The sequence below is a fragment of the Vreelandella boliviensis LC1 genome, from assembly GCF_000236035.1.
GTDB lineage: Bacteria > Pseudomonadota > Gammaproteobacteria > Pseudomonadales > Halomonadaceae > Vreelandella > Vreelandella boliviensis.
Map to the genome: position 1 here is coordinate 1,351,542 of NZ_JH393257.1, position 57,671 is coordinate 1,409,212.

General features: G+C 55.2%; 51 protein-coding genes and 1 pseudogene (1 of these 52 only partly in view). 26 read left to right on the forward strand and 26 right to left on the reverse strand.

Annotated elements, in window-relative coordinates; translation table 11 throughout:
* Window positions 1-248, forward strand: a 248-nt coding sequence (locus KUC_RS19940) for a c-type cytochrome (RefSeq protein WP_244264743.1), incomplete at its 5' end; no start/stop codon positions are given.
* Window positions 249-350: 102 nt separating this feature from the next.
* Here the strand turns inward: KUC_RS19940 and rep are convergent.
* Entirely contained in the window at window positions 351-2,420 is a 2,070-nt protein-coding gene (gene rep, locus KUC_RS06005) for a DNA helicase Rep (RefSeq protein WP_007112243.1), read from the reverse strand.
* Between the two features lie 96 nt (window positions 2,421-2,516).
* Between rep and KUC_RS06010 the strand changes: the two genes are divergently transcribed.
* Window positions 2,517-2,987: a tRNA (cytidine(34)-2'-O)-methyltransferase gene (locus KUC_RS06010; protein WP_040479696.1), complete on the forward strand. Its 471-nt coding sequence runs from the start codon at window positions 2,517-2,519 to the stop codon at window positions 2,985-2,987.
* Here the strand turns inward: KUC_RS06010 and pyrE are convergent, their stop codons facing one another.
* Complete coding sequence (gene pyrE / locus KUC_RS06015; protein ID WP_007112245.1) at window positions 2,988-3,653, reverse strand: orotate phosphoribosyltransferase; 666 nt, start codon at window positions 3,651-3,653, stop codon at window positions 2,988-2,990. It abuts the gene before it with no gap.
* 141 nt (window positions 3,654-3,794) lie between these two features.
* Here pyrE and KUC_RS06020 point away from each other — a divergent pair, with 141 nt between their 5' ends.
* Window positions 3,795-4,562, forward strand: a complete 768-nt coding sequence (locus KUC_RS06020) for an exodeoxyribonuclease III (RefSeq protein ID WP_007112246.1) — start codon at window positions 3,795-3,797, stop codon at window positions 4,560-4,562.
* Between the two features lie 120 nt (window positions 4,563-4,682).
* Here the strand turns inward: KUC_RS06020 and rph are convergent, their stop codons facing one another.
* Window positions 4,683-5,405 carry a ribonuclease PH gene (rph, locus tag KUC_RS06025; RefSeq protein ID WP_176459027.1) on the reverse strand — a complete coding sequence of 241 codons (723 nt, stop codon included), beginning with the start codon at window positions 5,403-5,405 and terminating at the stop codon, window positions 4,683-4,685.
* Between the two features lie 161 nt (window positions 5,406-5,566).
* On the opposite strand from rph, the gene KUC_RS06030 reads away from it, so the two are divergent.
* Window positions 5,567-6,445, forward strand: coding sequence for a YicC/YloC family endoribonuclease (locus KUC_RS06030; protein ID WP_007112248.1), 879 nt, complete (start codon window positions 5,567-5,569; stop codon window positions 6,443-6,445).
* 5 nt (window positions 6,446-6,450) lie between these two features.
* Window positions 6,451-7,308, forward strand: a complete 858-nt coding sequence (locus tag KUC_RS06035) for a protein NO VEIN domain-containing protein (RefSeq protein WP_050804810.1) — start codon at window positions 6,451-6,453, stop codon at window positions 7,306-7,308.
* A 101-nt stretch (window positions 7,309-7,409) separates the two neighbouring features.
* On the opposite strand, the gene KUC_RS06040 is transcribed toward KUC_RS06035, so the two are convergent.
* The 5 genes from KUC_RS06040 to hsdR form a co-directional block, all read right to left on the reverse strand.
* Complete coding sequence (locus KUC_RS06040) at window positions 7,410-10,940, reverse strand: AAA domain-containing protein (RefSeq protein ID WP_007112250.1); 3,531 nt, start codon at window positions 10,938-10,940, stop codon at window positions 7,410-7,412.
* Entirely contained in the window at window positions 10,937-12,352 is a 1,416-nt protein-coding gene (locus KUC_RS06045; RefSeq protein ID WP_040479701.1) for a restriction endonuclease subunit S, read from the reverse strand. The genes KUC_RS06040 and KUC_RS06045 overlap by 4 nt, the downstream gene beginning before the upstream one ends.
* Window positions 12,349-13,920, reverse strand: coding sequence for a class I SAM-dependent DNA methyltransferase (locus KUC_RS06050; protein WP_007112253.1), 1,572 nt, complete (start codon window positions 13,918-13,920; stop codon window positions 12,349-12,351). Before KUC_RS06050 ends, KUC_RS06045 begins: the two co-directional genes overlap by 4 nt.
* Window positions 13,921-13,938: 18 nt before the next feature.
* Window positions 13,939-15,009, reverse strand: a complete 1,071-nt coding sequence (locus tag KUC_RS06055; RefSeq protein ID WP_007112254.1) for a Fic family protein — start codon at window positions 15,007-15,009, stop codon at window positions 13,939-13,941.
* A gap of 118 nt (window positions 15,010-15,127) precedes the next feature.
* Window positions 15,128-18,661, reverse strand: a complete 3,534-nt coding sequence (gene hsdR / locus KUC_RS06060) for a type I restriction-modification system endonuclease (protein ID WP_007112255.1) — start codon at window positions 18,659-18,661, stop codon at window positions 15,128-15,130.
* A gap of 302 nt (window positions 18,662-18,963) precedes the next feature.
* On the opposite strand from hsdR, the gene KUC_RS06065 reads away from it, so the two are divergent.
* From KUC_RS06065 to KUC_RS06075, 3 genes are all read left to right on the forward strand, one after another.
* On the forward strand, window positions 18,964-19,539 hold the full coding sequence (locus KUC_RS06065) for a histidine phosphatase family protein (RefSeq protein WP_007112256.1): 576 nt from the start codon (window positions 18,964-18,966) through the stop codon (window positions 19,537-19,539).
* A gap of 62 nt (window positions 19,540-19,601) precedes the next feature.
* Window positions 19,602-20,642 carry a zinc-dependent alcohol dehydrogenase family protein gene (locus tag KUC_RS06070; protein ID WP_007112257.1) on the forward strand — a complete coding sequence of 347 codons (1,041 nt, stop codon included), beginning with the start codon at window positions 19,602-19,604 and terminating at the stop codon, window positions 20,640-20,642.
* Window positions 20,643-20,754: 112 nt separating this feature from the next.
* Window positions 20,755-21,630, forward strand: a complete 876-nt coding sequence (locus tag KUC_RS06075; RefSeq protein WP_007112258.1) for a pirin family protein — start codon at window positions 20,755-20,757, stop codon at window positions 21,628-21,630.
* Between the two features lie 3 nt (window positions 21,631-21,633).
* Here the strand turns inward: KUC_RS06075 and KUC_RS06080 are convergent, their stop codons facing one another.
* On the reverse strand, window positions 21,634-22,260 hold the full coding sequence (locus KUC_RS06080; RefSeq protein WP_050804811.1) for a DNA-3-methyladenine glycosylase family protein: 627 nt from the start codon (window positions 22,258-22,260) through the stop codon (window positions 21,634-21,636).
* A gap of 151 nt (window positions 22,261-22,411) precedes the next feature.
* Between KUC_RS06080 and KUC_RS06085 the strand changes: the two genes are divergently transcribed.
* The 4 genes and pseudogenes from KUC_RS06085 (at window position 22,412) to KUC_RS19275 (ending at window position 25,864) form a co-directional block, all read left to right on the forward strand.
* Window positions 22,412-23,755 (forward strand): type II toxin-antitoxin system HipA family toxin, encoded by a 1,344-nt coding sequence (locus KUC_RS06085; RefSeq protein WP_007112260.1) that lies wholly within the window; start codon window positions 22,412-22,414, stop codon window positions 23,753-23,755.
* Between the two features lie 18 nt (window positions 23,756-23,773).
* Complete coding sequence (locus KUC_RS06090; protein WP_007112261.1) at window positions 23,774-24,094, forward strand: helix-turn-helix transcriptional regulator; 321 nt, start codon at window positions 23,774-23,776, stop codon at window positions 24,092-24,094.
* Between the two features lie 160 nt (window positions 24,095-24,254).
* Window positions 24,255-25,484, forward strand: coding sequence for an MFS transporter (locus tag KUC_RS06095; protein WP_007112263.1), 1,230 nt, complete (start codon window positions 24,255-24,257; stop codon window positions 25,482-25,484).
* A 121-nt stretch (window positions 25,485-25,605) separates the two neighbouring features.
* A pseudogene (locus KUC_RS19275) lies at window positions 25,606-25,864 on the forward strand (YMGG-like glycine zipper-containing protein).
* A 16-nt stretch (window positions 25,865-25,880) separates the two neighbouring features.
* Here KUC_RS19275 and KUC_RS06100 read toward each other — a convergent pair.
* A complete protein-coding gene (locus KUC_RS06100; RefSeq protein WP_007112265.1) occupies window positions 25,881-26,576 on the reverse strand; it encodes an extensin-like domain-containing protein in 696 nt (231 codons plus the stop codon).
* A gap of 150 nt (window positions 26,577-26,726) precedes the next feature.
* Between KUC_RS06100 and gmk the strand changes: the two genes are divergently transcribed.
* The 4 genes from gmk to ridA all read left to right on the forward strand — a co-directional run bounded on the left by gmk (window position 26,727) and on the right by ridA (window position 30,376).
* Window positions 26,727-27,359 carry a guanylate kinase gene (gene gmk / locus KUC_RS06105; RefSeq protein ID WP_007112266.1) on the forward strand — a complete coding sequence of 211 codons (633 nt, stop codon included), beginning with the start codon at window positions 26,727-26,729 and terminating at the stop codon, window positions 27,357-27,359.
* A gap of 94 nt (window positions 27,360-27,453) precedes the next feature.
* Window positions 27,454-27,711, forward strand: coding sequence for a DNA-directed RNA polymerase subunit omega (gene rpoZ, locus KUC_RS06110; RefSeq protein WP_007112267.1), 258 nt, complete (start codon window positions 27,454-27,456; stop codon window positions 27,709-27,711).
* A 32-nt stretch (window positions 27,712-27,743) separates the two neighbouring features.
* Window positions 27,744-29,888 (forward strand): RelA/SpoT family protein, encoded by a 2,145-nt coding sequence (locus KUC_RS06115; RefSeq protein WP_007112268.1) that lies wholly within the window; start codon window positions 27,744-27,746, stop codon window positions 29,886-29,888.
* Between the two features lie 98 nt (window positions 29,889-29,986).
* Entirely contained in the window at window positions 29,987-30,376 is a 390-nt protein-coding gene (gene ridA / locus KUC_RS06120; RefSeq protein ID WP_007112269.1) for a deaminase RidA, read from the forward strand.
* A 6-nt stretch (window positions 30,377-30,382) separates the two neighbouring features.
* Here ridA and KUC_RS06125 read toward each other — a convergent pair whose 3' ends face one another.
* On the reverse strand, window positions 30,383-31,264 hold the full coding sequence (locus tag KUC_RS06125; protein ID WP_007112270.1) for an SDR family oxidoreductase: 882 nt from the start codon (window positions 31,262-31,264) through the stop codon (window positions 30,383-30,385).
* A 168-nt stretch (window positions 31,265-31,432) separates the two neighbouring features.
* Between KUC_RS06125 and KUC_RS06130 the strand changes: the two genes are divergently transcribed.
* Together KUC_RS06130 and recG are read left to right on the forward strand one after the other, a co-directional pair.
* The gene (locus KUC_RS06130) at window positions 31,433-32,362 is read left to right on the forward strand and encodes a hydrogen peroxide-inducible genes activator (protein ID WP_007112271.1); all 930 of its coding nucleotides are present in this window, start codon (window positions 31,433-31,435) and stop codon (window positions 32,360-32,362) included.
* Window positions 32,359-34,434, forward strand: coding sequence for an ATP-dependent DNA helicase RecG (gene recG, locus KUC_RS06135; RefSeq protein ID WP_007112272.1), 2,076 nt, complete (start codon window positions 32,359-32,361; stop codon window positions 34,432-34,434). Before KUC_RS06130 ends, recG begins: the two co-directional genes overlap by 4 nt.
* Here recG and yccS read toward each other — a convergent pair.
* The 4 genes from yccS to KUC_RS06155 form a co-directional block, all read right to left on the reverse strand.
* Window positions 34,431-36,638, reverse strand: a complete 2,208-nt coding sequence (gene yccS, locus KUC_RS06140) for a YccS family putative transporter (RefSeq protein WP_007112273.1) — start codon at window positions 36,636-36,638, stop codon at window positions 34,431-34,433. The two genes, recG and yccS, sit on opposite strands and share 4 nt — an antisense overlap.
* Before the next feature lie 176 nt (window positions 36,639-36,814).
* On the reverse strand, window positions 36,815-37,171 hold the full coding sequence (locus tag KUC_RS06145) for a hypothetical protein (protein ID WP_007112275.1): 357 nt from the start codon (window positions 37,169-37,171) through the stop codon (window positions 36,815-36,817).
* Window positions 37,171-37,443: an HU family DNA-binding protein gene (locus tag KUC_RS06150; RefSeq protein WP_007112276.1), complete on the reverse strand. Its 273-nt coding sequence runs from the start codon at window positions 37,441-37,443 to the stop codon at window positions 37,171-37,173. The genes KUC_RS06145 and KUC_RS06150 overlap by 1 nt, the downstream gene beginning before the upstream one ends.
* Window positions 37,444-37,551: 108 nt before the next feature.
* A complete protein-coding gene (locus KUC_RS06155; protein ID WP_007112277.1) occupies window positions 37,552-38,742 on the reverse strand; it encodes an NAD(P)/FAD-dependent oxidoreductase in 1,191 nt (396 codons plus the stop codon).
* A gap of 90 nt (window positions 38,743-38,832) precedes the next feature.
* On the opposite strand from KUC_RS06155, the gene KUC_RS06160 reads away from it, so the two are divergent.
* The 6 genes from KUC_RS06160 to KUC_RS06185 all read left to right on the forward strand — a co-directional run bounded on the left by KUC_RS06160 (window position 38,833) and on the right by KUC_RS06185 (window position 44,038).
* Entirely contained in the window at window positions 38,833-39,456 is a 624-nt protein-coding gene (locus KUC_RS06160) for a chorismate--pyruvate lyase family protein (RefSeq protein ID WP_007112278.1), read from the forward strand.
* A gap of 35 nt (window positions 39,457-39,491) precedes the next feature.
* Complete coding sequence (ubiA, locus tag KUC_RS06165; RefSeq protein ID WP_040479707.1) at window positions 39,492-40,382, forward strand: 4-hydroxybenzoate octaprenyltransferase; 891 nt, start codon at window positions 39,492-39,494, stop codon at window positions 40,380-40,382.
* 126 nt (window positions 40,383-40,508) lie between these two features.
* Entirely contained in the window at window positions 40,509-41,198 is a 690-nt protein-coding gene (phoB, locus tag KUC_RS06170) for a phosphate regulon transcriptional regulator PhoB (RefSeq protein WP_007112280.1), read from the forward strand.
* A 2-nt stretch (window positions 41,199-41,200) separates the two neighbouring features.
* On the forward strand, window positions 41,201-42,487 hold the full coding sequence (phoR, locus tag KUC_RS06175) for a phosphate regulon sensor histidine kinase PhoR (protein WP_007112281.1): 1,287 nt from the start codon (window positions 41,201-41,203) through the stop codon (window positions 42,485-42,487).
* A 308-nt stretch (window positions 42,488-42,795) separates the two neighbouring features.
* The gene (locus KUC_RS06180) at window positions 42,796-43,113 is read left to right on the forward strand and encodes a hypothetical protein (RefSeq protein WP_007112282.1); all 318 of its coding nucleotides are present in this window, start codon (window positions 42,796-42,798) and stop codon (window positions 43,111-43,113) included.
* 622 nt (window positions 43,114-43,735) lie between these two features.
* Window positions 43,736-44,038, forward strand: coding sequence for a hypothetical protein (locus tag KUC_RS06185; protein ID WP_007112283.1), 303 nt, complete (start codon window positions 43,736-43,738; stop codon window positions 44,036-44,038).
* Window positions 44,039-44,289: 251 nt separating this feature from the next.
* On the opposite strand, the gene KUC_RS06190 is transcribed toward KUC_RS06185, so the two are convergent.
* From KUC_RS06190 to KUC_RS06220, 7 genes are all read right to left on the reverse strand, one after another.
* On the reverse strand, window positions 44,290-44,787 hold the full coding sequence (locus tag KUC_RS06190) for a copper chaperone PCu(A)C (RefSeq protein ID WP_040479710.1): 498 nt from the start codon (window positions 44,785-44,787) through the stop codon (window positions 44,290-44,292).
* 87 nt (window positions 44,788-44,874) lie between these two features.
* Window positions 44,875-45,618, reverse strand: a complete 744-nt coding sequence (gene cysZ, locus KUC_RS06195; RefSeq protein ID WP_007112285.1) for a sulfate transporter CysZ — start codon at window positions 45,616-45,618, stop codon at window positions 44,875-44,877.
* A 73-nt stretch (window positions 45,619-45,691) separates the two neighbouring features.
* Window positions 45,692-46,417, reverse strand: coding sequence for a phosphate signaling complex protein PhoU (gene phoU, locus KUC_RS06200; RefSeq protein WP_007112286.1), 726 nt, complete (start codon window positions 46,415-46,417; stop codon window positions 45,692-45,694).
* Between the two features lie 31 nt (window positions 46,418-46,448).
* Window positions 46,449-47,264 (reverse strand): phosphate ABC transporter ATP-binding protein PstB, encoded by an 816-nt coding sequence (gene pstB, locus KUC_RS06205; RefSeq protein WP_040479713.1) that lies wholly within the window; start codon window positions 47,262-47,264, stop codon window positions 46,449-46,451.
* Complete coding sequence (gene pstA / locus KUC_RS06210; protein WP_007112288.1) at window positions 47,258-48,682, reverse strand: phosphate ABC transporter permease PstA; 1,425 nt, start codon at window positions 48,680-48,682, stop codon at window positions 47,258-47,260. Before pstA ends, pstB begins: the two co-directional genes overlap by 7 nt.
* Entirely contained in the window at window positions 48,679-49,791 is a 1,113-nt protein-coding gene (locus tag KUC_RS06215) for an ABC transporter permease subunit (protein ID WP_007112289.1), read from the reverse strand. The genes pstA and KUC_RS06215 overlap by 4 nt, the downstream gene beginning before the upstream one ends.
* A gap of 116 nt (window positions 49,792-49,907) precedes the next feature.
* Window positions 49,908-50,816 carry a PstS family phosphate ABC transporter substrate-binding protein gene (locus KUC_RS06220; RefSeq protein WP_007112290.1) on the reverse strand — a complete coding sequence of 303 codons (909 nt, stop codon included), beginning with the start codon at window positions 50,814-50,816 and terminating at the stop codon, window positions 49,908-49,910.
* 196 nt (window positions 50,817-51,012) lie between these two features.
* On the opposite strand from KUC_RS06220, the gene KUC_RS06225 reads away from it, so the two are divergent.
* Complete coding sequence (locus tag KUC_RS06225) at window positions 51,013-51,429, forward strand: acyl-CoA thioesterase (protein ID WP_007112291.1); 417 nt, start codon at window positions 51,013-51,015, stop codon at window positions 51,427-51,429.
* 86 nt (window positions 51,430-51,515) lie between these two features.
* Here the strand turns inward: KUC_RS06225 and KUC_RS06230 are convergent, their stop codons facing one another.
* From KUC_RS06230 to hexR, 3 genes are all read right to left on the reverse strand, one after another.
* Window positions 51,516-52,610: a TRAP transporter substrate-binding protein gene (locus KUC_RS06230; RefSeq protein ID WP_040479716.1), complete on the reverse strand. Its 1,095-nt coding sequence runs from the start codon at window positions 52,608-52,610 to the stop codon at window positions 51,516-51,518.
* A 203-nt stretch (window positions 52,611-52,813) separates the two neighbouring features.
* Window positions 52,814-55,012, reverse strand: coding sequence for a DNA helicase II (gene uvrD / locus KUC_RS06235; protein WP_007112293.1), 2,199 nt, complete (start codon window positions 55,010-55,012; stop codon window positions 52,814-52,816).
* Window positions 55,013-55,089: 77 nt separating this feature from the next.
* Window positions 55,090-55,944, reverse strand: coding sequence for a transcriptional regulator HexR (hexR, locus tag KUC_RS06240; RefSeq protein WP_007112294.1), 855 nt, complete (start codon window positions 55,942-55,944; stop codon window positions 55,090-55,092).
* 327 nt (window positions 55,945-56,271) lie between these two features.
* Between hexR and KUC_RS06245 the strand changes: the two genes are divergently transcribed.
* Complete coding sequence (locus KUC_RS06245; protein ID WP_007112295.1) at window positions 56,272-56,487, forward strand: PA3496 family putative envelope integrity protein; 216 nt, start codon at window positions 56,272-56,274, stop codon at window positions 56,485-56,487.
* A gap of 106 nt (window positions 56,488-56,593) precedes the next feature.
* Here the strand turns inward: KUC_RS06245 and KUC_RS06250 are convergent, their stop codons facing one another.
* Window positions 56,594-57,671 carry the 3' portion of a sodium-dependent transporter gene (locus tag KUC_RS06250; RefSeq protein ID WP_040479719.1) on the reverse strand. The gene runs 266 nt beyond the window's last position, so only the last 1,078 of its 1,344 coding nucleotides appear in the window; the start codon falls outside the window, past its right edge; it ends in the stop codon at window positions 56,594-56,596.

Consider the following 57,671-nt stretch of genomic DNA (forward strand, 5'->3'; position numbering starts at 1 on the left):
GCGGCTTAGACGGCGAAGCCCTGTACGCAAGCTCTGGCTGTGTGGCTTGCCACGCCTCGGGCGTAGCCGGTTCACCAGTGTTGGGCGATGCGGATGCGTGGGCTGCGCGTCTAGAGAAAGGTACTGATGAACTTTATGCCAGCGCTATCAATGGTATTGGTGCAATGCCAGCCAAAGGCGGCAACCCCAACCTTGCTGATGAAGAAGTGATGGCGATTGTTGATTACATGGTGGCTGAAGTTGAGTAATCGCTAGTAAGGATGTCACTTAAATAGCGTATCTATCTTATCCACAGGGTGTTTTAGCCACTGCCCTGTGGATATTCTTTTTTATAATTTCAGTTTTATCATTCACCCCAGCAGCGAACGCAGCCCAGCAATGGCGTCTTTGCCTCGGGCCTGTTTCTTATCCGGATCTTCTTTATCCGCACGGCCTTCCCACTCTAAATCCTCCCCAGGCAGCTCGTCTAAAAAGCGACTCGGCTGGCAGTCCATCAGTTCACCATAAGCTTTCCGCTGGCGGGCAAGCGTCAAGGTTAGCGTACGTCGCGCCCGGGTGATGCCCACATAGGCCAAGCGCCGCTCCTCTTCGACGGTGCCTACTTCGATGGCGTTGCGGTGGGGCAGAAGATCCTCTTCCAAGCCCATTAAATAGACGTGGGGGAACTCGAGACCTTTAGAGGCGTGCATGGTGAGCAGCTGCACTCTATCCGAGTCGTCCTCTTCCGCCTGCTGCTCTAGAATGTCGCGCAGCACCAGGCGTGAAATAGCCGCTTGAACGCCGTCGGTTTCGGTCTCGGTGGAGTCAGTATCATCCTCTGGATCGCGGTTGAGCGATTTTTCTAGTTGGTCGATTAGAATCCACACGTTGGCCATGCGGCGTTCGGCAACGGTGGGCGCGCTGGCGTTTTGATACAGCCAGGCCTCGTAATCCATATCCCGCAGCATGTCGCGAATGGCGGCAATGGCATCACCTTGATCCATACGCTTACGCACACCATCGATGAAATGGGTAAAGCGGCTTAAGCGCTCCGTAGCTCGGGTCGGCAATACCTGCTCTAACCCAAGCTCATGGCAGGCAGCGAACAGCGAAATGGAGCGCTCTGTAGCGTAGTTGGCGAGTTTCTCTATCGTTCCAGGGCCCACTTCACGGCGCGGCACGTTCACAATACGTAAAAAGGCGTTGTCATCTGCAGGGTTAATCAACAGGCGGAGGTAAGCCATGGCATCTTTAATCTCGTTGCGGGAGAAAAACGATGTGCCACCGGAGAGCTTGTAAGGAATCTGGTAGTGCTGCAGCTTAAGCTCCAGCAAACGGGCCTGGAAGTTACCGCGATAAAGCACCGCAAAGTCCCGCCATTCGGCCTTCTCTTTGATACGCCGGGTGAGCATTTCGCTGGCGACCCGCTCGGACTCAGCCTCTTCATGGCGGTTCACGATCACCCGTATCGGCGCGCCATCGCCCATATCCGACCACAGAGTCTTCTCGTAAACGTGGGGGTTATTTGCGATCAGCGTGTTGGCGGCGCGCAATATCGTGGCAGTAGAGCGGTAGTTCTGCTCCAGCTTGATCACTTTCAAGCGCGGGAAATCTTCCCCCAGGGTAATCAGGTTTTCAGGGCGGGCGCCGCGCCAGGCGTAGATCGACTGGTCATCGTCGCCGACCACGGTAAAGGTGGAGCGCTCCGCCATGAGTAGTTTCACCAACAGATACTGGGAAACGTTGGTGTCCTGGTACTCATCCACCAGCATATAGTGGATTTTGCGCCGCCAGCGCTCTAGCGCTTCTGGGTCGCGCTGTAGCAGCACTACCGGCAGCAGAATCAGGTCATCAAAATCCACCGCGTTATAGGCTTTTAGGTGGCGCACGTAGGCTTCATACACCCGAGCGGCAAAGTGCTCATCGTCATCCGCAGCAAACGAGAGTGCGTCGCTAGGCAGCACTAAGTCATTCTTCCAGGTGGAGATTTTGCTCTGTACGGCGTTGATCTGCTCGGCATCCACCTGGGCATCTTTGTTCATTAAATCCCGCAGCAGCGCCTTGGCGTCTTCCGGATCAAATAGCGAAAAGCCCGGCTTGTAGCCGAGGGTTTTTAGCTCACCGCGGATAATATTCAGCCCCAGGGTGTGGAAGGTGGAGACCGTAAGCCCGTGGCCCTCTTTGCCGTGGAGCATCTGGCCCACGCGCTCTTTCATTTCCCGGGCGGCTTTATTAGTAAACGTTACCGCAGCGATCTTACGCGCGCTCATCCCACACTCTTGCACCAAGTAGGCAATTTTGGTGGTGATCACGCTGGTTTTACCGGAGCCTGCGCCCGCCAGCACCAGGCAGGGGCCATCGATATAACGCACCGCTTCCTGCTGGCGCGGGTTTAGCCCTTTAATGCGACTAAGAATGCTCTTGGGCGTTGCAGGCGTCATGGCGTGGGTGATCCTCTGCGAGAGTTGCTAGGCGATTTCGATTACAATCGGCGGCGCTTAGTAAAAGCATAATGGGCGAACAATAGGCAGGTGGCGATGTTTGAAGTAGCGCTTTTTGAACCGCGTATGGCGCCCAATACGGGCAATATTATGCGCTTGGTGGCCAATAACGGCTGCCGTTTGCACCTGATTGAGCCGCTTGGCTTCGACCTGGAAGAGAAAAAGCTGCGCCGGGCCGGGCTGGATTATCGTGATCTTGATAACGTCACTCGCCACGCGGATTTTAGCGCCTTTCAACAGGCGATGCAGGGGCGGCGCATCTGGGCGATCACCACCAAGGGTACGCGCAGCTACAGCGATGCCGACTTTGCCCCCGGCGATGTGCTGCTGTTCGGTTCGGAAACCGGCGGGCTTTCACCCCAGGTGCATGAAGCGCTCCCTGCCGAGCAAAAACTGCGTTTGCCCATGCAGCCCAATAACCGTAGCCTGAACCTCTCTAACGCGGTAGCTATTGTGAGCTACGAAGCGTGGCGCCAGCAAGGTTTCGCTGGCGCAGGTTCGGTCTAATCAGTTAGCAATGCCGTAACTGTCGCGATAGGCTCTAATGGCTTCGGCGTAGGCGAACATTTCGCCACCAGCATGCTCTTCAAGGTAAGTGAGCACTTGCTCTAAGGTGACAATGCTGACCACTGGCATGGCGTACTGGGTCTGCACTTCCTGAATGGCGCTCTGCTCACCCTGGCCGCGCTCCTGGCGATCTAGCGCAATGATCACGCCCGCGGCGTGGGCTCCGCTCTGCTCAATCAGTGTCATCACTTCGCGAATCGCGGTGCCTGCGGTGATGACGTCATCAATAATCAGAATATCGCCAGAAAGCGGTGCGCCGACAATATTGCCGCCTTCACCGTGGGTTTTGGCTTCTTTGCGGTTAAAGGCGTAGGGCATATCCCGGTCATGATGATCGGCCAGCGCCGCTGCCGTGACGGCGGCCAGGGGTATGCCTTTGTACGCCGGGCCAAACAGCACATCAGCGTTTAAGTCGCTATCGACAATCGCCTGGGCGTAAAAACGCCCCAGTTTGGCTAGCGCACGCCCAGTCTGAAACAAACCGGCGTTGAAAAAGTAAGGGCTAACGCGGCCAGATTTAAGCGTAAACTCGCCAAACTTAAGCACGCCCTGCTCAATGGCAAAGTCAATGAAATCGCGCTGGTAGGGTTGTAGAGTGGTGGCCACGGCATTCCTCACTAGGCATTAGGTTTAAATCGGCACGAAAGCAACAATAAAAGTAGGGTAAATGGCAAGTTTTACTAGCTGCCTTTACCCAAACGTCTAAACGTCGGGTATCATACAGCAGCGACGCAAAAGGGACGATTTATGAAAATTGCCAGCATCAATGTCAATGGTATTCGTGATGCCGTCGATCGTGGCTTCCTGGACTGGCTGGCTCAGCAGGATGTCGACGTGGTCTGCGTGCAGAACATCAAGGCAAAAAGTTTTGAACTGGGTGACCACATTCTGTATCCGGAAGGCTATGAAGGCTATTTCCTGGATGCCGAAGAGGACGGTTTCTCCGGTGTGGCGCTCTATTGCCGCAAAATCCCCAAGGCGATTATGTATGGCCTAGGGTTTCCTCAGTGTGATCATGAAGGACGTTTTCTGCAGGCGGATTATGAACGCTTCAGTATCGTCTCCTTCCTGATGCCGGATGGAAGTGATCAAAAAGCCAAGCAGGCGTTTATGGAGCAGTACCAAGAGTACCTGACGAAGATGTCGCGCAAACGCCGCGAATATATCCTCTGCGGTACTTGGCATATTGCCCATAAAACCGTCGATTTGGCTAACTGGTCGGATAACCAGCTCACCTCGGGTTTCCGCCCGGAAGAGCGCGCCTGGATGGATCAGGTGCTTGGCCCCACCGGGTTTATTGACACCTTCCGCGAAATTAATCGCGATGCAGGTGAATATACCTGGTGGCCGAAGCTTGACCAAGACGTACCCCGTGAGCGCCAGGAAGGTTGGCGGATCGACTATCAGTTAGTCGGCCCCAACTTCCGCCGCCATGTGGTTGACGCGTGGATTGATTACGATGCGACCTTCTCCGAGTTCGCACCGCTAATCATTGAGTACGACCTAGCGCTGTAGGCGTTAGACAACGCACTTTTCCCGCGTCGCCCGTCACCCTTGCTGATTAGCCGGGGTGATACACAACAGGCCAGCTAAATGCTGGCCTGTTGTTTTTTTATGCCTTACGCTTCACCTTCATTAGCCGCGAATACCCAGCGCTTCGCGCTGCTTCTCGCGCAGCTCTCCACCGGCTGTTTCGGCTAAATCAAGCATTGTGTTCAGCTCGGCACGGGTAAAGGCGCCTGCCTCGGCGGTGCCCTGTACTTCGATCAGCTCGCCGCTTTCGGTCATTACCACGTTTAGGTCGGTATCGGCTTTGCTGTCTTCCGGGTAGTCCAGATCCAGCACCGGCACGCCTTTATAAATGCCCACGGAAATGGCGCTGACCAGCTGCTTAAAAGGGTCGCTTTTGATTTTCTTTTCGCGCTGCAAGTAGCGGATTGCATCCATCAACGCCACGCAGCCACCGGTAATCGCAGCGGTGCGCGTACCGCCATCGGCCTGGATCACATCGCAATCCACGGTGATGGTGAACTCACCGAGCTTTTTCAAATTCACCGCTGCGCGCAGGCTGCGACCAATCAAGCGCTGAATTTCCAACGTGCGGCCGCCTTGCTTGCCCTGGGTCGCTTCGCGGTTGCTGCGCGAGTGCGTCGCCCGGGGCAGCATGCCGTACTCAGCGGTTACCCAGCCCTGGTTCTTGCCGCGCAGCCAGCGCGGTACCGTGGCTTCTACGCTGGCATTACACAGCACTTTGGTATCACCAAACTCCACCAGCACGGAGCCTTCCGCATGGCGGGTGTAGTCGCGGGTTAAGCGAATGTCGCGGAGCTGGTCGGCCTCGCGGCCGCTGGGGCGCACAACATCAGGACGCTTAGCACTGCTCACAAATAGTACCTCTCAATAAACGCGTAACTAGGAAAAGCCCTCCATTGTACACGTCTGGGCGTGCGCTGATTGGCCTATCGGGTAGACTGGACGCAATGCTTTATGAACCGCTATTTACTTTATTAGGATAAATCATGGCCGCTTCCAGCCGCGTACACAGCATGACCGCTTTCGCCCGCACCGAGCAGGCCGCCACTTTCGGCACTTTGCAGGTGGAAATCCGCTCGGTGAACCAGCGCTATTTAGAACCCCATTTTCGCTTGCACGAAAGTCTGCGTGACTTAGATCCGATCCTGCGTGAAGCCCTGCGAGCCCGTTTAGCGCGGGGAAAAGTCGAATGCAGCGTGCGCTTTGAGAGCGCCGAAACCGCCCAAGCTCCCGCGGTTAATAGCACCCGCCTAGCCGCCATTGCGGATGCGCTAAGCGCCATCCAGCAGCAGGTGCCCAGCGCTGTGCCTCCCACCACGCTTGCGTTACTCAATCAGCCCGGTGTAATGGAAACCCAACATCTCGACCAGGATGCCATCAAAGCCGCTGCCAAAGCGCTGTTCGGCCAAGCGCTGAATGAACTGATTGACGCCCGCGCCCGTGAAGGTGACAAGCTCGCCGAGATGATCACCTCTCGCCTGACAGCCGTTAGCGAGCAAGTGGACACCGTGCGCAGCCTGCTGCCGCAGATTTTAGAGCGCCAGCGCGCCCAACTGCTGGAACGCCTTGAGGTCGCCAAAACCGAACTCGACCCCCAGCGCCTGGAGGCCGAGCTGGTATTGGTGGCGCAAAAAGCCGATGTGGATGAAGAGCTAGACCGCCTAACGGCGCATATCGAAGAAGTAAGCCACCAGCTCGCTCAGAAAGGCCCCAAAGGCCGCCGTCTGGACTTCCTGATGCAGGAGCTCAACCGTGAAGCTAACACGCTCTCGTCTAAATCCGTGGTCGCTGAAACCACCCGCTGCGCGGTGGAGCTGAAGGTGTTGATCGAACAGATGCGGGAACAGATTCAGAATATTGAGTGATGAGCATGAGTCGAGCGATACCCTGGAGTGCAAGCGAGGTAGAGGCAACCGTTGCCACCTACCGGCAGATGCTGGTGGCGGAGCTAAGCGGGCAACGCTATAACAAGCGTGAGCTCAATCGAGCGCTCATGGCACGGCTCGATGGCCGCTCGGCTGGCGCCATAGAGTTCAAGCACGCCAATATCAGCGCGGTGTTGCGCGATGCCAACTGCCCCTATGTCGATGGCTATAAGCCACGCAGCAACTACCAACAAAGCCTAGTCGAGGTGGTTGAGGAACTGTTGCTGCGAAGCGAACTCTTTGATCGAGCGGCGCGCTTGGCCGCCGACCTTCCGGTAGTCGATACCACCGGCACCGTGGACGAGCGCATCATCGTCGATCCTCCCAGAACGACACCGCCGCAACAAGGCGTTCGGGAATTCCATGCCGACTATTCAGTGCGCCCGCCGCAAAAACGCGACTACTTGGCGCGGGAAACCCGCAACCGCGAGCTGGGGCTAGCGGGCGAGCACTTAGTCATGCGTTTCGAGCAGCACCGCTTGATTCAAGTCGGCCAAGAAAAGCTTGCCGAGCGTGTCGAGCACGTTGCTATTACTCAAGGCGATGGACTGGGGTTCGATATTCGCTCGTTCGAACCTGATGGCCGCGACCGGCTGATCGAGGTTAAGACCACCGCCTTTGCCAAGGAGAGCGCGTTTTTCATCACGCCCAACGAGCTCGACTGCTCGCGTGCCCATTCGAATCACTACCACTTGTTCCGGCTGTTCAATTTTCGCAAGGGGCCGAAGCTCTTTTTCTTGAAAGGCGATCTTCGCGAACAGCTCTGGCTTGAGCCAGATAGCTATCGTGCGGGCGTGCGTTGAGCCAGATGGTCGAGCAAAGCAGCGAACATCTGGCGCTGGAGGCGTTTGGTTAAATCCATCTATTGGCTTTATGAAGATAGACTCGGCCCAAAGCAGGTTTCTTATACAGTGTTTTCGGGATGCTGATTCCTGACGCGTTTCTCCAGGGCTTCGCGCTGAAGCTTCAACTCTTCCATCAGTTCGCCGCTGTAAAGTATCGATGTTTCCATGTTTCTGTATGGTCCGTGACGCGCAGCGCAGGCCCAGTTGTAGGAGCCCGCACACATAACGTGATCATCGACCATGACGAGTTTGCTGTGCACCTGGTTGACCACCTTCACCGTCACGTTGTCCTCGGCGAGCGCTTCGCAGCACCTTTCGAAGCGAGCCGCTTTCTGGTTATCCGTCTGGTCACCGTTAGCGGTATTGAAGCGATGGTCGGTATAGATCGTAACGGCAATGCCACGGGCAGTCGCCTTCCGCAGTGCTGTCAGTATTCCGGTTTCATCCAGGCGACTGTAGGAGATCCAGGGCGAGACCATGTCGAGGCGTGAGCTGACGTGTTCAAGCAGCTCCTTTATGCAGTCGTCATGCTCCTCGGCATCGTTGATCACTCGCGGCTTTCGACAAAGTTCGAGCAGATCGGGGCGTGCAATGCTGGCAGTAAATAGCAGTTCGTTTTCTTCACGACTGAACAGATACCGACCCAACAGGTGACGTGGCGTTCCCCGCGGGGCAGCGTCAATAACGTCCATATCGCCAAACACGAGAAAGCTGTCCTTGGCGCGTGAAACTGCCACGTTAAGAATCGACGGGTCATTATCGATAAAACTACCGTCGTCATGGCGTGAATATACTCCTGAAAACAGAACCACGGGGCGCTCCGCCCCTTGAAGCGCATGTACCGTGCCTACCGTCATTTCCGACTCGCCCCGGCCGACCTGGATATGCCGTGCTCGACACTCCTGCTCGATCAGGTTTGCCTGGGCCTTGAAGGGTGTCACTACGCCCACTATCTGTTCCAGCGGTTTGTCGTGTACCGATTCTAGCTGCTCGCGTTTGGCTGCCAGCCATTCGGCGACCGTGATCGCTTCTAGCCGGTTGACGCGGCTACCCGAAGGCGGTGTCTCGGCTCGGCCATCCACGTGCACATAGCCAAAGGGTGGCAGGTTGGGATCGATAGCCGAATTAGCGCGAAGCGGCTGCAGCAAGCCGCGATAGCAGAGGTCATTACAATAGGCAATAATGCTATTCAGACAGCGCCGATGCTCGCGCAGAAACATCCCCGGCTCGGCGCGTTCGAGATAATGGTGACGGCTGGCAGCTTGAGCAATGCGCATCACACTGCCATCGGTGACGCAGCGGCCATTTTCCTGCAAGCCCGTATAACCATCACTGTCAGACAGCAGGCCACGGTGGCGCAGGTTGCCGATATCCACGACTGCTGACATGTTGGCTACCGGTTTGATCTGGTGAATGTCTCCAATGGCAATTGCACGCTTCGCCAACGCCATGGAAGCGCCAGCCACATCGGGCGCGACTTGTCCGGCCTCGTCGAGAATGAGCAAATCAATCTCGTTAACCAGATATTCATCACGAAATTTACCGCTGCCATCAGGCACACCGTGTGTCATTTTCGACGGCAGCATATGCAGGGTCGATACGATGCACGGGGTCAATTTCATGCGTCGCCGCCAGCGAGGAATCACCGTCTTCTTTCCGGTTTTTTCTCGTATTGTTCCTAAGCTTTCCAGGTCTTTTTGCTGAGCAGCACAGTCTTCTAACCAGCGCGCTTCCCAATAGTGCATCGCAAGCTGAAACAGCCTGAAGCGCAGGGTGGTATCCAGCCCGGCATCCAGGGCTTCGAACGTCGTGGGGTTAGGCAGGTCGCTTTCAAGTTTCGCCCATAGTTGCTCCCAGTGGGCTCGGGTATTGGAAAGCTTTGCATTGAGCTGATGAAGCTCGGTCAAAACCTCTTTCTGCTGAGCAATGGCGTGTTGTTGCTGCGCCAACCACGATGTCAATGTGCCTTCGATAGCGTTGTGGTCAACTGCCTCACAGAGGTGTTTTCCGTCGGTACTGAACTGTTCGTCGATGACGATTTGGCGCTTTAATCGCCGCTTGTTCTTGAAAGGAGGCAATCTGCCCAGCAGTGTCATCAGCCAGGGCTCATCGGCACAACAGCGTCGCCAGCACTTCAAATCCTGTTCGACGCCAACCTGTTCCTCTTCAAGAGTTTGCAGGTTGGAAGCGGCGTCATCCATGGCTGTCGGCGATAGCGCATCTACCTGTGCCGTAATCGCCTGAAGCTCATTCCAGAAGGACTGATAACGGTTGAGTTCTGCCTCAAGGGTCGTCAACTGTTTGTGAAGCCGCTCTTTGACGGTTTCGACGTAGAGCAGGCTGTCATCTTCGAGCGCCTGGCGCGCCATGTTGAGAAACGCTGCCTCAGCCTGCTCGACATGCTCTGGACGTTCGAACTCCTGATAGAACGACTGAGTCTGGTACGTAACGCCAGCTTCGGCCTCTCTTTTTTTTGATGCGAAGTAACCGCCAAAGCTTTTGAGCCCCGGCAGCCAACGCTGCCCCATCAATGTCGTGTCCAGCTCCATACCCTGAGCGAAGGCATCCAGAATGTTGGTTACCGCCTGATTATTGGTGGATGCGGCCATGATCAGCGGCGGCTCATCCTCCGCCAGCGCCGCTTTCACCCAAAGCGAGGCCACCACGGAAAGCACGAAGGTGGTCTTGCCGGTTCCGGGCGGACCGTTGATGGCTAAGAGCTCTCCTTCTCCCATCGCCATGACCTGAGCAAGAGCATCGCGCTGCGCAGGCGCCAGCGGATAAGCTCGCCCAGCATGGCCCAGCCGAGTCGAAAAGCTGTCCGACGCCGACAGGCATGGCGCGTCGTGGGCATGACAGGCCAGCGCATAGGTGTCTAATAGTGGCACCGACTCTTTTGTCTGCGAAAGCCAGTCATACAGCGCCAGGATATGTTTCGAGGCGCCACCGCTCGAGTCCACTTTGGCCAGGCGCGGCTGTTCTGCGTCAACAAATCCTTCCGTAATCCGCTCCGTCGGGCAAAGCGTCTTGAAAAGTTTGCGCGAGATTTCGTAATAAGACTGCCACAGTTCAGCATGCGACGATGCTGCCTTACTGGGCACCCATGCATTCGCCTCCGATTCCGACAGTGTCTCCGGTTTGGTCTTCGATAAAAAACGATCCTGCGCATCGACGTCATTGAGCGTAAAGCGCTCGTCCGCTTGCGGGCTCAATAGATCTCGGGGTATCACTGGCGGATCTGCCGGCAGAAGGTGACCTTCCTGGGTCACCCAAAGTCCGCACACCAGCGGTGATAATACATCCGGGTACAACGCCTCTCGCTTCTTGCCGTGCGATTCGAGTGCCTTGTAAATCACAGGCCGCAACACAACGCGGACTGCCTGCACGCTCTCTGGCTCTCCGTGAAAAAGCCTTTTTAGAACCTGTGCATCCTTCAAAAAGCCGGTTTCATAAACGCTTCGCTCAATCTTGTGGGCCTGCTTGAGCTCACTCTCCTTCAGAGCGCCTTGGCCGCTTTCGCTATCTGCCAGCGAATCTCGCCAATAAGCGGCCCACTGCTGCGATTTAAAGTGGAGAGTAGTCCCTGTCATACCGTTGCCTTTTTCCTTGTACGTTTTGCTGGCGTTTTCGTCGCCCGCTCTGCCTTGATGCGTTCCAGCAGGGCGGAGGCAGAGTTCTCACCGCTGATGAGCTCTGGGTTGTCTTTGCGCCACTGCTCGGTGAACTCGCCGCGAAACGCTTTGGCGAGGATGGATTGGGTGAGGTTATTCACTCGCGCCAGCGCTTGATTCACCTCCTGCTCGATACGGTCGGCGTGGGCGAAGAGCTGATCAACATGGCGGACGATTTCGGTTTGTTCCTCGCATGGAGGCTTGGGGAGTGGGATTTCTAAAAGAGCTTTCTGTCCAATATTTCGCATCGACATTTGATTGCCAGTTGAGCGCCCTTGGATTTCCTGACGTCCACTTATAGAACGGAGGAATATGTTAGCCCATAACTTATCCCCATCTTTCATTTCCAAACGAAGGACCTTATCACTGAGCATGAGATTTTTCGTCACCTTGTGAACGATCACAGGATTGCCCAGCAACTCGATTGTATTAGCTCTTGATATTAGAAAGTCACCAACTTTTATCCTTCGCGTTTCGAGAAACAGGCTGTTTTGGGGCAATGTTTTGCTCTGTTTCTCATCGTAGATACCCCAAGTAACTGCGCTGATCTTGATGATGCCAAACTCACCTTCGTTGGGTGGTGTTTCAATGCATTTTAGGTTCTTACCGGATTCGATTTTATCGACGAGCCCTCCTAGAGTTATTTTGGCCCATCCAGTCAGGTCACTAGTCCCCCGCCACTCCTCCGTCAACCGCCCACTCACCGCCGCTGCCAGCACGGATTGGCGGAAGCGTTTGAGGATTTTCGGGATGCGCTCAAGGCGGGCTTGGGTGTTTTCCACCTGGGCCAGCAGGGTATCGAGTTTATCGGCGATGACTTTTTGTTCGGCGAGTGGGGGCAATGGAAAGGCAATATTCAAAAACTGCTGGTTTCTAAGATGGACTTGCGTCGCCCCAACTTTTTCACTTTTAACGATAAATCGATATTCTGAAGAATTTGAATACCAGACCAACAATTTCCGGTTCAAATAATTACTTATGTTTAATGAATACATCCCTTGAGTTATCAGCGCTTCCCCTTGACCCTTGTAATGCGCAATAAGTCCAAGAAAATCAGCTTTTTGAGATAAATCTCGAAGAGTTAAAAGGATAGCTCCAGGTGAAACCACCTTAGAGGCGTTAGAGCTTAAAAAATCTGATGGAATATAATTCGGTTTTTTCTTTAAACTAATTATACCATTTTTTTTGATATCCCCCTTGTTAAGAACTAAGGTTCCACTCTTGGTATAATCATTCCTTGTTGGGCTAGCTCCGCCAACCATTTCTAGAACCACATCAGAAATAGTTATCAAACTCCATTCGATTGGAAGATTACAGGTAGCCAAGCTCATTTCTCTAACGTCTCCAGTAGCAAATCAAGCTCCCTCAATGCTGCTGCCAGCTCCTCTTTTGCCTCAATAGCCAGCATTTCCGGCGCGGGCAGATTGGCGGCATCCACGCTGTCGCTGTCTTTTAGCCAGCTGATATCCAGCGAGTCGCCTTTGTGCTCGGCAATCCACGCGCGGCTAAAACAGCGCCAGCGGCTGTGAATCATGCGCTCGTCAACGCCCTGGTTTTCGTCGGTGGCTTTGGTGGTTTCCGGCAGTTCGATCTTATCGGAATGGAAACTCCACTCGCCTTCTTGGCGTTTACTTAGGCCATTAGGACTGTCACCAAAGACGGCCTCAAATGGCTTCAAGTGCTGCTCGCCAAAGGGGGTACGCTTGCCAAAGCTCGGCATGTTGGTGCGCAGGTCGTAGACCCACACATTTTCGGAGCAGCCGGTATCCTGGTATTTATCCGTGGCGCTGCCTTTGGTGAAGAACAGCACGTTGGTTTTGACGCCCTGAGCGTAAAAAATACCGGTGGGCAGGCGCAAAATGGTGTGCAGGTTGCACTTATCCATCAGGTCGCGGCGCACCTCGGTACCTACGCCCGCTTCGAATAGCACGTTATCCGGTAGTACCACGGCGGCGCGGCCACTGGGTTTTAGGTTGCGGTAAATATGCTGCAGAAAGGCAAGCTGCTTGTTGTTGGTTTTAAACGTCAGGTCGTCTCGGGTAATGCTGGCGTCGCCGCCCTTGCTGGTGCCAAAGGGCGGGTTGGCCAGTATGACATCGGCTTTGGCGAGGCTTGCGCCCGCTTGGCCCAGGGCGTTGCCGAGATGCACCACGCCTTCGTCATCGCCTTCCATGCCGTGTAGCAGGCAGTTCATTAACGCCAGGCGGCGGGTGCCGGGCACCAGTTCAATGCCTACAAAGGCTTTGTTTTGCTGAAAAAGCTGCTGCTGGGCGTCCAGATCAGCTAGGTCGTCGGTGTGCTCTTTAATGTACTGGTCGGCAGCGGTTAAAAAGCCCGCCGTACCCGCCGCCGGGTCTTGAATAATCTCACTATGCTGGGGTTTTAAGCAGCGCACCATGCTGTTGATCAGTGCGCGGGGTGTGAAGTACTGACCCGCACCGGATTTGGTTTCGTTGGCGTTTTTCTCCAGCAGCCCCTCGTATAAATCGCCCAGGCCATCTTGTTGGGCGTTGAACCAATCGATTTGATCAAGTGCTACGACCATCTGTCTTAAATGCCGCGGCTCTCTGAGGCGAGTTTGTGCATCGGCGTAAACAGCTGTTATCAATGGGTCGTTATGTATTTGATTGCCTTGGCTGTCTTTGCCCGTCGATAAAGCGAGCAAAATTCGTTTATACGTTTCGAGCAGGTTCTGACCATCTTTGCTGTTCAGATCCGTCCAGCGGCAGCCTTCCGGCAGTGGGTGCTTTTTCAGGGTGCCCGCTTCGGTGTTCTCATGCACCATCTTGATAAACAGCAGCAGCACCAGCTCGGTGACGTAGTCGGAGTAGTTGATGCCGTCATCGCGCAGTACGTCACACAGGTTCCAGAGTTTTTGAACGATGTCGTTGTGGGTCACGTTTGTTTCCAAGTTGATTTAACCGCGCTCAAGAAAAAGGGCCATCAGCGGTGTATTGATATAAAAGTTGCTGCGACCTACTTTGGTTTTATCCAGTAGGCCAGTGCTTACCAATTCTTCTAGGTACTTAGTAGCGGTGATGCGGCTAACGCCTAAATCGTCCATCACAAATTCAATTTTGGTGTAGGGGTGATTAAACAGGTTGTTAAGCAGCTCCTGTCGATAAATTTTGGGACACTCCTCGCGCATTCTGTGCTTTGTGTGTTGCATCAGCTCGCGAATGTGGCCGATTAAGTCGATGGTTTGCTGAGCCGTTTGGCTTACCCCTTCCAGCATGTAAAGCAACCAGGGCTCCCAGTTGCCGGTGTTTCTGACTGCTTGCAGCTCTTCGTAGTAGCGCGCCTTGGTCTGGATTAGATAGCGGCTGAGGTAAAGCACGGGCAGGTCGAGTAGGTCTTTGGCAACCAGGTACAGCATATTGATGATTCGTCCTGTTCTACCATTACCGTCGTAGAACGGGTGAATGCTTTCAAATTGATGGTGAATGATCGCCATTTTGACCAGTGGGTCGGCATCGCAAAGGGTGTCATCATTGATGTAAGCCACTAGGTTTTCGATTAAATCGACGATTACCTGTGCGGACTGAGGTGGTTCGTAAACCACTTCGCCAGTTGCTTGGTTTTTTAGTGCCGTACCCGGTAGTTTGCGTAAGCCTGCGCGATTTTTCTCAAGCGTTTCCTGAATAACGAGAATGTCATTGAGGCGAAGTAAACGGCTGTGCCGAACGCTGTTGAACCCGGCGCGTAGGGCAGTAGCATAATCCTGAACTTCTTTGGTTTCGGGAGCTATGCTGGCTTCATCGGCTACCACTGCCCGATAAAGGTCATCCTGAGTGGTAATGATATTTTCAATTTCAGAGCTATGCCGTGCTTCCTGCAGTGTGAGCGTGTTGATCAGGATTTCTTCATTGGGAATAGTCGCGGCAACGCCTTTAAGCTCGGCCAGGTAACGGTGCGCCTGAGCCGCTTGTTTCAATACAGCTCGGGTTTCCCACTGCTCTATGGCATCAAGAGGAAGGGATGGCAGCACGGTTAATCCTTTTAATGTATAGAAAAAAGAAAAATCTATACATATCTAACGTCATATGCAAAGAAAATAGCGCTTTTCTATATATGAAAGCTGTTACTTATCTAGAAAAATGCGAAAACTATGCACTTTTGGGCGGCCATATCGCCTCATTGAGCTCTTCCAGCACACTATCTAACTGCTCCCCCAGCACTTTATCCAGCTGTTTTGCGCCCCCTTGAAAGGCGGGGAGCTGGTTGACGGTCTCCCGATCCAGAATCACTTCTTTGGTGAGCTGTTTGGCCAGTTTTCCTAACCACTTACGTTGGTTGGGCGTCCAGTCGTGCTGGATGTAGAGGCGATCCATGGCATCGGCGACGCGCTGCTCAAAAGGCTTTAATGGCTCGCCGAGGGCGGCACGGCGAATGTGGCCGATGATGCTGGCGGCGATATCCTGATTGGTGTGGTTGCGCACGGCGCTTTGCAGGTTGGCTTCCGAGTAGCCGTGGTTATCCAGCAACACTTTGACGTCTTTCAACTGTTGGCGGGTCAGGTCGCGGGGTTGGTTAACCACCACGGCTAAGGCAGCAGATTGGTTGATCTGCTCTTTGATAAACGCATTGAAGCTATCCAGGTAATCTTCCGGGCGTTTATGTACGCCGTAGCTTTGGCTGCGCTCGCGAATCTCATCGTCGTGGTCGGAAATCACCGGCATGCATTCGCTGCCCACCAGGTGTTTTACCTCAGCTAGCTGGTGTATTAGGCCGCTATGCTGGCGAAGAAACTTGGATGCCTCCCTTGGCCCCAGCTTATGTAAATGTTCATGGAGCTTGTTCGGCTCCACGCCCCATAGGTTTTGTAGGTCATTGAGCTTTTGTTTAAGGGCAGGTTTATGTTCCGCTTTGGTGTCGGCTTTGCGCAGTACACGCATTACTTTTTGACTGAGCTGGCTGAGCACTACGTCAGCCTGGCTTTCGCCCTGCTGTTCGCCGGGGCTTTTTAGCGCATTTTCCAACTGGTGCTCATCAGTCAGCTCATCGACTAGCTGGGCAAGGCTGATATTGGGGTCTCGCACCAGCGGCTTCATGGTGTTGACCTCCGCTAGAGCGGCGTAGATATCCACCGGATCGTAGATGGTGAAAACGGTCTTGCCGATCTCATCACAGCGACGGGTGGCACGGCCAATCATCTGTTCAAAAAGAATCCGCGAGCGCACCTGGCGCATAAATACCAAGTGGCAGATTTTCGGTACGTCGATACCGGTGGTAAGTAGATCCACGGTAATCGCGATATTGGGGTAGCGCTCGTTTTTATAGCGGCGGATCAGTTGGTTAACCTTATCGCTTTTGCCGGTGATTTTAGCTACCGCGGCTTGGTGATAGCTGCCGTTATAAAGTGCTTTGAAGGCGTCATCCAGCAGCCTTTTGACCATATCAGCGTGGAGGTCGGTGGCGCAGAAAATCAGCGTTTTTTCGTCGCCAAACGGGTCTAGCTCTTCGGCCAGCTGCTCGCAGATCACGCGGTTGAAGTTTTCGTTGATAACCTGGCGATTGAAGGCGTCGACGTCAAAGCGCAGCTCGTCTTCAAGTTCAGTGGTATCAACTTCGCCGGTTTGGGTGTTGATGACCTCGATGGGCTTACCTTTCTCAAACAGGATGCCTTCTTGGGTCAGCAGGGTTTCATAGCGGATGGGCGGCTCGTGGTCGATCAGCCAATCATCCGCCACCGCTTCCCGGTAGGAATAGGTGTAAATCGGTTTGCCGAAAATCTCGCTGGTGTGCTTGGCTGGGGTAGCGGTAAGCGCGATTTTGATCGCATCGAAGTAATCGAGCACCCGGCGGTAGCTGGAGAGGTACTGGCTAGCGTCGCGGGTGGCCAGCTCGCCTTCGGTCATCTCCTGATCCAGCGTGTAGCCGCGGTGGGCTTCGTCGATGATGATGCAGTCGAATTGATCAATCGGCGGCGGCTGGTCGCTCATAAAAATGCGCTTCACCATGGCCTGCACGGTGGCGACCTGCACGCGGGTTTCGGCTTCTGCTGCCATATCGCCCAGTTCTGCCACGTTGTAGATTTTGCTCAGGGTTTGGTTCTGCTCCAACGGGGCTTCGTTGAAGGCATCAATGGCTTGATCGCCAAGGGCAGTGCGGTCGACCAGAAATAGAATGCGGTGAAAACGCTCGGTTTTTAAAAACCGGTACATCAGGCCAATAATGGTGCGGGTCTTACCGGTTCCGGTTGCCATGGCTAGCAGGGCAGAGCGGGTGCCGTGAGCTAGGGCGTGTTCAGTCGCCAGAATTGCTTTTTGCTGGTACTCCCTGAGCCGCAGGTAACCAAAAGGCTCTTGTTTGAGCAGCTTGTCGGCGTTTTCCCTATCGCGTTCGAGCAGGTTTAACAGGCCTCCGGGGGTATGAAAACGGGGTAAGGCGCGGCGGGTGTTGCTGGGTTCCCGTATATCTCGAAACCAGGTGCCCGACTGCTCTGCAAGCTGTGGCAGATAGGGGCGTCCGTTGCAGGAGTACACGAAAGGTACTTTAAAGTGTCCTTCTTCATCAGCGGGCCATGCAATGGTTCGCCCGGCAAGCTCCCAGGCGCCGACCAGCGGTAGTTCAATGCTTAGGCCTTTGCTGTAGCGCTCGGATTGGTCAATCTTGCCCGCTACATTGGTGTTTTCTTTTTTAGCTTCGACCACGGCAATCGGCGTTAAACCGCAAAACAGCACATAGTCTGCTCGTTCCTTTCGGCCATTGGTTTGATGCGCTGGCTGAGTGGGCCATTCAGCAATAGCGCGGTAGGTGCCTTTCTCGGGGCGAGCGCCTTTTTGATAGGTAATCTCTTGGCTGTCGGCTTCCCAGCCTGCTTCATTGAGCTGCTGATCAATCAGTATTCGTGTTAACTCTTCACTCAGCACTAATGTGTCGCTGGCGGCTTTTGTTTTACTGGCTACCTGCTGGCGCTGCTGGTTAACGCTGCTTTCGCCCTGTGCGGTTAGTTGCGTTTGCAGGGCGCGGATTTTAGCTTCGTAAGCCTGTTGCTGCTGGTCTAGTGCCTGTTCGTGGCTTTGTGCCTGTTTTGCCAGGGCGCGTGACTCTTCGTCCATGGCCAAGGCCAGTGCCTCGTATTCCCGCTTTTCTTGCTCGACCAGTTGGCTAAGCTGCTGGCTACTGTCCAGTGCCTTGTTGGCGTGTTGAAGCTCGTGGCGGAGCTTTTCAATATCGGCCTGAAGCTGGCGCGACTGCGCGCTGGGGTCAGTGGGGGGTACAAAGGGGCCAGGCTTGAAGGCAGTGCCTGCCTTGCCAAACGAACGGTGGAACCAGATCGCCAGTTCGCGGGCAAGCTTCAGGCCATCCATTGCTTCTTTGTGGCGGGTGCGAAACTGGTGGGTGGCTTTGTTGCCCTCGATACGCAGGGTGTGAAACAGTTCTTTAACCTGGGGCTCAAGGCGCAGCTCGCGATTTAAACGGTAGAGTAAGTCGGCTTGGCTGGTTTGGTCATCAAAATCTATCCCGGACAACGCCGCCATATGCTGGGCGAGTGCTTCCCCCAACTGGCGCAACTTAATTAAGGTGGTGTTGGGATCGCCAGCAAAGGCGCGTTCGGCGGAGGCCGGTAGTTCGACAAATAGCGCATCATGTTCTGCTAAAAAGCCAAAGTTGCTGGGAGGATAGGGTGTTGTCATTACATTTACTCTCCACGTTTTGCAAATTGGCTTTGTCGCGAATGCTTAATTACAACCCATACTAATGAAATAGGGTGTGCTTAGCTAAGTCTACTTTTGGAGATTGGTTTTCTTGAGTAGCTTTAAACACGACTTTGAAATGATGTATCCAGCTCAATTCAAGAGACACTGTCTCCCAAATTGAAAAGGCTCGATAAAAGCGGCGAATGTTGTGCAAGTTGCTGAAGTCAAATCTTGCCCAGACAATCGTTGAGCTTGTGCGAGAGCGGTTCTTGTTAGCCATCGATGGAGAATTCCACCCCATGCCCACCCTACGCCACTTCACGTTGACCCTACTGCTCGGTGTGCTGGGCATGCTCCCCATCAGCTCCCAAGCAAACGACGCCACTTGGCATGCACTCCAAGAAGGCGGTTTGGTGATTCTAATGCGCCACTCCCTGGCCCCTGGCATTGGCGACCCGCCGGGCTTTGAGCGTGGCCACTGCGAGACTCAGCGCAATCTCTCTGCTCAGGGCCGCGTTCAGGCTGAAGCTACTGGCCGTGCATTTCGTGAGAGGAATATCCCTATTGCGTCGGTGTATTCATCGCGTTGGTGCCGGTCGTTGGATACCGCCGAGCTGATGGCTCTGGGCATTGTTGAACCTGCGCCGTGGTTAGACTCTTTCTTTCGCGGGCGCGGTGATCAGGCGTCAATTACCCAAACCGCCCAGCAGCAGATTGCCGCATGGCAGGGACCGGGCAATTTGCTGCTGATCACTCATCAGGTAAATATCACGGCATTGGTGGGTAGCGGAGTGGGTTCGGGAGAAATGATTGTGGTGAATCCGGCTGGAGGTAGGTTGCAGGTAGTCGGGCGGTTAAACGTTAGCGGCAACTAATTCGCTTCTTATGCCCTGAGCAGTTATAAACGAAAAACAGCGATACAGTTTAGGAGACCTTGATGAAAGCCGTTGTTTTTGAGCAGTTTTCCGCCCCGCCGAGTATCCAGCAGTTGCCCGATCCTACGCCTGAACCTCACGGCGTGGTGGTGAAAGTCATGGCGAACGGGGTGTGCCGTAGCGATTGGCATGGCTGGGTAGGGCACGATACCGATATCCAGCTTCCCCACGTGCCGGGGCATGAGTTGGCCGGCGTTGTGGAAGCCGTTGGCAAAGATGTAACGCAATGGCGCGTTGGCGACCGCGTCACGGTGCCGTTCGTGGGTGGCTGCGGCACTTGCCCTGAGTGCCACTCCGGCAATCATCAGGTGTGCGATAGCCAGTTTCAGCCCGGCTTTACGCACTGGGGTTCGTTTGCCGAGTACGTGGCTATTCACTACGCCGACGTCAATTTAGTCGCGCTACCCGAAACGCTCGATTTTGCGACGGCGGCCAGCTTGGGGTGTCGTTTCGTTACTTCATTTCGGGCGGTGGTCGATCAAGGCAAAACATCGGCAGGCCAATGGGTGGCTGTCCATGGCTGTGGCGGTGTAGGTCTATCGGCGGTGATGATTGCCAATGCTATCGGCGCTAACGTTGTCGCCATCGATATTTCGGAAGACGCGCTGAATCTGGCCCGTCAATTGGGCGCTGTTGCCACCGTTAATGCTGCCAAGGTAGCCAATGTGGTTGAAGCGGTTGCGGAAATAACCCGAGGAGGCTCTCACGTATCCCTGGATGCGCTGGGCCACCCGACGACCTGCTTTAACTCCATCAGTAACCTACGTAAACGTGGCAAGCATGTTCAGGTTGGGCTGATGTTGGCTGAGAACAGCACACCGGCCATTCCGATGAGTAAAGTCATTGCCCACGAGCTTGAAATACTGGGCAGTCATGGTATGCAAGCGCATCGCTATGACGCCATGCTGGCGATGATAGAGTCAGGAAAGCTGGCGCCTAAAAAGCTTATTGGCAAACGGATCACCCTTGAGCAGTCGATTGATGCGCTGATGAACATGGATAAGTTCGAAGGGTCAGGCGTGACGGTGGTGACCGAGTTTTGAGGAAACCGCTGAGTGGTTTATAACAATTTCCTGCAACGAAACGGGGCAAATTATTCGCTCCTCATCTGCTGCCGTAGGTTTTACGCTGGGCGGTATTGATAAGGAGTCAGTTATGCCATCAGATACTAAACAAACAGCACGCCGGGTGATCGCCCAGCACCCGGCCACGCGCGATGATATCGGTGATTTAGTCACTCGGCGTCCGCTACCGGGCCCACAGCTTGAACAGCTCGATCCGTTTCTGTTTCTTAACCACCACGGCCCGCAGACGTATCCGGCCAATAACCGTGGTCTGCCGTTTGGCCCACACCCGCATCGTGGGTTTGAAACAGTCACCTTTATTTTGGAAGGCTCGCTGGCTCATGCGGATAGCGCCAAGCATCAAAGCGTCATTCACGCCGGTGGCGTGCAGTGGATGACCGCGGGTAGCGGCATCGTGCACGCGGAAATTTCACCGCCGGAGTTTCTCCGCGAGGGCGGCCCGCTGGAAATTCTGCAGCTGTGGGTCAACCTGCCTGCCAACTTGAAGATGAGCGAGCCGCGCTATGTGGGATTGCAGCAGGAGTCGATTCCTGCCATTGCGCTTCCAGGTGGCGGTGAGCTGAACCTGATTGCCGGTGAGTGGCAGGATAGCGTTGGCCCTATCGACTCGCTAACCGGCGTGTTTATGTCGACGCTACGGTTGCCTGCCGGTAGCCAGGAACAGTTGCCCGTAGCGCCAGGGCGGCAGGTGTTTCTCTACGTGGTGAATGGTGATATCACAGTGGGCGGCGAGTCAGTCAAGCCACACCATCTGATTGAAGTAGACCGTGATGGTGACAGCCTCGAAATCGAAGCCAGCAGCAACGCACGCCTGCTGTTTGGCCATGGAGAGGTGATTGATGAGCCGGTCTATTCCCACGGCCCCTTCGTGATGAATACCCGCGAAGAGATCGTTCAGGCGGTGGAGGACTACCAGAACGGCAAATTTGGCGGGCTAGATGCTTAGTATTTAAAGCGGCTCGCCGCGATAGTAGTGCCACAGAAATAGCGAACCCACGCTACGCCAGGGCGCCCAGTGTTCTACCAACTGGCGCGCCTGCTTCGGAGTCGGCTTATTGTCCATACCTTTTAAGCGGCCTAAGGCGACACGCAGCGCTAAGTCGTCTGCGGGGAAAATGTCCTGACGTTTCAGCGAAAACATTAGGTAAATCTCAGCGCTCCAACGGCCAAAGCCGCGTAGCTCAGTAATCGCGGCTATGGCTTCATCATCGCTTAGCTGTTCAAGCCCCTCTGCGCTAAAAGTGCCTGCCAACTCTGCTTCTGCCAGCCCTTTGGCGTACTCGATCTTGCGCCAGGAGAGCCCCGCATCGCGCAGCGCTTGGCCCTCTACCTCCATCACTGCCTTGGCGTGCAGCTCGGGCAGCAGTGTATTTACACGGCCCATAATCGCGCGGGCCGCTTCGGTGGATAGCTGTTGGCTAACGATGGTGGAGAAGAACGTCGCAAAGCCTTTATCACGCTCCCGAGGTGGGGGCGCCCCCACTAGCGGCAGGGCACGGGCGATATCCGGGTCGGCCTTGGCAAGTGCTGCCATGGCGTGCTCGATGGTGTTCAAGGATGAGTCGTTAGATGTCATCATTACTCCTGCCTAGAAATGAGTATTTTATTGCTCACTAGTTGGGTTTTTATCTATTTATGAGTATTAAAATGCACACTATCTTGCTGTGAGCTAGACTATTGAGCATTAAGCTGCTCAGTTATTAACTGCTCAATTAAGGTGGCTCGCGTTGTTAACCGTCCAAGTCTTCCTCAATGGCCAGTGGCACGATGCCGCCGAGCTAGTGATTGAACACCCGGAGCAGGGTCGCCGTGGGCCTGCGCGTTTGGGCTATATCACCGATTATGCCCTTAAATGGCTAGATCGCGATGACGAGCATGCTTGCAGCCTGCGTTTGCCGATTGAGCTAATGAATACTCATCAATCGCCACGCTGGTTCGCTTTTTTGGACGATATCATGCCTTCTGGGGCCAGCCGTCGTTACTGGGTCACACAGTTGGGAATATCGGCGCTTACCGAGGCTGAACAAGATTACGCCCTATTGGCGAAAGGGACGATTGCGCCGGTGGGTAATTTACGTATTAAAGAGGCGCTTCCCGAGCGTCCCGCAGGCAGCACGCTTGAGCAGCAGCGTTTTGCCTTACGTGACGTTGTGGATCGAGATAGTGATTTTCTCGCCTATGCACAGCAGATGGGTGCTGCTGGGGGCGGCGCGACCGGGGCAGGCGGTGAAGCGCCGAAGCTATTGCTGCGCTGTACGCCAGACGATCAGGTCTGGATCGATACCTATCAGGATGATGCGACGAATACCGACCCGCATTACCTGGTGAAATTTCCTCGCGGCCAGCGAACCGAGCTTGATAACAATATCCTTCGCGCCGAATACCATTTCTATCATGAGCTGTCGTCACTTGGCATAGCGACCATCGACACTCAAGGGATGTGGCTACAGGAAGGCGAGCACTATCCATCGCTGTGGTTGCCCCGCTTTGATGTTGATTACCCCGCTGGGAAGCGAACGCTGTATGGGCTGGAGTCGGTTTATTCCGTAATGGAGCGTCAGCCGGGAAGTTTTTTAAACCATTTTGTGGTGATTGAGGCACTGGTTGGCCTGTTGAGCCAGCAATACTGCGTTCGCGAGTCGGGAGGTCATTTTGATACGGCGCGTTTCGTGAGCGAGTGGGTGAAACGCGATCTGCTTAATGTCGCTTTTGCTAATAGCGATAACCATGGCCGCAATACGGCGCTGTTGAAAACGCCTCAAGGAATCTGGCTGGCACCTGTCTACGATTTTGCGCCCATGAAGGCTGACCCTGAAGGCATTATTCGTACCACCACCTGGGGGGCGCCGTTTGAAGAGGGGCGTGAATTTAACTGGGAAGCCATTGCGGAGAACTTAAATGCCTATGTGCCAGCAGATCAGTTGATGGCAGAGCTAAAAACGCTAGGAAACCAGTTGGTTGGTTTAAAAGACCGGCTTGCTGCGCGGGGAGTGCCGGAAGCGTTGTTAGCATCTAATGCGGTGGGGTTGAATTATCTGGACGCTAAGCTGCATCGCTGGGGGCTGGTATGAAGCGCAAGGAGAGCTCTTATGAAACGTAAACAACTCTCTAGCATTGAGCGCGAGGCACTGCTTATGGAGTTATTGTCCCAGCTGCTGCGGGAAGAGATCAGCTCAGGGCAGGTGCTGCGTCAGCTACGCCGCGAAGTGCTGGGAATGTCGCAGACACAATATGCCGAGCTGGTAGGTATCAGCCGTCGCTCCTTGTCCGATCTAGAGGCCGATAAAGCAAGCCCTACACTATCCCTGCTCAACCAAGTATTCCGCCCGTTGGGTCTGCAAACCGGCTTGGTGCCGCGTAACCGTCAGCTGCGTGAGCGTTTGCTTTCAGTGGGCCCCCCTAGCGCCTGACTGCCAAGCACCTTATCCAAATATTTCCTATTCAGCCCAACTAAACGATTGAGTTCGCCCGCTAACTTTTTAAACATAGCGTGTTTCTACTTTCGTCTAATCCTGCGATCATTTAGCGCTAATCGAGATACCAACAGGGCGGTATCCCAAGGAGATAAGCATGCAGGATTCGACAACATCGTTATCTCAAGATCAGGCGTCGTCTCAAGGGCTGGCGCGCAACCCGCGTTTGGCCGAATTTGTTTTGGCGCTGGGTGGCTTTGGGATTGGCACCAGCGAGTTCGTCATTATGGGCTTGATGAACCGCGTGGCGGGTGATTTAGCCGTAACCGTGCCGCAAGTGGGTTATGCCATAAGCAGCTACGCGCTGGGCGTGGTGGTCGGCGCGCCGCTGATTTCCGCGCTGGCCGCGCGGGTGCCGAGGCGGCCACTGTTGATCATTCTGATGCTGGTGTTTGCGGTGGGCAATATTGCCAGCGCCATGGCGCCGGGGTTCTGGTCATTCGTGGGCCTGCGTTTTCTTGCGGGCTTGCCCCATGGGGCCTATTTTGGCATCGCTGCGTTGGTGGCCGCGGGAGCGGTGCCAGTAGACCAACGGGCGCGGGCAATTTCGCGGGTGATGATGGGTTTAACCGTGGCGATTTTGATCGGTGCGCCGCTGGGTACCTGGGCGGGCAACCTGTTGGGCTGGCAGATCGCCTTTGCGGGTGTCGGCGGCATTGCGCTGCTCACCGCCCTGTTGATTCGGCTTTATGTTCCGGTTCAGCCCGTCGATACCCTCGCAAGCCCTGTGCGTGAACTGTCCGCGCTGCTTAAGCAGCGGGTGTTGGTCACCCTGGCGCTTGCCTGTATCGGCTGCGGGGGCATGTTCGCCATTTTTAGCTATGTCATGCCGACGTTAACCCAGCAGGCGGGCATGAGCGAAGCGCTGGGGCCGCTGGTGCTGGTGATCTTCGGCTTGGGCTCCATTGCCGGTAATTTAATCGGCGGGCGCATGGCGGATAAAAACCTGATGCGCGCCATACCAACCATCTTGCTTTGGTGTGGGGTGATCCAGGGGTTGTTTTACTTTGCAGCGAATAACGTTTGGACGGGGCTGCTGTTTGTTGGCTTGGTGGGTACCAGTATGGCCCTGGCACCTTCGTTACAAACCCGCTTAATGGATGTGGCCGAAGATGCTCAGACCATGGCGGCCTCGCTCAACCATGCGGCCTTCAACGGTGCCAATGCACTAGGGGCATGGCTTGCAGGCCTGGCAATCAGCGCTGGCTTTAGCTGGTCGAGCACTGGCTTAGTGGGCGCTGGCTTAGCGCTCTGCGGATTGGTGATTTGCGCCGGTGGGCGCTGGCTGGAAAAGCGCACGTATGGCGCCGTGGCCCAGCGTGCATAGCTTTGCCTAACGTTGCATCGTTATTGAACATTTGCAACGTTATCGAACAGTGATAATTAATATGGCTAAAAAGTTGAATCCTCTCTAATGTGTAAGAGCAGTAACCCATAAGGAGATGACTATGCACATTCAGGTATTGAATTCGACACGCATATTGGCCCTCGGCGCGGTAATGGCGTTAACCATTGGCTTGGCAGGCTGCGGAACCTCGACCGGAGAGCGCGCCACTAGCGGCGCCGGTATCGGTGCTGCCGTTGGCGCGGGTGCCGCTGCCGTAACGGGCGGGAGCGGCGAGCGTCGTCCAAGGCGCTGTTATCGGCGGTGGCGTTGGTGCTGCGACCGGTGCCGCCACGGACGAAGATGATATCAACCTCGAATAAAGTCGTGGTTGATCTATTAGCGACATAGCCTAAATCCGCGCATGCCCATATGAAAGTGATCGGCATGCGCGGCGTTGTAGTCAGGCCCTAGCACGTTGCCAAAGGTATTGCAGGCGCCATCCCGTGCGGCGCGTAGAAACTCCCCCACCTCACCTTCATCATCCCAGTGATTGATCAGCGTGATGCGCTGGCCGTTGTCAAACTGAAACCCCACCACATCCAGCGCCTCAGCGGTGGCGTGTTCGCTGCGCCTGCCGGTTTCGCGGCCATAAACATTCCGGCAGGCAAAGCTACCCACATGATTAACCTGGCTCACCCGGCTGCCCATAATCTCCTCGGCAGCAGGCTGTAACGCGTGGCGTTCATACATAACCCACGCCAGTGCCATGGGGCAGGAGGCCACGAAACTCTGATTGAAGGCGACCCCGCTAGACTGCATGCGAACGATATTGGAAAGCGGGCAGCTCGCCATAGGGGCGTAATCGGCCAACGGTGTGTAGCGCAGCTCACCTTCAGGGACGGTATCTAATGCAGCTATACAGCCTGCGCGGTCATCCGCCAAGCGGCTTAGCTTGAGTTGCGTGACCGGCGTAATTGGGTCGTCAATATGCAGCGGTGCCCAAGGCGCCCAGTGGCGTGGAATCTCGATAATGCCTTTTTGCAGGGCTACGCCCAGCGCAATCAGACCTAGAATAAACAGCGTACTGCGCATGCCTACCTCCCTGTATGTCTCCGCCAACGCTACAGTCGTAACGATGGGTGTGCGATACTGCGCAGCCTTGCTGCTCTGCTGCAATCGCTCTAGTTATTTTTTGCTACTTTTTCCGCTACTTATTTTCGCTAACTGAAGGGAAAGTACTTCATGTCCCAAGGTACGCTGTTTATCGTTTCTGCCCCCTCGGGTGCTGGCAAGACTAGCTTGGTGCGCGAGCTAATCGAAAGCCTGGATGGAATTCAAGTGTCGGTGTCGCACACTACGCGTGCCAAGCGCGAGGGTGAGGTGGATGGCGTGAATTATCATTTCGCTGATGTGGCCGAGTTTGAAGCGATGATCGCGCGGGGTGAGTTCTTTGAGTATGCCAAAGTATTTGATAATTACTACGGCACCTCGCGCCAGGCGGTAGAGGTATTGCTGGCAGCAGGGCAGGACGTCATTCTAGAAATTGACTGGCAGGGCGCCCAGCAGGTACGCCAACAGATGCCTGATGCGGTGTCGATTTTTATACTACCGCCTTCGCGCAACGAGCTTGAGCGACGCCTCGCTAGCCGCGGCACCGATGAGCATGCGGTGATTGCCCGACGCATGCGCGATGCCGTTAGTGAAATGTCTCATTACCACGAATATGATTACCTCGTTGTTAACGATGACTTCACCACGGCGCTGCAGGAGTTGCAGTCATTAGTGATCAGCCGTCGCTTAAGTCGCCCGGTAATGGGCGAGCGCCACGCGGCGCTGTTGGCTGCGCTCTTGTCACAGGCGCCTACGGTCGAGTAATCTATCTGGTTCTACATCTTTTTTCGCTGGGCCGACGCCGTTTTTCAACTCAAAAACGGTGTCGGCCCGGTTCTGTCATAACAGGAAGGCTCCCATGGCTCGCGTAACCGTTGAAGATTGTCTAGAAAACGTTGAAAACCGCTTCAAGCTGGTAATGATTTCCACCCAGCGTGCTCGCCAGCTGGCGCGAGGCTCCCGCGATGCCCTGCTACCTTGGGAAAATGATAAACCCACGGTGATGGCACTGCGTGAAATTGCCGCAGGCCTGGTCGATCACACCGTACTTGACGAGCCCGTTGAAGCCGCTGTTCGTCCGCGCCCGGCTATGGCGCCTACTCATATCGACGACTAACGTTTTCAACGAAACCGATAGAGGCGCGGTAGATGTTCACCATTGATGACCTGGCCGATAGGCTCGGCGGCTATTTACCCTCGGATGAAATCCAGCAGGTCAAACGCGCCTTTTACTACGCTGAGCAGGCCCATGACGGCCAGCGGCGGCGTTCCGGCGAACCTTACGTCACCCATCCCCTCGCGGTGGCGAATATTCTTGCCAATATGCACATGGATCATCAAAGCTTGATGGCCGCCATGCTGCACGACGTTATCGAAGACACCGGCGTTTCCAAAAAGGCCCTGGAGGCTCAGTTTGGCAAACCGGTAGCAGAACTGGTGGACGGGGTCTCCAAACTTACCCAAATCACCTTTGAAGACAAAGCCGTCGCCCAGGCGGAAAATTTTCAGAAGATGGTGCTGGCGATGTCGCGTGATATTCGCGTCATCATCGTTAAGCTGGCTGACCGGCTGCATAATATGCGCACCCTGGGCGCCCTGCGTCCGGATAAGAAGCGCCGCATCGCCCGTGAGACGCTGGAAATTTACGCGCGAATTGCCGGTCGGCTGGGCATTAACACCATTCGCGTCGAGCTTGAGGATCTCTCCTTTCAAGCGATTCACCCCATGCGTTCTGAGCGTATCAAACGTGCGGTTGCCAGCGCGCGCGGGCATCGGCGCAGCGCGATGCGCGAAATCCAGTCATCGCTGCAAAAGAGTTTGGATGACGACGGGCTAAATGGCACCGTCATCGGACGCCAAAAGCATCTGCTGTCGATCTATAAAAAGATGCGCGACCAGCGTAAGCCCTTTGCCGAAATTATGGACGTGTTTGGATTTCGCATCATTACCGAAGATGTGGCCAGCTGTTACCGTATTCTTGGCGTGGTGCATAACCTTTATAAGCCAGTGCCCGGGCGTTTTAAAGACTACATTGCGATTCCCAAAGCCAATGGCTATCAGAGCCTGCACACCACTCTATTTGGCTCTCGCGGTATGCCGATTGAAGTGCAGATACGCACCCGCGAAATGGAAGCGATGGCCAATAACGGTATCGCTGCTCATTGGCTTTACAAGGCGGGGCAGACCTCGCACCCGATTGCCGAGGGCAGCCATGCCCGTGCCCGCGCGTGGGTTAAGGGCCTGCTGGAAATGCAGCGCCACGCTGGCGACTCGCTGGAGTTTATCGAACACGTTAAAAACGATCTTTTTCCCGATGATATCTACGTGTTCACGCCTAAAGGCGACATCATGGAGTTACCCCAGGGCGCGACCGTGATCGACTTCGCCTACACCGTGCACACGGATATCGGCAATAACTGCATCGCTTGCCGTATCGATCGTCATCTGGCACCGCTCTCGACGCGTTTAGAGAGTGGCCAGACGCTGGAAATTATCACTGCACCCGGTGCCAAGCCCAATCTTGCCTGGCTTAACTTTGTGACCACTGCAAAGGCGCGTTCGGCTATTCGTCACGCGCTTAAATATCAGCAGCACACAGAAGCAATAATGCTGGGCCGGCGATTACTCAATAAAGCGCTGGCGCCTTTCGATACCAGCCTGGAAGAGCTGGATGAGAGCGCTCTTAAGCGCGCCTTTAAAGAGTTGGATGTCTCTTCTGAGGAGTCGCTGTTGGAATCGCTCGGGCTGGGCAACCGCATGACTCATGTGGTGGCGCGTCGTTTAGTCGCTGCGGCGCATGGCGATACTTATGAACACTCTGCAGGCGGGGAAGCCAACCAAGCAGTCCTGATCAGCGGCAGTGAGGGCATGGTGATTAACTTTGCGCGCTGCTGCCATCCGCTGCCCGGCGACCCCGTGGTGGGCCACCTTTCCACAGGCAAAGGCTTGGTGGTGCATCGCGCTGAGTGTAAAAACGTTGTTGATAAGAACTTCGCCGATAAAAACGACCCCGATAAGCTCTTCGCGCTAGAGTGGTCGGACACCATTGATGAAGATTTCCCAGTCGCGCTGCGTATCGAAATTGAAAGCCGTCGTGGGTTGGTCGCAGAGCTTGCCGGGTTGGTTACCGATGCCGATGCCAATATTGAGCGGATTGGCATCGAAGAGCGCGATGCTCGCCTTTCCACCGTCAATCTGACCCTATCGGTGAAAGGCCGGGTGCACTTGGCGCGGATTATCAAACGTATTCGTAATCTCCCCAACGTCGGCAAAATTACCCGACTCGCTAATTAATACCGTATATAACGATATGCTGATAAAAAATCGGCAGCGATCACTATTTTTTTGTTTCAAATAATTAAGTATTACCCATTACAGGAGCGAGACCTCGCATGAGCAATAAGGCTGTTATCAACACTAGCAAAGCCCCCGCTGCTATTGGCCCTTACTCCCAGGCCATTAAAGCGGGTAACACGGTGTATCTATCCGGTCAGATCCCGCTTGATCCCGCGACCATGGCGCTTGTGTCTGAGGATTTTGAAGCTCAGGCGCGCCAAGTCTTCACCAACCTGCAGGCAGTGTGTGAAGAAGCGGCGGGCTCGCTAAGCGATATCGTGAAGCTGAATCTGTACTTGGTGGACTTGGATAACTTTGCGATTGTTAACCAAGTCATGGAGGAGTTCTTCACCGCTCCTTTCCCCGCCCGCGCTGCTGTTGGCGTGAAAGCGCTGCCCAAAGGCAGCCAGGTGGAAGCGGAAGCGGTGATGGTCATCGGTGACTAGGTCGCCCTAGGCTTTGTTTAGCTCTAGGAAGCCGCCCTCTTTGAGCACCTGGGCATAACCCTCGCGGTAGCTGGGGAAGCGGAACTGATAACCAGTGTCAATAATGCGCTGGTTATCGCAGCGTTTGCTAGTGCGCCGACGTAGAGGCGACTGCATGGTCTCGGTGGCCTCGACTTTAAGCTGCTCGGCCAGCCACATCATTACGTTGTGCATGGTAACGGGCTCACAGTCGCTACCTAGGTAGATATCTGCCAGCGTATTGCCGCTCTCCTGATAGCGAATCAGGTGCGCGATAATGCCGGTGCAGTCGTCGCGGTGAATGCGGTTGGAGTACACCACTGGGGTGATCGCGGCCACACGGCCTTCGGCGACCTGATGAATCAACCGGTCGCGGCCTGGGCCGTAAATGCCGGAAAAACGAACCACCGTACCGGGCAGCGAATGATTGATCAGCGCCTGTTCGGCTTCACACATTAGCGTGCCAGAAAAGCTCGTCGAATCGGGAGGCGTCTCTTCGTTAACGACTTCGCCCTCCTGCTGGCCATGCACACTGGTCGATGAGACAAAAAACACCCGGCGCGGCGGTGTTTTGTGCTGTTCCATCACGCTCAGCACGCGCTTTAAACCTTCAGGGTAGGCGCTCTGATAGGCGCTCTCATCGAAACGGTCAGCACTGACGGTATAAACCACATAGTCAGCTTGGGGAAGGCTTTTGGCATCGGCGTCTTCAAGGCTATCCAGGTCTAACGCTAGCGGTTTAATGCCAGTACCTTTTAAGGCTTCCACGTTGCGGCGCAGGCCAATCACTTGGTGCCCTTCCTCGAGCAGCTCGCGCCCAAGGTTGATCCCTATATCGCCACAGCCGATAATCAGTACGGTTAGCTTCACCGTGCTTACTCCTCTTGATTAATATTCCCTATTAGATGCAAAGTCTCTACTAAATATGCGATTGTCGGATGAGAAGACCGACAGCAGAGCTAGCTTGTCCTTTTCCATCCCGCTGACTGTCATTATGTTAGTCACACGCTGCTACGAGAGGATGCCACTGGCACCGCTATGACTTTAACAGAACTTCGCTACATCGTAACCCTTGCCCAGGAGCGTCACTTTGGCCGCGCGGCAGAACGTTGCCACGTGTCGCAGCCTACGCTGTCGGTGGCGGTGAAAAAGCTGGAAGAAGAGCTCGAAACGCCGCTATTTGAGCGTTCCAAGTCCACCGTACAGGTGACCCCGCTGGGTGAAAAAATTGTTGCCCAGGCCCAGCGTGTGCTGGAACAGAGCAGCCTGATTTTTGAGCTGGCCAGTGCAGGCAAGGATCAGTTGGCCAACCCACTACGCATTGGCGCGATTTATACTATTGGCCCTTACCTGTTTCCTCATCTAGTGCCTGCCCTGGCGAACGCGGCCCCGCAAATGCCGCTGTATATTGAAGAGGGCATGACCGGCGCGCTGCGCGCCAAGCTAAGAAGCGGCGAGCTGGATGTGATTATTGTGGCGTTGCCGTTTACCGAAACCGATGTGGTGACCAAGCCGATCTACGACGAAGCCTTTGAAGTACTCATTCCCGCCAATCATCCATGGGTTGAGCGGGAAGCGATCAATAAAGAGGACTTACTCGAAGAGCGCCTGCTGCTGCTTGGCGAAGGCCACTGCTTCCGTGATCAAATTCTGGAAGCCTGCCCAGCGATTACCCAAAAGCTCAACAGCCCCAACAATACGCTGATTGCCGAAGGCGGGTCGCTGGAAACCATTCGCCATATGGTGGCTTCTCGATTGGGAATCACAGTGCTGCCGCAGTCGGCGCTGGGCACCGACCAGTATGAAAATGCCATGCTAGTCAGTCGGCCCTTCGTTGATCCAGCGCCGTCGCGTACCGTGGCGATCGCCTGGCGGGCGAGCTTTCCACGTCCCAAAGCCATCGAGGCGCTGATTCAGGCGATCAGCCACTGCCGTCAACCTGCCAAAGCCGTGAAAAGCGCCCCATGAGCGATCTTTCCGCGCCGATTACCGCGCTGAAGGGCGTAGGCGAAGCGCTGGCGCTGAAACTTGGTCGCTTGGGGATCGAGCGGGTCAGCGATCTACTCTTTCACCTGCCGCTGCGCTATCAGGATCGCACGCGGCTGACCCCGATTGGCCTGTTGCGTGCAGGGCAGGAGGCGGTGATAGAGGGCGAAGTGACCGCCTGTGACGTGGTCAAAGGGCGCCGCCGTAGCTTGTTGGTGCGCCTGCGTGATACTAGCGGTATTTTGAGCCTGCGCTTTTTTCACTTCTCACCCGCCCAGCAGCAACAGCTGCGCCCTGGTGCCACGGTGAGGGCTTTTGGTGAAGCGCGGGCTGGGGCAACCGGTTTAGAAATCTACCACCCCGAGTATCGCCTGAGTGGCAGTGAAACCCCGGTAGAGGAGTATTTCACGCCCATTTACCCCACCACCGAAGGCTTGAACCAACCTCGGCTGCGCGCCTTGGCGCAGCAGGCGCTCGGTTTACTGGACAACGCCCCCGAAGCGTTGCCCGACGTAATACCCGATGCGCTTCTCACGCGCTTTCAACTGCCGGGCTTGCACGCCAGCCTGCACTTGCTGCACCAGCCGCCTCCCGATGTGAATATAGAGCAGCTGACCAGCGGTCAGCACCCGGCCACGCGGCGGCTGGCGCTGGAAGAGCTGCTGGCCCATCAGCTAAGCCTGCGCGAAGTGCGCCTGCGTATCCAGGCGGATGGCGCGCCGACGCTACCCTCCGGGCGCAGCCTGCAGGCGCGCTTTTTGGCCCAGCTACCGTTTGCCTTAACCGGTGCCCAGCGCCGCGTGCTGGAGGAGATCGGCCACGATTTAAGCCACCCGGCGCCAATGCTACGGTTGATTCAAGGCGATGTCGGCTCGGGGAAAACCGTTGTCGCTGCTATGGCCGCGCTGAGCGCCCTGGCAGGTAATTGCCAGGCGGCGATCATGGCGCCGACAGAAATCCTCGCAGAGCAGCACTACCGCTCGTTTAAAGCCTGGTTTGAGCCGCTGGGGATCGAAGTGGCGTGGCTGGCGGGTAAGCTCAAAGGTAAAGCGCGGCTGGATGCCAAGGCGGCGATTGCCGATGGCCGAGCACGCATGGTGGTGGGTACCCACGCGCTGTTTCAGGATGATGTGCACTTCCAGTGTTTAGGGCTGGCGATCATTGATGAGCAGCACCGCTTTGGGGTGCACCAGCGGCTGGCGCTACGTGAGAAGGGCGAGGCGGGCGGGCTAACGCCGCACCAACTGATCATGACCGCCACGCCTATTCCCCGCACCCTGGCCATGAGCGCCTACGCGGATCTGGATGTCTCGGTGATCGACGAACTGCCCCCCGGCCGCACGCCGGTGAAAACGGTGGTGGTGCCCGACGAGCGTCGCCCAGAGGTGGTTGAGCGTATTCGGCTAGCCTGCAGCGAAGGCCGCCAGGCGTACTGGGTGTGCACGCTGATCGATGAATCCGAGGTATTGCAGTGCCAGGCCGCCGAAGTCACCCGCGATGAGCTAACCGTAGCCCTGCCTGAACTTGCCGTTGGGTTGGTTCACGGGCGCATGAAATCGAGCGAGAAAGCCGAAGTAATGACCGCCTTCAAAGCGGGAGAACTGGATCTGCTGGTCGCCACCACGGTGATCGAAGTAGGGGTGGATGTTCCCAACGCCAGCCTGATGATTATCGAAAACCCCGAGCGCCTAGGGCTTTCCCAGCTTCACCAGCTTCGCGGCCGCGTGGGCCGTGGCAGCACGGAGAGCTTCTGCGTGTTGCTCTACCATCCGCCGCTGTCGAAAAGCTCCCGCCAGCGCTTGGCGGTCATGCGAGAAACCACCGACGGCTTCCGCATCGCCGAGAAAGACCTGGAAATCCGCGGCCCCGGCGAAGTGCTCGGCACCCGCCAGACCGGTCTGGCGCAGATGAAAATCGCCGACCTGGAGCGCGATGCCGACTTGTTAGAGCGGGTAACGGCTATGGCCCAAACGCTGCAAGGTAATCCCGACATCACCGCCGTGCTGGTGCGCCGCTGGCTGGGAGAGGCCGCGGGGCGTTATGGGCAGGTTTAGGCGTTAGCGGTGGCGCTGCTTGGCGTGTGATCTTCACTGCCCACCAACCGATTAGCCGCCTCACCCAGCGGGGCCAGTTGCTCGGTAATAAGGCGCAGCTGGCTCTGAATAGGGCGGTAGAGGGTAACCGCCTGTTCGTCTGCTGCGGCACTCTGCTCTTCTAATTGGGTTAGCAGTTCAGCAGCTTGATCCGTTAGCGCCTCAACCGGCTGGCGCTGGTGTAACCGTTCCGCGATCTGGCCCAGTAACTCACCAATGCGCTTTGCCACTGGCACCAGGGTTGCGTCGTCTTCATCGTCTGCCAACTGGTGGCGGTGTGCGCCAAGGGCGGAGAGGTGGCTTAGCAGGGTGTTGGAGAGCACCAGAAAGCGCAGGCCGTTATCCGCATCCTGCTTTCGGTAATGCCCTGGTTCGTGGAGCATATTAGTGAGCAGGGTAGAGAGTGCCGCGTCGGCGTTATGGGCATTGCGCCGCGCTAGGCGATAGGCCAGGTCATCCTGTTTGCCCTCCTCGTACTGGTGGATGATCTCCTCCAGGTAGCGGCGATGGTTGTTTAGCGCGTTGGCAGCCTCGCGATAAAGCCTGCGGCCCTGCCAGTCGGGGAGGATAAAGAACACCGCTAAACCCGCAATCAGCGAGCCAAGCAGGGTATCAAGCAGGCGCGGCAGGATTAAGTTATAGCCGTCGCCCACTTGATTGAAGCTGCACAACACCAACAGGGTGATGGACGCAGTGGCGATCACGTAGTGTTTTTCGCGGTTGGCGAAAAACGAAACCCCAGCGGCCACGGCGATGATGCTTTGCACCAGCGGATGCGGAAAGAGACTAATCGACGCCCAGCCCACCACCAAGCCCAATACCGTGCCAATAATCCGCTGTGACAAAAATCGCCGAGTGGTAGCAAAGTTGGGTCGGCAGACAAACAGCGTGGTAAGTAGAATCCAAAAACCCTGTTCTGGGTCGATCCACTGCATTAGCCCGTAACCGGTCATTAGGGCAATGGAGAGCCGCATCGCATGGCGAAAGGTGGGGGAGCCCAGCGTAAAATTCAGGCGCACCCGTTTCCATGCTTCCAGTAAACTCGACGGGGAACGGTCGTAAAGCGAGCTGTCGCGTCGCTCATCGCTGACGCCGGGATTGTGGGCGCTGGCAAGCTGACTCTCCAGGGTGGCCAGGTTGTCGGCGAGGGCGCTTAGGGGGTGCAGCAGGGGGCGCCACTCGGGCTTACCCCGGTCACGCAGGTTCTCAATTGAGGCGTGTAAGTCAGCGAGTGCCTCTTCGCTCTGCTGGTGGTCAAATGGGCGGTTGAGCAATAGTGATTTGGCTAGCTGGCGACAAGCTCGCCCCTGCTGATCCAGCAGCCGCTGACAGCGAAACAGCACGTCGTGGTGGAAGAATGCTTTGCTGAGCGCGCTATAGGGGTAGTGGGTGGAACTGGCGCGTTCGTGAATATCCTGAGCGATAAAGTAGATACGCAGGTAGCGGTTGAGTTTTCGGTCGCCGCGCTGGCCCTCTAAACGCCTAAAAATCATCTCTTTGGCTTGATTGAGCGCATCGACGACTTTGCCGTTCTGGCGCGCCAATGCCACCCTGCGCGCTTCCACATCTACACCGCGCACCGGTTCAAACAGCGCCGATTTCAGTATCAGAAACTCGCCCAGCGCTTTGTACACCCGCGCCATGCTCTGCTTGACCGGCTGGCGCGAAAACAGCGCGCACCACACTATTGAGATTACCCCGTACCACACCGCCCCGGCCAATAGCAGCAGCTGGCGTGCCGCTACGTCTTCATCCACCCCGCCGTGCTGTTCAATATTGATCATCGAGTAGATAGACAGTATCAGCGTGCCAGAGGCAATAGTGGCGTAACGCTGGCCGATAGCGCCAAGCATTATCAGCATAAAGGTCGAAAGTCCTAGCCCCACAACAAACAGCCATGGCCAGGGAAATAGCCACTGCACAATAAATGACGCTGAGGTAAAACACACCAGCGTTACCAGGAGCGCTTGAAAACGGCCTTGCCAGCTGTCGTCAGTTTCAGATAGCGCGCAGGCGATAATGCCCAGAAACAGCGGAATGACCAGCGCCACATCGCCCATTAGGCCGCTGAACAGCAACGCACCGCTGAACGCTATAAAAACGCGCAGGCTGTAGGCGAATTTATCGAGAGTCCAAAGGCGCCGCAGCGGCAAAGAAATGGGCATATAAGCTCTTATGGGCAGTTATTAGACTTTAGTATAATTTCTTAGTATATAGGCTTAACGCTGTGGTTGTCTTTAAGTAACGGTAGAAAGCAGCCAATAAAGGGTTGGCAGGGGTCGAGATTCGTTGAATGGGGATCTTGGAGGGAAACCCGCCACATTAACGTGGCGGGTAAGAACTACAGATACTTGAGTAGTTTCTGTAGTTTATTCATATCGGCGGAATCACCCACTAAGCGCACGTCGCCGTTTACCATGCCGTCAAGAAAGGCCTGCTGGGTTGGCTTTTTGAGGACTTTCAAGGCGGTTTCCTGATCACGGAAACGTAGCTCAAGATCTAAGTCAACGGGCAACCCTTTACCGGTGCTGATGCTTTTCGGCGTCATCCGGTAGTGGCGGGCAATGCTTAGATCTTCCGTGGCAATCCCCCAGTCCAGGCCGCGCATACGTTCTAACTGTTCACGAAAGCGCGGCTTGCGGCGCAGGGCGCGTTTGAGCATTACGCCCAACAGCCACAGCGTCAGCTTGAGCTTCATTAGGAAACGGCGTCCTTCAGTCCTTTGCCTGGCTTAAAGGCAACGTTTTTGCTGGCCGGAATTTGCAGCGGGGCACCGGTTTGCGGGTTTTTGCCGGTACGCGCTGCGCGCTCACGTACCGTGAAGGTGCCAAAACCAATCAGCGCGACATCTTCGCCCTTAGCAACGCTGTTGGTAATCTCATCCAGAATAACGTTCAGCACTTGGCCAGCTTTATCTTTGGACAGGTCGGCACTTTCAGCGATGGCTGCAGCGAGTTCAGGTTTGCGCATAAGGAATCTCCCCTTTTTAAAAGAAATCAAACATCAAACAAAAGCATGTTGTTGGGTGCGTAGCCGATTAGGTTAGCTTCTCTAGCCTAGTCGTGAACGCGACGAAAATCAGCCTAGCAGCGCAGGCGCTGCTCTGGAAAGCTCCACTTTCCTTCTCACGCAGCCGCCTGTCAACGCAAAACCAATCAAACGTCCGTCTTTATTTTCAGCCAAGGCACTGATATCGCCGCCTTCGCCTTCAATTCGCCAGCGTTCGGGGGTGGTGGTTGGTGGGTAGGCCACCACTGGCAGCAGCGGCGTTTTAACCACCACCGGCCAAGCACCGAAGCTAACCGGTGTGGACGAGCCTGAAAGGGTTGCCGCCAGTGCCTTAGCGCTGGCTTGCAGCGGCTGAACGTACATAGCATTAACGCCCTCCACGCAGGCCGCATCGCCCAGGGCGAAGATATTGGGGTGCGAAGTACGCAACTGGCGGTCAACGGCTATACCGCTAGGCGATACGCTTAAACCAGCCGATTCGGCAAGCGCCGTGCGGGGCGCGAGGCCGGTGGCCATCAGCACGAGATCAGCGCTGACGGTGTCGCCGTTATCCAGGCGTAATACGATGTCTTCGCCGCTTTCTGCCGCGATGGAATCAATTGAACGGCCAAGGTGAAGGTGGATGCCTGCTTCGCTAAAGGCGTCGCCTAGGGCGTTCCCTAAGGGCGGTGGCAGCAAGCGAGGAAGCAGGCTTCTCTCGGGGGCAACAACGCTGACTTGATGACCGCCAGCATGCAGGTCGTTGGCAAATTCACAGCCAACCAGCCCAGCGCCAATAATCGCTACTCGTGCAGGGCCATGGCCTAATGCTGTATGAAAGCGGCGGTAGTCATCTAGGTCGTTGATGGTAAAGCAGCGTGGGGCGACGTTGGGGTCGATGCTGAAGGGCACCCGTGGCGCAGCGCCGGTGGCTAATACCAGTGTGTCGTAGCCGAGCACCTGGCCTTCTTCGAGCAGGATTGTTTGGTTATCCACATCCAGTGCGTTCACCTGGGTGTGGGTAACAACCTGGGCGTTGAGTTCTTCGCCAAGTTCAGTAGCGCTCCGCTGGGCTAATTTATCGGGCATCAGGCCCTTGGCGAAGCCAGTGGAGAGCAACGGCTTGCTGTAGTCATCGCCGCTGTCAGCGCTCACCAGCGTGATTGAGCGTTGGTCGCCTAATCGGCGCAACGCCCGGGCAAGTCCTACCCCTGCCATTCCTGTGCCAACAATCACCAGCGCAGCGTGTGAAGACGTTTTTTGTGTTTGGGTTGCGGGCATGCAGACACCAAAAAAGTTGCTAAAAAGGGTTGCGAAAAATGAGTCGCTAAACAGAGTCGCTAAAAAAGGTGCTGAAACAAAAGCCTTTCAGTGCCCCATGTTACACTAGCCAACCCGTTAATTGCCCTGGAGAATTCGGTGACGGCTGCTGCTTTTCGGCAAATTCCTCTATTTTCCCGCTGGCGCCCGATTAATGCGGCACGCCCGGCGATGAGTGCTCCCTGGTGGCAGTGGGTTGCCTCTACCGACTCGTTGACCGCCCGCTTAATGGCCGCGGGTGGTGAGAAACAGTTTCGAGTGCGGCTGCTACGCCAGGGTGTAGGCTGGCCGCGACCAGATGAGGCTCAGGCGCTGGGCATTGGCGCCAAGCGTTACGCTTGGCTGCGGGAAGTGGCGCTGTGTTTAGATGAAACGCCGTGGGTGGTGGCGCGCTCGGTCGCCCCGCTCACGCAGCTTAAGGGCCAACGTTTGGAGAGTTTGGGCGAGCGCTCGCTCGGCAGTTGGCTATTTCGTCAGCCGGGTTTAGTGCGCGGGCCACTTGAAGTGACGACTCAGTTCCCCCCGTTTGCTAGCGTGAGCGGTATACAGGAAGACTGCGCCTGGGGCCGTCGTTCTGTTTTTTATCACGGCTGTAAGCACGGCGGGCTATCGTTATTAGTGCAGGAGTACTTTTTAGCGGCGATGGCGGATGATCTTGGCCTGCCTTCGCGCTAGGCTAGCGCCTGCATCTTATTCTTCGTGAGGTAAGCATGGATCGTTCACTGTTGCGGCCGAAGGGATGGGCTCGCGTGGCAGATTTTTTACAGCTGATGCGCTTGAACCGGCCGATAGGCACATGGCTTTTGATGTGGCCGACACTGTGGGCCCTATGGGTGGCTGCAGAAGGTGTACCAGGGCGAGATGTACTGCTGATCTTTGTGGCCGGCGTTTACGTGATGCGCGCCGCGGGCTGCGTGGTCAACGACTACGCTGACCGCCACTTTGACGGCCATGTAAAGCGCACTAAGCATCGTCCGCTAGCGACAGGCCGTATCAGCGAATCCGAAGCCCAGTTACTGTTTATCGCTTTGGTGGCTGCTGCGTTTATTCTGGTATTACTGACCAACTGGTTTACGGTACTGCTCTCGCTGGGCGGGGTGCTGCTGGCGATTATTTATCCGTTCATGAAGCGCTATACCCACTTTCCTCAGGTGGTGCTGGGCGCGGCTTTTTCCTGGGCGATTCCGATGGCGTTTGGCGCCGTGCTGGGCTACGTGCCGCTGGAAGCATGGCTGCTATTTTGCGCTAATGTGTGTTGGACAGTGGCTTACGATACCCAGTACGCCATGGTCGATCGCGACGATGATTTAAAAATTGGCATTAAATCGACGGCCGTGCTGTTTGGAAATGCGGACCGTTTGATTATCGGCTTTCTCCAGGTAGCCACCCTGGGATTGCTGGCCTGGGTAGGTTGGCGGGCTGGTTTAGGTGGTTTCTTCTGGTTAGGGCTCGCGGCAATGGCGTCAACTTTTCTGCATCAGCAGCGCTTAATTCGCGATCAGGAGCGGGATGCCTGCTTTCAGGCGTTTCTCAATAATCACTGGTCGGGCCTGCTGATTTTTGCCGGTATCGCGCTAAGTTGGTGGCCTGCGGCGGGCTAATTTCTATCAATGTCATATAATTGTCATCAAGTCATGGTGTTATCGTCACTGACATGTCATTGAACTGCTTATCTTTGAATTCGCTTTCGTTGAACTAGTTTTTTTCGAACACCGTGAGGCTCTGGTATGACCGCCAAGACCGTTCTGATTGTCGATGATGAGGCGTCGATTCGCGAGATGATCGCGGTCGCGCTGGAAATGGCTGACTATCGCGTGCTCGAAGCGGACAACGCCCAGGATGCTCATGCCATGGTGGTCGACCACCAACCCGATTTACTGCTGCTGGACTGGATGATGCCCGGCACTAGCGGTATTGAGCTGGCGAGACGCCTAAAGCGTGAAGAAGCCACCGCCGAAATACCGATTATTATGCTCACCGCTAAAGGCGAAGAGGATAATAAAATTCAAGGGCTGGAAGCCGGTGCCGATGACTATATCACCAAGCCGTTTTCGCCCCGGGAATTAGTGGCTCGGCTAAAAGCGGTGCTGCGTCGTGCGACGCCGCGTGGCGTTGAAGACCCGATAGAGATTAACGGCCTGTTACTTGATCCGGTGAGCCACCGGGTCAGCGCCCATGGCAAAGCGCTGGAAATGGGCCCCACCGAGTACCGTCTGCTGCAGTTTTTTATGACCCATCAAGAGCGCGCGTACACGCGCAGTCAACTGCTTGACCAAGTGTGGGGTGGCAACGTCTACGTCGAAGAGCGCACGGTCGATGTGCATATTCGACGCTTGCGCAAAGCACTGGGCGATGTGCATCAAAACCTGATTCAAACGGTTCGTGGTACCGGTTACCGTTTCTCTGCACGGGTGTAAATGTGCGTTTATGGAGTCGTGAGCTGTGGCGAATAGCGTGGCTGGCCACGCTAAGTACTTGCTTAGGTTGGCTGTTGGGCTCGGCAGGGCTAGGGCTTGCTGCAGGGCTTGCGATATGTCTTTTTTACCACCTACGACAGTTGCGCGAGCTCTACCTGTGGCTCACCCTCCATCCTCACGATGAGCCGCCTGCTGCCAGCGGGATGTGGGGCGAGCTATTTGACCGTTTATACCGCTATCAAAAAAGCCAGCGTATTACCCAAAGCCGCCTGCGAGCTACCTTGGCGCGTATTCAAGAGTCGTCTGAAGCGATGCGCGATAGTGTGGTCATGCTTGACCGCCACGGTGACCTGGAGTGGTGGAACAGCGCCGCCACCGCCATGCTGGGGCTACAAACCGCCCATGACCGTGGTCAGCACATTACCAACCTGCTGCGCGAACCAAGCTTTATCAGCTACTTTAATGCGCGTAACTACAGTGAGCCGTTAACGCTAACCTCACCGATTGATGAACGGCGAATCCTGCAGTATCAAATTACCCTGTACGGCGACGACGAGCGCTTGGTGATGGCACGGGATATTACCCGCTTGCATCGCCTTGAGCAGATGCGACGTGACTTCGTCGCCAACGTCTCCCACGAACTACGTACACCTCTAACCGTTCTTTCCGGCTATTTGGAAACCTACAGCGATATCGCCGATCAGCTTCCGCCACGATTAGGGCGCAGTATCCAGCAAATGCAGGAACAGACGCAGCGAATGCAGAATTTGGTCAATGATTTATTGCTGCTTTCGCGCTTGGAGATTGACCAGGGTGGTAAAGATCATCACCCGATTTCACTTGAGCCTTTACTGCAAAGCGTGTGTGATGATGCGCTGGCCCTATCGCATCAGCGTCATACCATCACCGTCGCGCTTGAAAGCGATGCTCGGCTGCTAGGCAGTGAACAGGAAATTCGTAGCGCTGTTTCTAACCTTGCTTTTAATGCGGTTCGTTACACGCCAGCAGGCAGCCAAATCACACTGCGCTGGAAAGCGAGTGCTACTGGTGGCGGTTATATTGACGTTGAAGATAATGGCGAAGGGATCGATCCCGTTCATATCCCCCGCTTAACTGAACGCTTTTACCGTGTCGATAAGGGGCGCAGCACCGCGACCGGCGGCACCGGTTTAGGTTTGGCGATCGTTAAGCACGTGCTGTTGCGTCACGATGCGCAACTGCAAATTGAGTCTCACCCCGGCAAGGGCGCGCTGTTTCGCTGCGCCTTCCCCTCCTCGCGTGTTGTTTAATTTAGCAAGTCATCCCGTCGCTTAATGTTTGTAGGAATGAGTAATATTGACATGCAATGTTGGTAAAACATTGCGCATGTGCCATTTCTATACAGCGCTATGCATTCTGTATTGGTTTATGAATGACTTTTTGGTGTAATTATTTTGTTAATAAGTAATTGTTTTTATTGGCTTAAATTTTATATAATGGTTTTCTGGCATGTCTGCTGCAGCTTATAAATTAAGGAAGATGACCGCAGGAATTGCTGGCTTTTAGTAAGCCTTTCTTTCTTAACCAAGCAGTACCAAACAGCGATCAGAGGTGGAATATGATGTCCAAGGATTTTCTCAAGAAAGCTGGAATTTTAGGTGTTTCTTTTGGCTTGATGGCAAGCCCATTAGCTTTTGCACAAACAGACGAAAATACTGCTATTGACGAGAATCAAGGTATCACGGCTGATGAGCAGCCAATGGATCCCCAAAGCACTGCCACTAGCCACGATAGTACAGACGAAAATGGTCAGCACGATTTAACCAGTGACGAAGGCGACGATGCCAGCGACATGAAGCCTCGTTCAAGCAGCCAATCAAATAATGCTGACTTTGATAAAGATGACCTTGTCGAAGAAAATGACGGCAGTAACTAACCAGTAATTACGCTTTAGATATCATCGAAGGCTTTTTCATCGGATGAAGAAGCGATCAACAGGATGTTACAAAGGCAAGGATGCTTTTCAGATTCATGGATGAATCAATAGGTAAGCAAAAACGTTAGTTAGGGTAAATTCCAAGGTTGGAGTCCCGCACAAGGAGTGGAAGCTAGCGTTAGTCATTACCTATAACCAATTCTGATATCGGGCCCCGTTAATGCGGGGCCTAATTTTTTGCTGCCTACTTTTTCCCCTCCCCCCCTCTTCTCCAGCACTTTTCTCGTTTCTCTTTTAACCTAAGGTGTCGATTCTGGTATGAAGAGTATTGACATACATACCTATTGGGCACTCTGCGGAGTGTGTCATAAAGGCACAGACAATTTTGCACATGTGTCATTTGTGCACATGTATTTAGCGCGCTTTTGTTTTTTGTAACATATTATTGTGCGCAATATATACTATATAAATAGTTGTTTTTAAATGATTTAATTTTTTAAAAAGGTGATTGGTATTACATATGCATTCCAGTAGTAGTGAAGCTAACCGCAGTGAGATGTGAGCCAGAAGGTTCTTCTCACTTCACTTCAGCGGTATCAAACAGTCAACAGGAGTAAAGTTTATGTTTAACGTATTTGTTAAAAAAGCAGCCGTTGTGGGTCTTTCATTTGGTTTGCTGGCAAGTCCACTTGCATTTGCAAATTTTTCCATCAAAGCCAATCAAGGCTTAACGGTTGACGATGAGCCTATGCAGGTTCAATCACAGCGTACAACCGAACAAGCTGATTTTAGCCCATCTGATTTGATGTACGACGAAGGCGACCGCCCTAAAGTTATTAAGGCAGAGTCGCATCGGACTAGCACTCAAGCAGAGTACACCGCAAAAGATTTAACCCAGGACGAAGGTGACGGAAACGTTTGGTAACAAAAGTTTGCAATTGTGAAGAAATACATTACGCTTAAGGTGTGACCTAAACATGTGAAAGCGTGTCACACCGATACGGATGCACAACGATTCAAGGAATGAATCAAACGACAATCAGAGCGCTGGTCAGGGTTAAATTCCAAGGTTGGAGTCCCACAAAAGGAAAGGAAGCTAGCGCTAGTCATTGTCTTAGTATTGTGCCCTTAGACCCTGCTGATGCGGGGTCTAGTTTTTTATAGCAGCCACAGCCACTAATGGTGATGATGTCCATCAGCAGCTTCGCTGCCTTCTTGGGCGCTTTGAATCCAGACCTCAATGTCCACATCACCTTGTTCAGCAAAGGTGAGCGTGAGGGGGAACCGCCCGCCCTCTTTTAGCGGCTCTGTTAATCCAATCAGCATTAAGTGAAAGCCGCCACCAGGTCGCATAGTGTAGGTCTCCCCAGCCTCGACACGAATCTCTTCCACATGCCGCATCTGCATCATATCGCCGTTCATTTGCATATCGTGCAGCTCAACGTTGCTGCTCGCAGGGCTGCTCGCGCCCACGAGAGTAACGGGATCTGAAAAGGCGGTGATATCCACATAGGCGGCGCCGTTGGCAGCACCTGGCGGGGTGGGCGTCGCGAAGGGGTGGGCGATACGCATAGCGTCTGTTTGCACGTCGTGGGCTATCGCCATAGACGTCATCGAAATAGACATAGCGCCAATCAAGAGTACGCCACCAAGCCAAGCCATCGGTTTTATCATGCATTTATTCCTTTGTTGTTGATTGAGTCCAGAATAGACGAGCAAAACGTAAAGGTAGCAAAGTGGCGTAGCCTAGGTAATAAGCACCTACTGCGGCATGATGCCACGTACGTCACTACGTGCGTCTCTGTAGTGGTCATCCCAGAGCAGTACGGCACCCGCTACGGCGCCGGGAATCAGAAATAGATTGGCCAGTGGAATCCAGGTGATTAGCGTGACCAGTCCTCCAAAACTGAGGCTTTGCCACCAGCGTTTAGAGAGCCGTTGACGCATATCGGCAAACGTCACCTTGTTATTATCCATTGGGTAATCCAAATAGGTGATGGCCATCACCCAGGCAGAAAATAGCGCCCACAGTAGTGGGGCAACTAAATTCACGCCTGGAATCCAGCTAATCACAAACAGGCCCGCGGCACGCGGCAGAATATAGGCGAGCTTAACGAACTCGCGACCGACGGCATCGATGGCTGTTTTGGTCAGATTTCGGTCATCAAGCGGTTCACGGCCAGTGGCTAGGATTTCAACTTTGGCGGCCAAAAATCCGTAAAAAGGGGCTGCAATTAGGCTGGTAACCAGCGTGAAGGTAAAAAACACCACTACTAACAGGCTAATCACAAACAGGGGCCAGATAAGCCACGTCAGCCAATCCAGCCAGGCAGGCACCATGTTCATCCAATGAGCCAACCAGCCGTCGAAGCGGTTGAGGACAAAGCTGAACATACTCACATAGACAATCAGGTTGACGAGAATCGGCAGAAAAATATAGCGGCGCATTCCCGGCTGATATACACAGCGTGTACCTCGGCTAAGCGCAGTGACAGCATCCAGCATGATGGTGAGCTCCTCGTGATTGCAACGTCCAGGCCGCAGCCTGGACGTATTGCAGGAGGAAACCCCTATCAGGTCAAGACTTTTTTAGCACCTTCGGATCCAGGTCGTCGGTGTCGCTATGGCGAATATCCAGGCCTTTGACGAGATAAACCACGTACTCCGCCAGGTTATCGGCGTGGTCGCCTACCCGCTCCAGCGCGCGCAGTACCCACATTATGCTGAGTACCGACGTGATTGAACGCGAGTCTTCCATCATAAAGGTCATTAACGAGCGCATAGCGCTGCTGTACTCGTCGTCAACTAGCTGGTCTTCACGCACGACCTGCATAGCCAGGTCGGTATCGAAGCGGGCAAAGGCGGTGAGTGCGTCGCGGAGCATTTTACGCACGTGCTCGCTGATGTGGCGCACCTCTACCAAGCCACGGATGGTGCTAGAGTTTTCGCTGAGTAGTAGCGCGTTGCGGGCGATTTTGCTGGCTTCATCGCCAATTCGCTCAAGGTCTGAGGTGGCACGGATGACGGCCAGCACCAGACGCAAATCGGACGCTGCAGGCTGACGGCGCGCCAGTACGCGGGTGCATTCGTCGTCGATTTGCAGCTGCAGGTCGTTGACCTGACGGTCATTGTCACGCACCTGTTCGGCCAAGCGGGTGTCGCCTTCCAGTAGCGCAAAGACAGCATCCTGCACTTGTTTTTCCACCAGACCACCCATGGCCATCAGGTGGGTTTTCAGCTCTTCCAGCTCCTGGTTGAACTGGCGAGAGATATGCTGGCTGTGAGAGTCGCTAGTAATATCCATGGAGCACTCCTGACGTTTCAGTCGCTAAGGCCTAGGTGATGCGGCCGGTGATGTAGTTTTCGGTGCGTTGCAAACGGGGGTTGGTGAAGACTTGATCGGTAGGCCCGTATTCAACCAGCTCACCTTGATGCAAAAAGGCGGTGTAATCCGATACGCGCGCCGCTTGTTGCATATTATGGGTGACCAGTACCAGCGTCAGCTCCGACTTGAGGTTGCGGATCAACTCCTCAATTTTGAGGGTTGAAATCGGGTCGAGTGCTGACGCAGGTTCATCAAGCAGCAGCACGTCGGGCTGAACTGCTAAAGTGCGGGCAATCACCAGGCGCTGCTGCTGACCACCGGAAAGCTGCCAGGCGGAGCGGTGCAGGCGATCTTTCACTTCATCCCACAGGGCGGCGGATGTTAGTGCCCACTCAATAATGTCGTCCCTTTTGCGCTTGGGAAGGCGCTGTTGCAGTCGCAGGCCAAAAGCAACGTTTTCATAGATCGACATGGGAAAGGGGTTGGGCGTTTGAAATACCATCCCGACACGCCGCCGCAGCTCCGTCACATTCATTTGCGGGTCATGAATATCTTGCCCCTCCAGCTTGACCTGGCCGCTATGAGTTACCGACTCATTGAGATCGTGCAAGCGGTTAATCGCCCGCAACAACGTCGACTTACCGCAGCCTGACGGACCAATGAAGGCCGTTACACGATGACGCGGAACGCTAAGGGTTAAGTCGCGCAATGCCTCTTTCCCCGCGTAGGCGAGGCTAAAGTGATCGATACTCAGACAGCTGTGTTCGGACAAAAAGTGCGCCACTGGTGCCTGAGAGGTATTGGATGAATGTAATGACGCTAGCATTCGTTTCCCCGTTGACGCCTAAGATAATGACGCAGAAATATGGCAGTTAGGTTAAGCACCAGCACAATCAACACTAAAAGTAGCGCTGTGGCGTAAACCAGCGGTATGGCGGCCTGCACATCTTCGCCGTGAAAGGCGGTATCAAATAAATGATAGCCAAGGTGCATGAACTTGCGCTCTAAATGTAGGTAAGGAAACTCACCATCAATCGGCATTTGTGGCGCTAGTTTGGCGACGCCAACGAGCATTAATGGCGCTACCTCGCCAGCCGCGCGGGCAACCGCTAAAATGACCCCCGTCAGCATGGCGGGGGCTGCCATGGGCAGCACGATGCGGGTGAGCATCTCTAAGCGGGTAGCACCGAGCGCCACGGCCCCTTCACGTTGAGCCTCGGGAATCCGCGCCAGCCCCTCCTCTGTGGCCACAATCACCACCGGTAGGGTCAGCAGTGCCAGGGTGAGTGACGCCCATAGCAGGCCGCCAGTGCCAAACGTGGGTGACGGCAGCGTATCGCTGAAAAACCACTCATCCAGCGAGCCGCCAACGCCGTAAACAAACACCCCTAAGCCAAATACCCCATACACAATCGACGGGACACCCGCCAGATTGCGCACACCAATGCGGACTAGCCGAGTTAGCCGACCTTGATGAGCGATTTCATTAAGATAAATGGCTGCCAGCACCCCAAACGGGGTCACGATAACTGACATTAAAATCACCATTAGCACCGTGCCAAATATCGCTGGCCAGACGCCACCGTCGGTATTGGCTGCCCGTGGGCCCTCACTCAGAAACCGCCAAACCGCATCCCCCCAGGCGAACGTTTTCTGCCACCATGCCATGGCATTAGGCGTCTGAGCGCTCACCACGTTGGCCAGCGGTTGGCGCAGGATTTGGCCGTCTACGGTGGTGAGCAGCAGCTGACTCTCCTGGCGCTGGTTGGCGGGTAGCTTTAAGAGAGTCGCCAACTGTTGCCAAGCGGCGTCTCCCTCCCAGCGCTGGCCGTGCTGCTCAATTGCCACTAAACGGCCGATAAAGTCGCCCCAAGGGCTGCGGTCCAAACGAATCAAGTCGGTTGGCTGGGCGCGCTCGACAATTTCATCAATCGCCACCCAGCGCCAGCGAACGCCATCGATATCTTGGTTGCCGGTGAAGTAAAGGCGTTCATCGCCGTCCTGCTGGGGCAGAGCGACCTCACGTACGGCTTGACCAGCAAAGGTTTCCCCTGAACTAAGGGTGATCTCTTCTAGCGTGGCGGGCCAAAAGTGCCCTAGCCCGCGTACCAGCAGTAACGTGAGTAGGGCGCCCAGCATCAGCAGGGAAAGCGCTACGCTGGCTGCACATAGCCAGGGCCATAAGTCATTTACCCGGCTAAAACGCGGGTGGCGAGAGGCGGAGTTGGCCGAGACAGAGGTCATAGTGTACCTCCTATCTGACGGTAGCGGCGGCGCAAGCGTTGGCGGACGACCTCGGCAAGGGTGTTGACCAGAAACGTGAATATAAATAGCACCAGCGCGGCCAAAATCAGCAGATGGTAAGTCTGGCTACCGGGTGACGCTTCAGGTAGCTCGATGGCGATAGCCGCGGCCATCGAGCGCATTCCCTCAAAGGGGCTGGCGCTAAACAGGGCAGTATTGCCACTGGCCATAAGTACTATCATGGTTTCGCCCACCGCCCGGCCCGCACCAATCATTATCGCCGAGAAGATACCTGGGCCCGCTGCCACCAGTGCCACTTTCCACAGCGCCTGCCAGCGGCTGGCACCCAGCGCCTGGGCGCCCTCTATTAAGGTCGAAGGCACATCGGCCAGCGCGTCTTCTGCCAGTGAGTAGATGCTGGGGATAACCGCAAACCCCATGGCAATGCCGACGATCAGCGCGTTACGGGTGGCGTAATCCATGCCGTAGCGCTGGTCGAGCAATTGGCGTAGGTCACCGCCTAACCAATGCTGCTCTAACCATGGTGCGAGCCATAGCGCTATCGCCACCATGAAGACAAACCAGGGCACTAGCCAGAGACCTGCCCAGGAAAGCGGTAATCGACGGCGTAAGCGTGTTTTTGCCAACTGCCAGAGTAAACCGGCCAGCGCAGCACTGAGCGGCAGCCAAATGATCAGCATTAAAGCGCTGGCGAGATGACGCTCTACCCAAGGTGCCAAAATAAGCCCGGCAATAAAGCCCACCACCACACCGGGGATAGCCTCCATCATTTCGAGCGCGGGCTTGATGCGCGAACGCAGGCGCGCTGACATAAACAGCGCAGAGTAAATTGCGGCCCCTAAGGCCACGGGAATGGCGAATAGCAGCGCAGCTAGCGCGGCCTTGAGGGTGCCCCAGGCCAGGGGTGAGAGCTTAGCCAGGGCTAAGGTATCGCCAATCACCAGCAGTGGCAGGGTTTCCCACACCAAAAAAACGCCGATCGCCAGAATTGCCAGCAGCACGCCCACGCCGCCCGCGGTAATTAAACCGGTAGCCACGCGATCCTGCAGCAGCCGCTGTCGAGAAGAGCTTAACCGAGGTGGGGTCATGGCGATATCATGGCAAAACCGAGGTGATCACAGAACTGACCAATATGTATTGAAAGACAGTGCATAGACAGGTTCCTTACCCTAAGATAATTATGTGTCATTTAGATGACAGTGGTTTACCACCTTTGTTGTGCGTTAAGGACACTGGGGGTTAACGGAACAAAGCCGGATGCGCGAGCAATCTGTTGGCCTTCATCGGACATAATCAAGCTGATTAGTGCCTGCTCGGCTGGGGGTAAGGTCTCTCCAGGCGGTAAGTTCACGTAGAGATATAGGTAGCGCGACAGCGGGTAATCACCGCTTTGTATCGCTGCTTCATCGGGCGGTATGGCGGTGCCACCATCGTTATAGAGGCTCAACGCGTGCACAGCTGGGGTTAGGTGGTTAAACCCGGCGTAGCCCATCGCATTGGCGGATTCGCCAACAGCGGCGACCACTGCCGATGAGCCTGGGTGTTCACTGATATCGTTGCGAAAATATCCGCCGCATAATGCCCGCTCTTGAAATAGCCCATGAGTGCCCGAGGCAAGATTACGCCCATGTAACGCAATACGGCCAAATGACCAATCACGGGTTGCCGGGAGTTGTTCCCAGCGCCTGATCGGCGCCTCGGCACCGCAGGCACGCGAAGTCGAGAAGATTGCATCGACCTGCTGGCGGGTTAGCGCGCGCAGCGGGTTATGGCGGTGTACAACAACGATAAGCGCGTCTCGGGCAACCTTTAATTCCAGGAGTGGGTAGCCATAGCGCTCAATAAAGTTATCGCGCTCTTCGCTGGTCATCGGCCGAGACATCGGGCCAAGCCGGGTGGTGCCGGCCACCAGGGCTGTTGGCGCGCTGGCCGAACCGCTCGCTTGAAATTGCAGCTTTACGTCCGGATAGCGGGTGGTAAGGGATTCGCCCCAGCGCAGCATCAGCCCCGCCATGGTGTCAGAACCCACCGCGCCTAAGGTGCCGCTGATAGGTGCTGACTGCCCCCAGGCCAGGGGCGTCGCCAGCAGCAGGGTGATCGCCGCATAGCGCAATAAAATATGCCGTATAGCGAAAGGTGAGCCCCTGTCTGTTAAAAAAGTTGTTAAAAGAGTCGTCAAACGAGTATTCAAACGAGCGTCCTCTTATGGTTAACTGAATCCATTCCTTTGTGTTGCGATGCAGCAACACTCATTAACAACGTGCCACTCAGCAACGTTTACAACAATAAACTGACTAAGCGACTAACACATGACTCTTTTGGAAACCGATTTGGACGACGTACCCGCCCCTCAGGGCCAACTTACTTTAAAATTACTGGCTTCCCGCCAAGATACCAATTTTTATGGTGATATTCCCGGGGGGTGGCTGGTCAATCAAATGGATCAGGCGGCTGAACTGGCTGCAGGGCGTGAAGCGGGTGGCCGAACGGCGACCGTGGCGATTGAAGCCATGGACTTTTTAAGCCCCGTGCGCGTTGGCTCGATGGTCAGTGTCTACACCCAGGTAAAAGAGATTGGCAATAGCTCGATCAAAATTGACGTAGAGGTTTGGGTGCGGCCTCATCATGGGCAGCGTATAGAGGAGCGCCAGAAAGTCACCGAAGCGCGCTTTGTGATGGTTGCGCTGGACGATAACGGGCGAATCCGCGCGGTGCATAGCGACTAGTTCCTCACTAAGTCTGCTTCCCAAAACAGCAAAGGGCGTTTAGTGCGCCCTTTGCTATGTCTGTCGCTTACCCACTTGGCGGTTTATTAACCACCGACGTTATCGCGGTTCTTGAGGTAGGCGTATTCACCAACATCGCTGAACGGACGTAGCAATTTCTGGAACGCAGAATAAGACTCGTACACACGACGGGAATCCTCGTCGTTGTCGACCTGGCGCTGGATGGCTTCCTGCGAAGAGGTGTAAAGCGCGGCCATAACGTCTTCAGGGAAGGTTCGCAGCTGCACGCCATGCTCATCGACCAGAGCTTCCAGAGCTTGCGCGTTGCGGAAGGCAAATTCGCTGATCATGGCCAGGTTAGACGCCCGTGCGGCCTCACGGATCACGTCTTGCAGGTCTTCCGGCAGCGCGTTCCAGGCATCCAGGTTGATCGTGCCTTCCAGTACGGCAGAGGGCTCGTTCCACGCCGAGGTGTAGTAGTAGTCAGCCACCTGGTGCAAACCAAATGCCATGTCGTTATACGGCCCCACCCAGTCAGCGGCATCCAACGCGCCCGTTTGCAGCGAGGTGAAAATCTCTGAACCTGGAATATTCACAGTGCTGACGCCGATGCCGTTCATCGCTTCACCCGCCAAGCCAGGCAGACGAAGTTTCAGCCCCTGCATATCGTCTAGCGAGTTGATTTCTTTCTTGAACCAGCCCGCCATTTGCGTGCCGGTATTGCCCACGGCAAACGGCTTCAGGTTGTGATTGGCGTAGATCTCATCCCACAGCTCCTGACCACCGCCATGGTATAACCAGGCGTTCATTTCGGTAGTCGTCATACCGAACGGTACGGCGGTAAAGAACTGCGAGGCAGCCACTTTGCCGCGCCAATAGTAAGAGGCAGAGTGACCCATTTCAGCGGTACCGGCAGCCACGGCATCGAATACTTCCAGGGCAGGTACCAGTTCACCTGCGCCGTGGACGCGGATTTGCATGCGGCCGTTGGAGAGCTGCTCTACCCGGCGGGCGAAATCATTCGCACCGGTGCCCAGGGCAGGAAAGTTTTTTGGCCACGAGGTGACCATGTCCCAGGTATAGGTCTCTTGAGCGCGCGCGCTGGAGGTGGTGACAAAGGGGGCGGCAACGGCCCCGGCGACGCCAAGGCTGGCGGTTTTGAGGAAGTGACGGCGTTGCATGGTGAGCAAAACTCCAAAGGTGATCAAAGTATTGTTATAAAGGCGCTTGTTATCGGGCGCTAAGGGCGCAGTGTAAGCGCATTAGTATGCTGTATAGCGGATTTGGCTCGCAAGCCTTTCGATTCTCATCGCTGGCGTCTTTCATGCTGTAGCCTTGGCGTATCAGCGCCATAAGGGCCATTTTCCATGCACGAACCGTCGGTTTATAGCGGCGTTAGTTTGGCAAAACCGAGCACTAGCCATTTGACCCCTTCGCCTTCAAAGCTTACCTGTACCCGGGCGCGGGCACCTTCGCCTTCCGCGTTAAGAATAATCCCTTCGCCAAATACCGGGTGCTCCACTCCCTGGCCGACATGAAGGCTGGGTATGTCGCCGTCACTTTCGATGCTCTGCTGGGCAAAGGAGGTACGCGACGCGGTGACCGGGCGGGAAATATGCCCGCGCAGACGGACTTCTTCGAGTAGGTGCGGCGGCAGCTCGCGTAAGAAACGCGATGGGCGTGGGAACACCTCTTTGCCGTGCAGGCGGCGGGTTTCGGCGTGTGTGAGGTAGAGCTTCTGCATGGCGCGGGTGACGCCGACGTAACAGAGTCGCCGCTCCTCTTCGAGCCTGCCCGGCTCCTCCAGCGACATCTTGTGAGGAAACAGCCCTTCCTCGACGCCAGCAATAAACACCACCGGGAACTCTAGGCCCTTTGCCGAGTGTAATGTCATCAGCTGTACGCTATCCTCAAACTCTTCGGCTTCGTGGTCGCCAGCGTTAAGGGCGGCTTCAGACAGAAACGCTTCCAGCGCCGCCATGCCTTCGCCCGCCTCAGGCGCTTCAAACACATCGCCTTGGGTAAAAGCGCGGGCGGCGTTGACCAGCTCTTCCAGGTTTTCGACCCGTGCCTGGCCTTTCTCGCCGCGCTCGCTTTTATGATGTTCAATCAGGCCGGTGTGGATCGTCACATGGTCGATGATTTCGTGCAACGCCATGCCCGAGCAATCATTATCCAGCTGCTCAATCAGGTTGGCGAAGGCTTGCACCGCGTTGGCTGCGCGGCCTTTTAAGGTGCCGTCGTTAATTGAATCGTGGAGCGCCTGCCACAGCTGAATGCCCTGTTCACGGGCGCGCAGGCGGACAATCTCCACCGTGCGTGTGCCGATACCGCGGGTAGGTACGTTAATGACACGCTCCAGGGAGGCGTCGTCGTCGCGGTTGAGCATCAGGCGCAGGTAGGCCAGGGCATTTTTGATTTCTAAGCGTTCATAAAAACGGTGGCCACCGTAAATACGGTAGGGCATACCCTGGCGAATCAGCGTCTCTTCCATCAGCCGCGACTGGGCATTGGAGCGGTAAAGAATAGCGATGTCGCGGCGGTTAAAGCCTTCGTCGACTTTCTCTTTGATGGTATCGACAATATAACGGGCTTCTTCCAGGTCGTTAAACCCGGCGTAGATCGAAATCGGCTCGCCTTCGATGCCGTCGGTCCACAGGTTCTTGCCCATGCGCTCGCTGTTATGGCTGATCAGCGTATTGGCAGCTTCCAGAATCGCGCTGGTGGAGCGATAGTTCTGTTCAAGCCGCACGGTGTGGGTTTGCGGGAACTCATGCTCAAAGCGGCTGATATTTTCAACTTTGGCACCGCGCCAGCCGTAGATTGATTGGTCGTCATCGCCTACCGCAGTCATCGGCGTCTGCATGCCGGTGAGCAGTTTTAGCCAGGCGTATTGCAGCGTATTGGTATCTTGAAACTCATCCACCAGTACGTGACCAAAGCGCTCCTGGTAGTGCTTCAGCAGCGGCGGGTTATCGCGCAGGAGCTCCAGGCTTCTGAGCAGCAGCTCGCCGAAATCAACCAAGCCACCGCGCTCGCAGGTGAGCTGGTAGCGCTCGTAGAGCTCGACCATCTGGCCCATGTAGGCATCGCCGTCCACGTTAACCTGGTGGGGGCGAAGGCCCTCTTCTTTACAACCGGAAATAAAGTGCTGCACCTGGCGCGGCGGGAAGCGTTCGTCATCGATGGAGTAGTCTTTCAGCAGCCGCTTGACCAGGCGAAGCTGATCGTCGGAATCGATGATTTGAAAGTGTTGCGGCAGCTTGGCGTCCTGCCAGTGAGTGCGTAGCAGGCGGTGGGCGATGGAGTGAAAGGTGCCCACCCAGACATGGCGCATCGAGATACTAAGTAGCGCCTCGAGGCGAGTACGCATTTCCTTGGCGGCTTTATTGGTAAAGGTAACTGCTAGCAGTGCGTATGGTGATAGCCCTTCGGCCTGCATCAGCCAGGCGATGCGATGCACCAGCACACGGGTTTTACCGGAGCCAGCGCCTGCGAGCACCAACAGGTTGCCTTGGGGGGCGCTCACTGCTTCGCGCTGGGCGGAGTTGAGTTGATCGAGAATCGCCGTGACGTCGTCCATATAAGCCGCTGCCGGATCAAAAAATAGGCGGCTAGTCTAGCACAGCCAGCGAACTGGCTGTGTATACAGGTTAACGATTAAGATTCTTCAGGAAAGCGCAGCGTGTTAAGGCTCTTTTTAACCGCTTTAAGCTGTTCGGCGAGTTTCGGGCCGCGGGTTTTGGCGACGCCCACGGCAAGCACGTCAATTAGCACCAAGTGTGCAATGCGTGAGCTAAGCGGGGTATAGATCTCAGTATCTTCATGGACATCAATATATAGCGGCAGGCTGACCTCCTCGGCGAGCGGTGAGCCGCTGGGGCAGAGGCCAATCACCGTCGCGCCCGCTTCACGGGCCAAGCGCACGCTGGCAACCAGCGCTTTGGTGCGACCGGTTTGCGAAATCGCCACTACCACGTCGCCATCGTTCAAGGTCACTGCCGACATATTCTGCATATGCGGGTCGGCGTAGGCCGAAGTGGAAATTTGTAGGCGGAAAAATTTGTGCTGGGCATCAAAGGCCACGGCGCCGGAAGCCCCAAAGCCATAGAACTCAACCCGGTTGGCCATCGCGAGGGCGTTTACCGCACGGCCCAGCGCTTCGTTATCCAGCCGGTCACGCACTGAAAGCAGCGTGCCCACGGTCGAGTCAAAGATACTGTGGGAAAACTCAGCGACCGAGTCGCTATCGTTCATGGAGAACTGCGCAAACTGACTGCCGCTGGCCAGCATTTGCGCCAGCTGTAGCTTGAAGTCCTGAAAGCCATTGCACCCCAGCGCACGGCAAAATCGCACCACGGTAGGTTCGCTAACGGTGGCTTCGGTGGCCAGATCCACAATGCGCATGTGGATGACCTCTTCGGGGTTGCGCAGTACAAACCGCGCCACTTTTTGCTCGGAGCGTCGAAAGTGCTCCATGCGGCGTCTCATCTCATCGAACAGGGCGCGACTCACGTTCAGCTCCTTGGGTGCTCAACTAACAGGTATCCAACAGTATGCCAATATACGATCGTTTGAAACGACCGTTTCTGCCTATCTGCTCATTGTTATGCTTTGCGTTATTTCAATGCTGATGATCACAGTATGCCTCAATGAGTGGATAGGGCCACTAACTATCGGGCCGTGTTTCGTCAGCGTTTAAAGGTCGTTTGTCAGTTTTTTTAAGATTGGTCATCATTTTGTCAAGTAGGTTATAGTAATAATTGAAGTGCCGCACTGCATCATAACAGTCGTCACGGATGCAGGTGGACGAAGGCATATTCATCTGGAGGAACGTCGATTATGAGAAACGTCGAACGAATCACCTCGGTTAAAAGCGAATTGCTCGATATCTTTATGAGTATGGAAGTGGATGAGCATGTTCAGCGCCAGCGCAGCGCAGCCCAACGCAGCTTAAGAGCGCGGCGTGGTATTGAGCTTCATCGGGAGTTTCAGAAGTTATCGCGGGATATCGCCCCCTTGGCCGATGAAGATCGGCAAGAGAGCGAATTGCACTAAGTGTTAATAGCCAATGTAGGCGTTTAAGGAACACTGTTTAATGGAGTACAGGCCCTGCTATACAATCAGCAGGGCGCATGCTGGCTTGGCTAAAACAGCCCTAGTGCTAGATAAGTCCAGCTACAAAGACCGTGATGACGGCCAGTGGGGCTACGTATTTTGCAAGCAAGTTCCATAGGCTGTAGTCGTATACATCCATATTAAGCTCTCTGCGCGATTCTTCTTTATCCAGGCAGGTAGCAAAAAACACGATGGCACCCAAGCCCGTCAACGGCAGTAGGATTTTGCTGGTAAAGGTATCCAACAGGTCAAAAATATTGAGGCCCAAGAACAGCACCTCAGACCACACGTTGAATGATAGCAGCGCCGCGACGCCTAATAGCCAAACAGCAATACCGCTTACCAGTGTGGCTACTATGCGGCTCATGGGCGTGCGTTCTTCCAGCGTTTCCACAACGGGTTCGAGTAGTGAAATCGCTGAGGTCAGCGCAGCAAATGTTAATAGCAGGAAGAACATCAGACCCAGAATCGTACCGCCCGCCATATTACCGAAAGCCAGTGGCAGCGTGACAAAGATCAAGCCAGGTCCTTCACCCGCGCTTAAGCCATTGGCAAATACAATCGGGAAGATCGCTAAGCCAGCTAGCAGCGCAATGGCAGTGTCTAAAATAATAACGGTACGTGCCGTGCTGATCAGGTTAACGTCTTCACCTAGGTAGGAGCCGTAAGCCATCATAATGCCCATACCTAACGACAGAGTGAAAAAGGCTTGGCCCATTGCGGCCAACACGACGCCACCTGTTAACGCACTCCAATCTGGGCGGAACATAAAGGCCAGCGCTTCGCCGAAATAGCCGCTTGTCATGCCGTAGCCGACCAGTACTATCATCAAAATGATAAGTGCAGGCATCATCAGACGAGCGGCGCTCTCCAAGCCTTTGGTGACCCCGCGAGCCACAATGCCAACGACTAGCACCATAAACGCCGTGTGCCATAGCAGTAGTGTGGTAGGGCTGCCAAGCATACCTCCAAACAGCGCGCTAATACTGTCAGCATCTTGGCCATCAAAGGAACCGAGTACCGAGCTTAAGGTGTAGTTTAGTGACCAGCCACCGATAACGCTGTAAAACGACAAAATCAAAAAGGCCGCCAACACGCCGCTAATACCGATTAGCGCCCAGGCT

What these genes read in the sequence shown, in the direction of transcription:
- rep (WP_007112243.1), bottom strand. Translation starts at nt 2,420, where the DNA reads ATGACGCCTGCAACGCCCAAGAGCATTCTTAGTCGCATTAAAGGGCTA.
- KUC_RS06095 (WP_007112263.1), top strand. Translation starts at nt 24,255, where the DNA reads ATGCAGGATTCGACAACATCGTTATCTCAAGATCAGGCGTCGTCTCAA.
- uvrD (WP_007112293.1), bottom strand. Translation starts at nt 55,012, where the DNA reads ATGGACGACGTCACGGCGATTCTCGATCAACTCAACTCCGCCCAGCGC.
- KUC_RS06010 (WP_040479696.1), top strand. Translation starts at nt 2,517, where the DNA reads ATGTTTGAAGTAGCGCTTTTTGAACCGCGTATGGCGCCCAATACGGGC.
- phoU (WP_007112286.1), bottom strand. Translation starts at nt 46,417, where the DNA reads ATGGATATTACTAGCGACTCTCACAGCCAGCATATCTCTCGCCAGTTC.
- KUC_RS06115 (WP_007112268.1), top strand. Translation starts at nt 27,744, where the DNA reads ATGTTCACCATTGATGACCTGGCCGATAGGCTCGGCGGCTATTTACCC.
- KUC_RS06100 (WP_007112265.1), bottom strand. Translation starts at nt 26,576, where the DNA reads ATGCGCAGTACGCTGTTTATTCTAGGTCTGATTGCGCTGGGCGTAGCC.
- KUC_RS06180 (WP_007112282.1), top strand. Translation starts at nt 42,796, where the DNA reads ATGATGTCCAAGGATTTTCTCAAGAAAGCTGGAATTTTAGGTGTTTCT.
- yccS (WP_007112273.1), bottom strand. Translation starts at nt 36,638, where the DNA reads ATGCCCATTTCTTTGCCGCTGCGGCGCCTTTGGACTCTCGATAAATTC.
- hsdR (WP_007112255.1), bottom strand. Translation starts at nt 18,661, where the DNA reads ATGACAACACCCTATCCTCCCAGCAACTTTGGCTTTTTAGCAGAACAT.
- KUC_RS06230 (WP_040479716.1), bottom strand. Translation starts at nt 52,610, where the DNA reads ATGCAACGCCGTCACTTCCTCAAAACCGCCAGCCTTGGCGTCGCCGGG.
- KUC_RS06145 (WP_007112275.1), bottom strand. Translation starts at nt 37,171, where the DNA reads ATGAAGCTCAAGCTGACGCTGTGGCTGTTGGGCGTAATGCTCAAACGC.
- KUC_RS06215 (WP_007112289.1), bottom strand. Translation starts at nt 49,791, where the DNA reads ATGACCCCACCTCGGTTAAGCTCTTCTCGACAGCGGCTGCTGCAGGAT.
- recG (WP_007112272.1), top strand. Translation starts at nt 32,359, where the DNA reads ATGAGCGATCTTTCCGCGCCGATTACCGCGCTGAAGGGCGTAGGCGAA.
- gmk (WP_007112266.1), top strand. Translation starts at nt 26,727, where the DNA reads ATGTCCCAAGGTACGCTGTTTATCGTTTCTGCCCCCTCGGGTGCTGGC.
- KUC_RS06045 (WP_040479701.1), bottom strand. Translation starts at nt 12,352, where the DNA reads ATGAGCTTGGCTACCTGTAATCTTCCAATCGAATGGAGTTTGATAACT.
- cysZ (WP_007112285.1), bottom strand. Translation starts at nt 45,618, where the DNA reads ATGCTGGATGCTGTCACTGCGCTTAGCCGAGGTACACGCTGTGTATAT.
- KUC_RS06245 (WP_007112295.1), top strand. Translation starts at nt 56,272, where the DNA reads ATGAGAAACGTCGAACGAATCACCTCGGTTAAAAGCGAATTGCTCGAT.
- KUC_RS06185 (WP_007112283.1), top strand. Translation starts at nt 43,736, where the DNA reads ATGTTTAACGTATTTGTTAAAAAAGCAGCCGTTGTGGGTCTTTCATTT.
- KUC_RS06075 (WP_007112258.1), top strand. Translation starts at nt 20,755, where the DNA reads ATGCCATCAGATACTAAACAAACAGCACGCCGGGTGATCGCCCAGCAC.
- KUC_RS06090 (WP_007112261.1), top strand. Translation starts at nt 23,774, where the DNA reads ATGAAACGTAAACAACTCTCTAGCATTGAGCGCGAGGCACTGCTTATG.
- KUC_RS06190 (WP_040479710.1), bottom strand. Translation starts at nt 44,787, where the DNA reads ATGATAAAACCGATGGCTTGGCTTGGTGGCGTACTCTTGATTGGCGCT.
- KUC_RS06040 (WP_007112250.1), bottom strand. Translation starts at nt 10,940, where the DNA reads ATGACAGGGACTACTCTCCACTTTAAATCGCAGCAGTGGGCCGCTTAT.
- KUC_RS06035 (WP_050804810.1), top strand. Translation starts at nt 6,451, where the DNA reads ATGAGTCGAGCGATACCCTGGAGTGCAAGCGAGGTAGAGGCAACCGTT.
- ubiA (WP_040479707.1), top strand. Translation starts at nt 39,492, where the DNA reads ATGGATCGTTCACTGTTGCGGCCGAAGGGATGGGCTCGCGTGGCAGAT.
- KUC_RS06225 (WP_007112291.1), top strand. Translation starts at nt 51,013, where the DNA reads ATGACTCTTTTGGAAACCGATTTGGACGACGTACCCGCCCCTCAGGGC.
- rpoZ (WP_007112267.1), top strand. Translation starts at nt 27,454, where the DNA reads ATGGCTCGCGTAACCGTTGAAGATTGTCTAGAAAACGTTGAAAACCGC.
- ridA (WP_007112269.1), top strand. Translation starts at nt 29,987, where the DNA reads ATGAGCAATAAGGCTGTTATCAACACTAGCAAAGCCCCCGCTGCTATT.
- KUC_RS06150 (WP_007112276.1), bottom strand. Translation starts at nt 37,443, where the DNA reads ATGCGCAAACCTGAACTCGCTGCAGCCATCGCTGAAAGTGCCGACCTG.
- KUC_RS06130 (WP_007112271.1), top strand. Translation starts at nt 31,433, where the DNA reads ATGACTTTAACAGAACTTCGCTACATCGTAACCCTTGCCCAGGAGCGT.
- pstB (WP_040479713.1), bottom strand. Translation starts at nt 47,264, where the DNA reads ATGCTAGCGTCATTACATTCATCCAATACCTCTCAGGCACCAGTGGCG.
- KUC_RS06080 (WP_050804811.1), bottom strand. Translation starts at nt 22,260, where the DNA reads ATGACATCTAACGACTCATCCTTGAACACCATCGAGCACGCCATGGCA.
- KUC_RS06065 (WP_007112256.1), top strand. Translation starts at nt 18,964, where the DNA reads ATGCCCACCCTACGCCACTTCACGTTGACCCTACTGCTCGGTGTGCTG.
- phoB (WP_007112280.1), top strand. Translation starts at nt 40,509, where the DNA reads ATGACCGCCAAGACCGTTCTGATTGTCGATGATGAGGCGTCGATTCGC.
- KUC_RS06020 (WP_007112246.1), top strand. Translation starts at nt 3,795, where the DNA reads ATGAAAATTGCCAGCATCAATGTCAATGGTATTCGTGATGCCGTCGAT.
- KUC_RS06030 (WP_007112248.1), top strand. Translation starts at nt 5,567, where the DNA reads ATGGCCGCTTCCAGCCGCGTACACAGCATGACCGCTTTCGCCCGCACC.
- KUC_RS06155 (WP_007112277.1), bottom strand. Translation starts at nt 38,742, where the DNA reads ATGCCCGCAACCCAAACACAAAAAACGTCTTCACACGCTGCGCTGGTG.
- pstA (WP_007112288.1), bottom strand. Translation starts at nt 48,682, where the DNA reads ATGACCTCTGTCTCGGCCAACTCCGCCTCTCGCCACCCGCGTTTTAGC.
- KUC_RS06070 (WP_007112257.1), top strand. Translation starts at nt 19,602, where the DNA reads ATGAAAGCCGTTGTTTTTGAGCAGTTTTCCGCCCCGCCGAGTATCCAG.